Annotated in this window: 50 protein-coding genes and 1 pseudogene (1 of these 51 cut by a window edge); 29 read left to right on the plus strand and 22 right to left on the minus strand. The window is 68.3% G+C overall.

Annotation, left to right across the window (positions count from 1 at the left end):
- The 7 genes and pseudogenes from AC1RSK_RS14660 to AC1RSK_RS14690 all read right to left on the minus strand — a co-directional run.
- Positions 1–306: the 5' portion of an acyl-CoA dehydrogenase family protein gene (locus AC1RSK_RS14660; protein ID WP_492908307.1), read on the minus strand. The gene continues 861 nt to the left of window position 1, outside the view; the window shows 306 of its 1,167 coding nt (coding positions 1–306); the start codon lies at positions 304–306; its stop codon lies off the left edge, out of view.
- Positions 307–309: 3 nt separating this feature from the next.
- On the minus strand, positions 310–2,091 hold the full coding sequence (locus AC1RSK_RS14665) for an acyl-CoA dehydrogenase C-terminal domain-containing protein (RefSeq protein WP_492908308.1): 1,782 nt from the start codon (positions 2,089–2,091) through the stop codon (positions 310–312).
- A gap of 89 nt (positions 2,092–2,180) precedes the next feature.
- Positions 2,181–2,663 (minus strand): MerR family transcriptional regulator, encoded by a 483-nt coding sequence (locus AC1RSK_RS14670; RefSeq protein ID WP_492908309.1) that lies wholly within the window; start codon positions 2,661–2,663, stop codon positions 2,181–2,183.
- 80 nt (positions 2,664–2,743) lie between these two features.
- Positions 2,744–2,815, minus strand: a pseudogene (locus tag AC1RSK_RS14675) (hypothetical protein); the annotation flags it as partial.
- A 149-nt stretch (positions 2,816–2,964) separates the two neighbouring features.
- Positions 2,965–3,555: an SH3 domain-containing protein gene (locus AC1RSK_RS14680; protein WP_492908310.1), complete on the minus strand. Its 591-nt coding sequence runs from the start codon at positions 3,553–3,555 to the stop codon at positions 2,965–2,967.
- A 113-nt stretch (positions 3,556–3,668) separates the two neighbouring features.
- A complete protein-coding gene (locus AC1RSK_RS14685) occupies positions 3,669–4,169 on the minus strand; it encodes a hypothetical protein (protein ID WP_492908311.1) in 501 nt (166 codons plus the stop codon).
- 211 nt (positions 4,170–4,380) lie between these two features.
- Positions 4,381–5,586: an acetyl-CoA hydrolase/transferase family protein gene (locus tag AC1RSK_RS14690; RefSeq protein WP_492908312.1), complete on the minus strand. Its 1,206-nt coding sequence runs from the start codon at positions 5,584–5,586 to the stop codon at positions 4,381–4,383.
- 142 nt (positions 5,587–5,728) lie between these two features.
- On the opposite strand from AC1RSK_RS14690, the gene AC1RSK_RS14695 reads away from it, so the two are divergent.
- A complete protein-coding gene (locus AC1RSK_RS14695; protein WP_492908313.1) occupies positions 5,729–5,851 on the plus strand; it encodes a hypothetical protein in 123 nt (40 codons plus the stop codon).
- Here AC1RSK_RS14695 and dut read toward each other — a convergent pair.
- Both dut and coaBC read right to left on the minus strand, forming a co-directional pair.
- Positions 5,848–6,303: a dUTP diphosphatase gene (dut, locus tag AC1RSK_RS14700; protein ID WP_492908314.1), complete on the minus strand. Its 456-nt coding sequence runs from the start codon at positions 6,301–6,303 to the stop codon at positions 5,848–5,850. The genes AC1RSK_RS14695 and dut overlap by 4 nt on opposite strands.
- Before the next feature lie 27 nt (positions 6,304–6,330).
- Positions 6,331–7,542: a bifunctional phosphopantothenoylcysteine decarboxylase/phosphopantothenate--cysteine ligase CoaBC gene (coaBC, locus tag AC1RSK_RS14705; RefSeq protein ID WP_492908315.1), complete on the minus strand. Its 1,212-nt coding sequence runs from the start codon at positions 7,540–7,542 to the stop codon at positions 6,331–6,333.
- Between the two features lie 111 nt (positions 7,543–7,653).
- Between coaBC and AC1RSK_RS14710 the strand changes: the two genes are divergently transcribed.
- Both AC1RSK_RS14710 and AC1RSK_RS14715 read left to right on the plus strand, forming a co-directional pair.
- Complete coding sequence (locus AC1RSK_RS14710) at positions 7,654–8,214, plus strand: hypothetical protein (RefSeq protein ID WP_492908316.1); 561 nt, start codon at positions 7,654–7,656, stop codon at positions 8,212–8,214.
- A gap of 89 nt (positions 8,215–8,303) precedes the next feature.
- Positions 8,304–8,702 carry an endonuclease domain-containing protein gene (locus tag AC1RSK_RS14715; protein WP_492908317.1) on the plus strand — a complete coding sequence of 133 codons (399 nt, stop codon included), beginning with the start codon at positions 8,304–8,306 and terminating at the stop codon, positions 8,700–8,702.
- A gap of 31 nt (positions 8,703–8,733) precedes the next feature.
- Here AC1RSK_RS14715 and ubiB read toward each other — a convergent pair whose 3' ends face one another.
- Both ubiB and AC1RSK_RS14725 read right to left on the minus strand, forming a co-directional pair.
- The gene (gene ubiB, locus AC1RSK_RS14720; RefSeq protein ID WP_492908318.1) at positions 8,734–10,251 is read right to left on the minus strand and encodes a 2-polyprenylphenol 6-hydroxylase; all 1,518 of its coding nucleotides are present in this window, start codon (positions 10,249–10,251) and stop codon (positions 8,734–8,736) included.
- A 2-nt stretch (positions 10,252–10,253) separates the two neighbouring features.
- A complete protein-coding gene (locus AC1RSK_RS14725) occupies positions 10,254–11,012 on the minus strand; it encodes a class I SAM-dependent methyltransferase (RefSeq protein ID WP_492908319.1) in 759 nt (252 codons plus the stop codon).
- Between the two features lie 46 nt (positions 11,013–11,058).
- Here AC1RSK_RS14725 and mutM point away from each other — a divergent pair, with 46 nt between their 5' ends.
- Positions 11,059–11,910 carry a bifunctional DNA-formamidopyrimidine glycosylase/DNA-(apurinic or apyrimidinic site) lyase gene (gene mutM / locus AC1RSK_RS14730; protein ID WP_492908320.1) on the plus strand — a complete coding sequence of 284 codons (852 nt, stop codon included), beginning with the start codon at positions 11,059–11,061 and terminating at the stop codon, positions 11,908–11,910.
- A gap of 4 nt (positions 11,911–11,914) precedes the next feature.
- Here the strand turns inward: mutM and AC1RSK_RS14735 are convergent, their stop codons facing one another.
- Entirely contained in the window at positions 11,915–12,622 is a 708-nt protein-coding gene (locus AC1RSK_RS14735) for an FkbM family methyltransferase (protein ID WP_492908321.1), read from the minus strand.
- Between the two features lie 101 nt (positions 12,623–12,723).
- Here AC1RSK_RS14735 and AC1RSK_RS14740 point away from each other — a divergent pair, with 101 nt between their 5' ends.
- A complete protein-coding gene (locus AC1RSK_RS14740) occupies positions 12,724–13,503 on the plus strand; it encodes an enoyl-CoA hydratase (protein ID WP_492908322.1) in 780 nt (259 codons plus the stop codon).
- On the opposite strand, the gene AC1RSK_RS14745 is transcribed toward AC1RSK_RS14740, so the two are convergent.
- Entirely contained in the window at positions 13,504–13,968 is a 465-nt protein-coding gene (locus tag AC1RSK_RS14745) for a hypothetical protein (RefSeq protein WP_492908323.1), read from the minus strand.
- A 150-nt stretch (positions 13,969–14,118) separates the two neighbouring features.
- On the opposite strand from AC1RSK_RS14745, the gene rpsT reads away from it, so the two are divergent.
- Both rpsT and dnaA read left to right on the plus strand, forming a co-directional pair.
- The gene (gene rpsT, locus AC1RSK_RS14750; protein WP_492908324.1) at positions 14,119–14,388 is read left to right on the plus strand and encodes a 30S ribosomal protein S20; all 270 of its coding nucleotides are present in this window, start codon (positions 14,119–14,121) and stop codon (positions 14,386–14,388) included.
- Positions 14,389–14,819: 431 nt separating this feature from the next.
- On the plus strand, positions 14,820–16,265 hold the full coding sequence (gene dnaA, locus AC1RSK_RS14755) for a chromosomal replication initiator protein DnaA (protein WP_492908325.1): 1,446 nt from the start codon (positions 14,820–14,822) through the stop codon (positions 16,263–16,265).
- A 227-nt stretch (positions 16,266–16,492) separates the two neighbouring features.
- On the opposite strand, the gene AC1RSK_RS14760 is transcribed toward dnaA, so the two are convergent.
- Both AC1RSK_RS14760 and AC1RSK_RS14765 read right to left on the minus strand, forming a co-directional pair.
- Positions 16,493–17,389 carry a dienelactone hydrolase family protein gene (locus AC1RSK_RS14760; protein WP_492908326.1) on the minus strand — a complete coding sequence of 299 codons (897 nt, stop codon included), beginning with the start codon at positions 17,387–17,389 and terminating at the stop codon, positions 16,493–16,495.
- A 68-nt stretch (positions 17,390–17,457) separates the two neighbouring features.
- Positions 17,458–18,066 carry an alpha-ketoglutarate-dependent dioxygenase AlkB gene (locus AC1RSK_RS14765; protein ID WP_492908327.1) on the minus strand — a complete coding sequence of 203 codons (609 nt, stop codon included), beginning with the start codon at positions 18,064–18,066 and terminating at the stop codon, positions 17,458–17,460.
- Positions 18,067–18,310: 244 nt separating this feature from the next.
- Here AC1RSK_RS14765 and dnaK point away from each other — a divergent pair, with 244 nt between their 5' ends.
- The 13 genes from dnaK to AC1RSK_RS14830 all read left to right on the plus strand — a co-directional run bounded on the left by dnaK (position 18,311) and on the right by AC1RSK_RS14830 (position 36,476).
- Positions 18,311–20,215 (plus strand): molecular chaperone DnaK, encoded by a 1,905-nt coding sequence (gene dnaK, locus AC1RSK_RS14770; RefSeq protein WP_492908328.1) that lies wholly within the window; start codon positions 18,311–18,313, stop codon positions 20,213–20,215.
- A gap of 188 nt (positions 20,216–20,403) precedes the next feature.
- Positions 20,404–21,558: a molecular chaperone DnaJ gene (gene dnaJ / locus AC1RSK_RS14775; RefSeq protein ID WP_492908329.1), complete on the plus strand. Its 1,155-nt coding sequence runs from the start codon at positions 20,404–20,406 to the stop codon at positions 21,556–21,558.
- Positions 21,559–21,731: 173 nt separating this feature from the next.
- Positions 21,732–22,325 carry a hypothetical protein gene (locus AC1RSK_RS14780; protein WP_492908330.1) on the plus strand — a complete coding sequence of 198 codons (594 nt, stop codon included), beginning with the start codon at positions 21,732–21,734 and terminating at the stop codon, positions 22,323–22,325.
- A 188-nt stretch (positions 22,326–22,513) separates the two neighbouring features.
- Entirely contained in the window at positions 22,514–25,189 is a 2,676-nt protein-coding gene (gene mutS / locus AC1RSK_RS14785) for a DNA mismatch repair protein MutS (RefSeq protein ID WP_492908331.1), read from the plus strand.
- 59 nt (positions 25,190–25,248) lie between these two features.
- Positions 25,249–25,884: a DUF433 domain-containing protein gene (locus tag AC1RSK_RS14790; protein ID WP_492908332.1), complete on the plus strand. Its 636-nt coding sequence runs from the start codon at positions 25,249–25,251 to the stop codon at positions 25,882–25,884.
- Positions 25,881–26,312 carry a type II toxin-antitoxin system VapC family toxin gene (locus tag AC1RSK_RS14795; protein ID WP_492908333.1) on the plus strand — a complete coding sequence of 144 codons (432 nt, stop codon included), beginning with the start codon at positions 25,881–25,883 and terminating at the stop codon, positions 26,310–26,312. Before AC1RSK_RS14790 ends, AC1RSK_RS14795 begins: the two co-directional genes overlap by 4 nt.
- 47 nt (positions 26,313–26,359) lie before the next feature.
- Positions 26,360–29,185, plus strand: coding sequence for a [protein-PII] uridylyltransferase (locus tag AC1RSK_RS14800; protein WP_492908334.1), 2,826 nt, complete (start codon positions 26,360–26,362; stop codon positions 29,183–29,185).
- A 120-nt stretch (positions 29,186–29,305) separates the two neighbouring features.
- Positions 29,306–30,955 carry a murein biosynthesis integral membrane protein MurJ gene (gene murJ, locus AC1RSK_RS14805; RefSeq protein ID WP_492908335.1) on the plus strand — a complete coding sequence of 550 codons (1,650 nt, stop codon included), beginning with the start codon at positions 29,306–29,308 and terminating at the stop codon, positions 30,953–30,955.
- 10 nt (positions 30,956–30,965) lie between these two features.
- Positions 30,966–31,499: a hypothetical protein gene (locus AC1RSK_RS14810; protein WP_492908336.1), complete on the plus strand. Its 534-nt coding sequence runs from the start codon at positions 30,966–30,968 to the stop codon at positions 31,497–31,499.
- Positions 31,500–31,617: 118 nt separating this feature from the next.
- Positions 31,618–32,652, plus strand: a complete 1,035-nt coding sequence (gene trpS / locus AC1RSK_RS14815; RefSeq protein WP_492908337.1) for a tryptophan--tRNA ligase — start codon at positions 31,618–31,620, stop codon at positions 32,650–32,652.
- 113 nt (positions 32,653–32,765) lie between these two features.
- Positions 32,766–34,826, plus strand: a complete 2,061-nt coding sequence (locus tag AC1RSK_RS14820; protein ID WP_492908338.1) for a ferritin-like domain-containing protein — start codon at positions 32,766–32,768, stop codon at positions 34,824–34,826.
- Between the two features lie 11 nt (positions 34,827–34,837).
- Positions 34,838–35,698 (plus strand): MNIO family bufferin maturase, encoded by an 861-nt coding sequence (bufB, locus tag AC1RSK_RS14825; RefSeq protein WP_492908339.1) that lies wholly within the window; start codon positions 34,838–34,840, stop codon positions 35,696–35,698.
- Positions 35,691–36,476, plus strand: coding sequence for an HvfC/BufC N-terminal domain-containing protein (locus AC1RSK_RS14830; RefSeq protein WP_492908340.1), 786 nt, complete (start codon positions 35,691–35,693; stop codon positions 36,474–36,476). The genes bufB and AC1RSK_RS14830 overlap by 8 nt, the downstream gene beginning before the upstream one ends.
- A 9-nt stretch (positions 36,477–36,485) precedes the next feature.
- On the opposite strand, the gene AC1RSK_RS14835 is transcribed toward AC1RSK_RS14830, so the two are convergent.
- The 4 genes from AC1RSK_RS14835 to AC1RSK_RS14850 all read right to left on the minus strand — a co-directional run bounded on the left by AC1RSK_RS14835 (position 36,486) and on the right by AC1RSK_RS14850 (position 41,544).
- Positions 36,486–37,748, minus strand: a complete 1,263-nt coding sequence (locus tag AC1RSK_RS14835) for a cytochrome P450 (protein ID WP_492908341.1) — start codon at positions 37,746–37,748, stop codon at positions 36,486–36,488.
- An 11-nt stretch (positions 37,749–37,759) separates the two neighbouring features.
- Positions 37,760–39,022 carry a cytochrome P450 gene (locus tag AC1RSK_RS14840; protein ID WP_492908342.1) on the minus strand — a complete coding sequence of 421 codons (1,263 nt, stop codon included), beginning with the start codon at positions 39,020–39,022 and terminating at the stop codon, positions 37,760–37,762.
- Positions 39,023–39,162: 140 nt separating this feature from the next.
- Positions 39,163–41,019: a methyl-accepting chemotaxis protein gene (locus tag AC1RSK_RS14845; protein WP_492908343.1), complete on the minus strand. Its 1,857-nt coding sequence runs from the start codon at positions 41,017–41,019 to the stop codon at positions 39,163–39,165.
- Between the two features lie 219 nt (positions 41,020–41,238).
- Entirely contained in the window at positions 41,239–41,544 is a 306-nt protein-coding gene (locus AC1RSK_RS14850; RefSeq protein ID WP_492908344.1) for a hypothetical protein, read from the minus strand.
- 156 nt (positions 41,545–41,700) lie between these two features.
- Here AC1RSK_RS14850 and AC1RSK_RS14855 point away from each other — a divergent pair, with 156 nt between their 5' ends.
- The 3 genes from AC1RSK_RS14855 to AC1RSK_RS14865 are packed head-to-tail and all read left to right on the plus strand — an operon-like array spanning position 41,701 to position 43,964.
- The gene (locus AC1RSK_RS14855) at positions 41,701–42,273 is read left to right on the plus strand and encodes a NifU family protein (protein ID WP_492908345.1); all 573 of its coding nucleotides are present in this window, start codon (positions 41,701–41,703) and stop codon (positions 42,271–42,273) included.
- A gap of 55 nt (positions 42,274–42,328) precedes the next feature.
- On the plus strand, positions 42,329–42,922 hold the full coding sequence (locus AC1RSK_RS14860) for a malonic semialdehyde reductase (RefSeq protein ID WP_492908346.1): 594 nt from the start codon (positions 42,329–42,331) through the stop codon (positions 42,920–42,922).
- 58 nt (positions 42,923–42,980) lie between these two features.
- Positions 42,981–43,964: an alpha/beta fold hydrolase gene (locus AC1RSK_RS14865; RefSeq protein ID WP_492908347.1), complete on the plus strand. Its 984-nt coding sequence runs from the start codon at positions 42,981–42,983 to the stop codon at positions 43,962–43,964.
- A 3-nt stretch (positions 43,965–43,967) separates the two neighbouring features.
- Here the strand turns inward: AC1RSK_RS14865 and AC1RSK_RS14870 are convergent, their stop codons facing one another.
- From AC1RSK_RS14870 to AC1RSK_RS14880, 3 genes are all read right to left on the minus strand, one after another.
- Positions 43,968–46,073: an alpha/beta hydrolase family protein gene (locus AC1RSK_RS14870; protein ID WP_492908348.1), complete on the minus strand. Its 2,106-nt coding sequence runs from the start codon at positions 46,071–46,073 to the stop codon at positions 43,968–43,970.
- A complete protein-coding gene (locus AC1RSK_RS14875) occupies positions 46,070–46,300 on the minus strand; it encodes an alpha/beta hydrolase family protein (protein ID WP_492908349.1) in 231 nt (76 codons plus the stop codon). The genes AC1RSK_RS14870 and AC1RSK_RS14875 overlap by 4 nt, the downstream gene beginning before the upstream one ends.
- Before the next feature lie 254 nt (positions 46,301–46,554).
- Positions 46,555–47,541 (minus strand): 2-hydroxyacid dehydrogenase, encoded by a 987-nt coding sequence (locus AC1RSK_RS14880; RefSeq protein WP_492908350.1) that lies wholly within the window; start codon positions 47,539–47,541, stop codon positions 46,555–46,557.
- 407 nt (positions 47,542–47,948) lie between these two features.
- On the opposite strand from AC1RSK_RS14880, the gene AC1RSK_RS14885 reads away from it, so the two are divergent.
- The 6 genes from AC1RSK_RS14885 (at position 47,949) to AC1RSK_RS14910 (ending at position 53,310) form a co-directional block, all read left to right on the plus strand.
- Positions 47,949–48,470: an SH3 domain-containing protein gene (locus tag AC1RSK_RS14885; protein ID WP_492908351.1), complete on the plus strand. Its 522-nt coding sequence runs from the start codon at positions 47,949–47,951 to the stop codon at positions 48,468–48,470.
- A gap of 95 nt (positions 48,471–48,565) precedes the next feature.
- Positions 48,566–49,087, plus strand: coding sequence for a 3-hydroxyacyl-[acyl-carrier-protein] dehydratase FabA (fabA, locus tag AC1RSK_RS14890; RefSeq protein ID WP_492908352.1), 522 nt, complete (start codon positions 48,566–48,568; stop codon positions 49,085–49,087).
- Between the two features lie 57 nt (positions 49,088–49,144).
- On the plus strand, positions 49,145–50,359 hold the full coding sequence (fabB, locus tag AC1RSK_RS14895; protein WP_492908353.1) for a beta-ketoacyl-ACP synthase I: 1,215 nt from the start codon (positions 49,145–49,147) through the stop codon (positions 50,357–50,359).
- A gap of 57 nt (positions 50,360–50,416) precedes the next feature.
- Positions 50,417–51,151, plus strand: coding sequence for a DUF3800 domain-containing protein (locus AC1RSK_RS14900; protein WP_492908354.1), 735 nt, complete (start codon positions 50,417–50,419; stop codon positions 51,149–51,151).
- 125 nt (positions 51,152–51,276) lie between these two features.
- Entirely contained in the window at positions 51,277–52,458 is a 1,182-nt protein-coding gene (locus AC1RSK_RS14905; RefSeq protein ID WP_492908355.1) for an FAD-dependent oxidoreductase, read from the plus strand.
- 30 nt (positions 52,459–52,488) lie between these two features.
- Positions 52,489–53,310 carry an enoyl-ACP reductase FabI gene (locus tag AC1RSK_RS14910; protein WP_492908356.1) on the plus strand — a complete coding sequence of 274 codons (822 nt, stop codon included), beginning with the start codon at positions 52,489–52,491 and terminating at the stop codon, positions 53,308–53,310.
- Positions 53,311–53,460: the final 150 nt, after the last annotated feature.

Consider the following 53,460-nt stretch of genomic DNA (forward strand, 5'->3'; position numbering starts at 1 on the left):
GATGGCGTTGTGCAGGCTGATGCCGAAACCGTCGACGCCCTGCAGGCCGATCTGCTCCATCAGCACGACTTCATGCCGGTAGTCGCCGCCCATGCCGCCGTATTCCTCGGGCATGGAGAGGCAGGCCAGGCCCGCCTCCGCCGCTTCGGTCCAGAAGGCCCGCTCGACGACGCCGTCCTCGCGCCATTTGGCGACGCGGGATTCCGGAGCCCTGTCCTGGAAGAAGCGGCGCACCGAGTCCTCGAAGATGACGAGGTCCTCCTCGGCCAGGGAGGGGGTGCGCTCGACTTGCAGGGCGGCAGGCATGGATCAGAAGGCCTCGGCTGGCAGTTGCATCAGGGTGGCGGAACCGGTCTTCAGCTTGGCCAGGTGGGCGGTCCCTTCCGGGATGATCCGTTCCACGAAGTAGCGGCCGACAACCAGCTTGTTCGTATAGAAAGGATCAGCCTCTCCCTTGGTCAGGCAAGCCTTGGCGATCTGGGCCCACATGAAGGCCAGACCCGTGATGCCGAACAGGTGCATGTAGTCGGTCGAGGCGGCGCCGGCGTTGTCCGGATTGGCCAGGCCGTTCTGCATCAGCCACATGGTAGCTTCCTGCAGCTGGGCCTTCACGGTGGCCAGGCCGTCGAGGTAGGGCTTCATGCCCGCGTCGCCGCTGTTTGCCTCGATGTAGGCGTCGATCTCGGCGAAGAAGCTCATCACGGCGCGGCCGCCGTTGGCCGCCAGCTTGCGGCCGACCAGGTCGAGCGCCTGGACGCCGTTGGTGCCCTCGTAGATCAGGGCGATGCGGCAGTCGCGCAGGTACTGGCTGGCCGGGAAGTGCTCGGTGAAGCCCGACCCACCGAACACCTGCATGGAATCGACGCAGACCTTGAAGCCCTTGTCGGTCAGGTAGCCTTTGAGGACCGGCGTCAGCAGGCCCATGTAGTCATTGCCCTTCTGGCGCACGGCCTCGTCCGGGTGGCCGTGGCTCAGGTCGCCCTGCAGCGCGGTCCAGAACAGGAAGGCGCGGCCGGCCTCGATGATGGCCTTGGAGTCCAGCAGCATGCGGCGGACGTCGGGGTGGACGAGGATCGGGTCGGCCGGGCCGTCGGGGTTCTTCGGGCCGGTCAGGGAGCGGCCCTGCAGGCGGTCCTTGGCGAACTCGGCGGCGGCCTGGTAGGCGGCCTCGGCCTGGGCCAGGCCCTGCATGCCGACGCCCAGCCGGGCCTCGTTCATCATCACGAACATGATGCGCAGGCCGGCGTTCTCCTCGCCGATCAGGAAGCCCTTGGCGTCGTCATAGGCCATGACGCAGGTGGCGTTGCCGTGGATGCCCATCTTCTCTTCGAGGCCGGCGCATTTGACGCCCTCCTGGCGCTCGCCGACGCCGCCCTCGGCGTTGGGCAGATACTTGGGCACGATGAACAGGCTGATGCCCTTCACCCCGGCCGGCGCCCCCTCGATGCGGGCCAGCACCAGGTGGATGATGTTGTCGGCCATGTCGTGCTCGCCGGCCGAGATCCAGATCTTCTGGCCGGTGATGCGGTAGCTGCCGTCCGCTTGCGGCACGGCCTTGGTGCGCAGCAGGCCCAGGTCCGTGCCGCAATGGGGCTCGGTCAGGTTCATGGTGCCGGTCCATTCGCCGGTGACCATCTTGGGCAGGTAGAGGTCCTTCTGCTCGTCGGTGCCGCCGGTGTGGATGGCCGAGTAGGCGCCGTGGGCCAGGCCCGGATACATCGAGAAGGCCATGTTGGCGCTCGACGACATCTCGCTGAAGCTCAGGTTGACCACGTGCGGCAGCCCCTGGCCGCCATAGGCCGGGTCGGAGCCCAGGCCCGTCCAGCCGCCTTCGCACAGCTGCTTGTAGGCTTCCTTGAAGCCGGTCGGGGTGGTGACCGTGTTGTCCTGGCGCCAGGTGCAGCCCTGCTTGTCGCCGACGCTGTTGAGCGGCGCCAGCACCTCGCCGGTGAACTTGCCGGCCTCCTCGATGATGGCCTTGACCACGTCCAGCGAGGCGTCGGCGAAGGCCGGTAGCTCGGCGTACTGGTCGATCTTCAGCACGTCCTCAAGCAGGAAGACGTGGTCGCGCACCGGCGGTTGGTAGGCCATGGTTGGTCCGTGGAGCTAAGGGGTGGAGCTGAAACGCAAAGCGGGGACCGGCGCGAACCGGTCCCCTGAACTGTAAAGCTTGAAAGGGCCTACTTGCCCATCGCCATCTCGGCGTGGCCGTCGAGCCGGGCGCGCAGCACCTGGTCGTAGTCGGCGGCCTTGGGCAGCAGGTCGGGGCGTTTTTCGGCGAGGTGCTTCTCGAGCCGCTCGCAGGCGGCGTGCAGCTCGGCGATGGCCCCGTCGATGTCCTCGCGCTGGCGCTCCAGCACGACGATCTTCTCGCGGAATTTCTTCAGGGAATGGGCGTTCTGGTGCATCGCCTCGTCGCCCTCGTCGTACAGCTCGAGGATCTCGCGGATCTCCTGCAGGGAGAGGCCGACGCGCTTGCCGCGCAGGATGAGGATCAGCCGGGCCCGGTCCTTGTAGCTGTAGACCCGGTTCATGCCGTCGCGGGCGGGGGTCAGCAGGCCCTTGTCCTCATAGAAGCGCAGGGCGCGGGGGGTGGCTTTGAATTCGGTGCAGAGCTGGCGGATGGTGAAGGTCCGCTCGGGACGGCGTAGTTCCATGACCATGGTGACTTCTCCCTGACGTAGCGTTCTTGCCCTTATGGAAGCAGGTTATGTCCCGCTTACGTCAACGTCAATGGAAAGTTCCTCCCCCATCGGGGGAGGGGGACCGCGACCGAAGGTCGGGGTAGAGGGGGTTCCCACCGTCTGTGGGTCAAATCTTCCAAGCGGCCCCAACGCCTGCTGAGGACCCCCTCAGTCAGCCGCTGCGCGGCTGACAGCTCCCCCGAGGGGGGAGCAACAATGAGAAAGGGGCCGGTTTCCATCGAAACCGGCCCTTCCCGTCAGGAGTTTGCCCCTCCAAGTCTTACCAGTTGGCGTTCTGGTAGCCGGTCGGGCGGACGTAGGCGGCGCTCACGTAGCCGACGCCGACGCCATTGCGGCTGACCAGGACCCACTCACCGCGCTTGGCGTAGGCCATGGCGGTGAAGGTCTCGCCGCGGGCCAGCTTGCCGACCTTGCCGGCGCCGGTGGACGGACCCGACCGCAGGTTGACGGTCGAGCTGGCGATAAACCGGCCGCCGGCCTTCTGGAAGTTGGCGGGCTGGACGTAGTTGGCGATCCGGTAGCCGTTCGAGACGTAGCTGCCGCTGTTCTGGGCCTGGTTCTTCTGGGCCTGGCAGCCGATGGCGCTGCCGGCGGCGGCGCCCAGGCCGGCCCCGACCAGGGTCCCGGCCGTCTGTTCGTTCTTGGCCACCTTGTTGCCGATCAGCCCACCCAGGATGGCGCCGATGATGGCCCCGCCCTCCTGCTTCTTGCCGGGGGCCGAGCAGCCGATGACGCCATTGGGCTGGGCCGAGGCGGCGACCGGAACGGCGGCGACGCCCATGGCGGCCACGAGGGTCAGGGCCAGGCCGGTCCGGCCGGCGACTTGGGCGATCTTGCTGTGCGCTTGCATGGTCGTGTCTCCTCGGAAAAGCGCGGACCCGGGAACGTCCCGGGTCGTTGAGGAGGGTTATGACCAGCCTGACCTGAACGGGTTTGGAAGCGGCCGTTGTCTTCCGTTCAGGATCATCCGGCCTTGAGGCCGGCCTTGGCGGCGGCCGAATTCATCTCGGTGACACAGAGCGCCATGCCTTGCTGCAGAGTCCCACCGTTCACGACATCCTGGCCGCTGCTGTGGAAGACCTGCTGGAAACGGACCAAGGCCGGATCGCTCTGATAGGTTTCCGCCTGCTTGGTGATTTCGGGCCGCAGGCTATCGGCCTTTTCGGGCGGTATTTCGCCGGACATGACCTTGCCAAGGTGGATGAACATCTCGCTGGTTTCCGGCGCCTCGAAGAAGGCGGCGACTTTCAGCAGCTCCGCCTCGGTAAAGTCCGACGCTTCGATCGCAGCGATCAGGGCCTCCCTGATCTTGGGCCCATCAAGAATCTCGGTTGTGCAGGCGCCAACCCGGTCGGCGATCGGCTTGATTTGGGCCTCCTTGCCGGGATTGAGCGTAAGAAGCTGGGTCCGCGCGCCACTGGCGATCATCCCGCCGATCGGCAGGAGCCGGGAGACGGACGGCATGGCCTTCCGCAGGCGCTCCAGGGCGACGCCCCGGTCGGGGCCGGCCGCAAGAGCCAGGCCGGAGGAGGCGAGGACGCCGCACAGGGCGCCGCACAGGGTGATGGCGACAGAACGCTGGAACACAGGACGCATCGGACAGGACTCTATGGAAACTGGCCGACGGTCGGCCCCCTGGCGCCTTGTGGCCGAAGGCGGATGTTAGCGCAACCATTCAAAGGCCGCGACGCATCTCGTCCCAGGCGTTCGACAGACCGGCCCGATGCGCCGGACTGGCCACCCCGATCAGCGCCTGGGCCCGCTCGTCCAGGGTCCGGCCCCGCAGGTCGGCGACGCCGTGTTCGGTGATCACCAGGCCGATGTCAGCGCGGGGCACGCTGACCACGCCCGGCGACAGGCGCGGCACGATGCGGCTGATGCTGTCGCCTTTGGCCGAGGCCGGCAGGGCGAGGATGGGAAGGCCGCCCTCCGAAAGCCGCGCGCCCCTCAGAAAGTCGGTCAGGCCGCCGATGCCGCTGACCTGGCGGCCACCCTGGAACTCGGCGTTGGCCTGGCCGAACAGGTCGATCTCCAGCGCCGAATTGACCGCCACCAGCTTAGGAATGCCGGCCAGCACCGAGATGTGGTGGGTGTGGCTGGAGGGGGCGAAGCGGATGCGGGAGTCGCCGAGACGTTCGCGCAGCCGGGCCGTGCCGGCGGCCAGGCCGGTGACGACGCTGTCGACCACCTCTTCGTCCAGCAGCTCGACCAGCGGGTCGGTGACCATGCCCGAATGGATCTTCAGGCCCCGGCGGCCGCGAAGGCCTTTCAGCGCCGCGACGCCGGCCTTGCCGACCCCGAACTGCAGGCTGGCGCCATCCGGGGCGATTCCGGCGATGTGGCGGGAGATAACCTCGAAGGCCGGGTCGAGATCGCCGGCGTCGTAGTCGAGCGCCGGCCCGTCATCCTCGACGACCAGGTCGAAGGCGTCCAGCGGCCAGCGCGGGCCGTTCACGGCCGGCAGGTTCGGATTGATCAGGGCCAGCTTGAACACCTCGGGCCGGGCCATGACGGCGGGGGCGAGATCGCTGGCAACGCTCAAGGTCACCATGCCCTCGGCGTCCGGCGGACTGACCTGGAAGACGGCGGCGTCGAGCGGCGTCTGGCCCAGCCAGCCATAGGTCTGGAACCAGGTCAGCGGCCGCAGGGCGTAGCGGCCGGCCTCGAAGGCGGCGCGCCAGTCGGCGGAGACGAAGATGCCCTCCGAGGTCGCGCCTTCGCGCAAGGCCGACCAGTCGGTCCGGTTGATCCCCGGGATGGCCGCGCCGACGAAACACACCCTGTCGGGCCAGGCCTCCACCCGCTTGATCCGCTCCCGAAAACCGAGCGGTTCGCCCGGTCCGAAGGGCACGAACAGACGCGCGGCGGGCGCTTCACTCAAGCGCCGCGCGAGCTGTTCGATAGCCAGATCAATCGAGAGGCGAATCATGTCATCGTCCGTTCAGGAGACAGCTGCAACTTTACGGCTGTCCGCGAGTTCTGCGTACGAACCCGGTCCCCTTTTGGACAAGAGCCGTTACGTCATGCAAACGACCGCCCAACAGCCCTCGGGGCTCCTGAAACCCCTGCTGTGGATCGCCGGCGCCTTCTTCGCGACGGGCTTCCTGGGCTATCTGGCCATCGGGCTGAACACGCTTCCGGGTTAACCCGCGCCCGTTGAGCCGAACCCGCCGGCGCCGCGCGCTGTCTCTTCCAGGCTGTCCACCGCCGACCACGCCGCCTGCACGACCGGCGCGATGACCAGCTGGGCGATGCGGTCGCCACGGCGAATGACGAAGTCTTCCTCACCCAGATTGATCAGGATCACCTTCACCTCGCCCCGGTAATCGGCGTCGATGGTGCCTGGGCTGTTCAGGCAGGTGATCCCCGCCTTGGCCGCCAGCCCCGAGCGCGGCCGCACCTGGGCCTCGAAACCGGCCGGCACGGCGAAGCTGAGGCCCGTCGGGACCATGGCCCGGGCCATCGGAGCCAGGGTCAGGGGCGCGTCGTCGGCGACGGCGGCCCGCAGATCCATGCCGGCGGCGAGGGCGGTCTCATAGGCGGGCAGCGGCAGGCCCTGGGCGTGGGCCAGCTGAACAACAGGAATGGTCGGAGTCACGAAAGGTCCTTCTGGGCAGGTCTTGGGCTAGGCCAGGTCTTGAGCGATCTTTTGGGCGATCTTCATCGCCACCTCATCCTTGCCGGCCCGGTCCCAGCGCTCGACGCCGGCCTTGCTGACAATCATCACGGCGTTTTCCGTGCCGCCCATGACGCCCGGCTGGGTGACGTCGTTGGCGACGATCCAGTCGCAGCCCTTGCGGGTCAGCTTGGCCAGGGCGTGTTTCTCGACGTCGTTGGTCTCGGCCGCGAAGCCGACCACCACCTTGGGCCGCTGCGGCGTGTGGGCCGCCAGGGTCGCCAGGATGTCGGGGTTCTCGACCAGGGTGATGGCCGGCGGGCCGTCCTTACCCTTCTTCAGCTTGATGCCGAAGGCCTCGTCGGGCCGCCAGTCGGCGACGGCGGCGACGCAGACCGCCGCGTCGGCGGGCAGGGCCTGCTGGCAGGCGGCCAGCATCTCGCGGGCGCTCTCGATGTCGACGCGGGCGACGCCGGCCGGGGTCGGCTGGCTGACCGGCCCGGCGACCAGGGTCACCCGCGCGCCCAGCCGGGCCAGGGCCCCGGCGATGGCGAAACCCTGCCGGCCGCTGGAACGGTTGGTCAGCACCCGCACCGGGTCGAGGGCCTCGGCCGTCGGCCCGGCGGTGACCAGCACATGTTTGCCCTTCAGCGGCCCGCCCTCAAGCATCCCGAGGATGGCGTCGAAGATGGCGGCCGGCTCGGCCATGCGGCCGTAGCCATACTCGCCGCAGGCCATGGCTCCCTCATCGGGGCCGACGAACGAGACGCCATCGGCCTTCAGGGTCGCCAGATTGCGGCGGGTGGCGGCGTGCTCCCACATCCGCACATTCATGGCCGGAGCCATCAGCACCGGCTTGTCGGTGGCGAGAAGCGTGGTAGCGGCCAGGTCGCCGGCCAGGCCGTTGGCCGCCTTGGCCATCAGGTCGGCGGTGGCCGGGGCCACGACCACCAGGTCGGCCGAGCGGCTGAGTTCGATATGGCCCATCTCCGCCTCGTCGGTCAGGGAGAAGAGCTCGCTATAGACCTTGTCCTCGGCGAGGGCCGACAGCGACAGGGGGGTGACGAACTCGGCGCCCGCCTTGGTGAGGATCGGCCGCACGCCGACGCCCGCCTTGCGGAGGAGCCGGGTCAGCTCCAGCGTCTTGTAGGCGGCGATGCCGCCGCCGACGATCAGCAATACCCGCTTCTCGCTCAAGGTTCCGCGCTCCCGGTTCGCCAACAGGCTTGGGCTGCTTCCTAGCGGCTTTGCGCGGTTCGCCAAACAGGACTCGACAATGTTCACGTTTTGATCTTTGTTGCGAACAACGCTATCTCAAGGGGGAGACCCGACGTGCGCCACATCCTGACCGCCACGGCCGCCCTGGCCGCCGTTTTCGCCCTCGCCGCCTGCGACGGCGGCCCTGCCAGCAAGCCGTCGCGCGATCAGGCCGAGGCGGGAACGCCGGCCGCCAAGGCCGACGCGACGCAAGCCGCCTCGGCTGACAAGGCCGAGACGCCTAAGGTCGATCCGCGAACCCAGCCGCCTCCGATGCTGGACGGCAAGCCGATGTGGGCCGCCAACCGCCGGCTGACGGCCGAGGAGGCGGCGGAGAAGCAGTTCGCCCGCAACGGCGAGGACTTCGGCGCCAAGACCGTCGAGGATTACGCCCGCAAGGCCCAGGCCTTCGTCAGCAAGCCCCCGAAGGGAACCGAGGTGATCACCCGCCAGCGCGGCAAGATCATGTACGACGCCAAGAGCAACACCTTCGCGGCGGCGACCAAGGACGGCGTGCCGAGGACGATGTTCAAGCCGGAGGAAGGCGCGGCCTACTGGGAAGAGGCCAAGGCGCGGCCGGAGGGCGGAAACCGTCGGCGGCAACGCGGCGGCGGCGACTCGGGCAGCGAAGGCTAGGCCAAGCACGGCAGTGGCGGGCGGGGCGCCCTCCCTCCCCTTTATGGGGAGGGACAGGCGGCGAAGCCGCCAGGGTGGGGAACTCGGACGTGTCCACGATCCGCGCAAGACGATTCCGGACCAACCTGACGCGCCATGAAGCGCGACTGTGGAAGTGGCTGAAGACCCTTCGGTCCGAGGGTTGTCACTTCCGCCGTCAGGCGCCGTTCCGGGACTATTACCTGGACTTCGTCTGCTTCAGTCGTCGACTGGTGATCGAACTGGACGGCAGTGGACATGCCGACCCCATGCAGGAGGAGCACGACCGGATCAGGGATCGCATCCTGACGCGGGAAGGGTTCAGGGTTTTGCGAATCTGGAACCACGCCATGGATGAGTCGATGGTCGGGGTAACCGATCAGATTCTCGAGGCGCTGGACTCCCAACCCTTGGCGCGGCCGCCGACTTCCCCACCCTGCGAGGCTTCGCCTCGCTGTCCCTCCTCATAAAGGGGAGGGAGGATTCGCGCCTCGCCTCCCCTTAGGTCAACACCACCGCCAGCAACAGCGCCACACCCGACACCGCCGCCCCGATCGCGAACCACAGCAGTTTCGACGGGCTCTCTTCGACCGCCACCACGGTCGGCGGTGGCGGGCCCTCGGCCAGTTTGACGATGGCCCGCGCGGCCCGGTGAACCTCAGCCGCCAGCTCCCGCACCCGCGCCGCCGGTGACAGCTCACGGGCGATCCAGCGGCGCACGACCGGATCGGCCGCCGCCCACAGGTCGTGTTCGGGATCGATGCCCCGGGCCACGCCCTCGACCGTCACCATGGTCTTCTGCAGCAGCACCAGCTCGGGCCGCAGGTGCATGTCGAACAGGGCGGTGATCTCGAACAGCTGGGCCAGCAGGCGGCCCATCGACACCTGGCTGGCCGACCGCCCGAACACCGGCTCGCCGACCGCCCGCAAGGCCTGGGCAAACGCGCCGCGGTCCTGGCTCTGCGGCACATAGCCGGCCTCGAAATGGATGTCGGCGACCCTCGCGTAGTCCCTCGTCAAAAAGCCGTAGAGGATCTCGGCCAGGAACCGCCGCTCCATCGGCCCGATCCGTCCGACGATGCCAAAGTCGATGGCGGTCAGGCCGGCCGGCGGACTGACGAACAGGTTTCCCTCATGCAGGTCGGCGTGGAAGACGCCATGGTCCAGGGCCTGGGACAGGAAGGCGCGGATCAGGTTGTCGGCCAGGGCTTTCCTGTCAAAGGGGGGCCGGTTGAAGGCCGGATCATCCAGGGCGTCCGGCGACGACAGCGGCCGGCCGCCGGCCCACTCCTGGGTCAGCACCCGTTTGGCGACCCCGTCCCAGACGATGGCCGGGGCGGCCATGAAGGCGTCGCGGGCCATGACCTCGCGCAGTTCGTCGGCCCCGGCCGCCTCGAACCGCAGGTCCAGTTCAAGTTCGAGCGCGCGGATGACGATCTCGACGAAGGCTTGGGGCTCCAGGCGACGCGCGGGCGGAACCAGCGCATGAGCCCATCGCGCCGCCAGCCGCAAGGCGGCGCTGTCGCGGGCGGCGCGGATCTCGACGCCGGGGCGCAGCACCTTGACCGCCACCTTGCGGCCGTCGAGCAGCACCGCCTCATGGGCCTGGGCCAGGGAGGCGGCGGCGACCGCCTCGCCGAAGCTGGAAAACAAGCTGTCCAACGGCCGGCCGAGCGCCCGCTCCACCTCTGCCCTGGCCTCCGCCGTCGGGAAGGGGCTGAGCTTGTCGCGCAGATGGGCCAGATCCTCGACGAACTCAGCCCCGAAGATGTCGGCCCGGGTGGCCAGGAACTGACCAAGCTTGATGGCGACAGGGCCCTGGGCCTCCAGCACCCGGGCCAGCCGCTCGCCGGGCCGGCCCTTGCGGGCGGCGCCGCCGGCGGGAAGGCGCAGGAAGAAGGCGGCGACCTTGGCCGTCGGCGGCAGATGGGCGTCGATCTCACGCGGCAGCAGGGCGTCGGCCCGCATCAGGGCCCAGCCCGTCCCGATCAACCGGCCCAGGGCCGCCAGGCTCGCCATGCCTAGATCGCCCAACCCTGGTGCAGGGCCGCCACGCCGCCGGTGAAGTTGGTGTAGGTCACCCGGCTGAAGCCGGCGTCGCGGATCATCCCGGCGAACGTCTCCTGGTCCGGAAACCGGCGGATGCTCTCGACCAGGTACTGGTAGCTCTCGCGATCGTTGACGATCCACTCGCCGATGGCCGGGATGGCCTTGAAGCTCCACAGGTCATAGCCCTTGCGCAGGGCCTCGCTGACCGGCCGGGAAAACTCCAGGCAGATGAACCGGCCGCCGGGCTTCAGCACCCGCCGCGCCTCGCGCAGGGCCGTCGGCACGTCCGTCACATTGCGGATGCCGAAGCTGATACAATAGGCGTCGGCATAGGCGTCCGGCAGCGGCAGGCGCATGGCGTCGGCGACGCCCCAGGTCATCTCCGGCTCGCCGCCCTTCTCGATGCCGGCGGCGATCATCTCGCCATTGTAGTCCAGCACATGGACGGTCCCGTCCGGCCCACCGCGGCGCAGCTGAGCGGCGCGCATCATTTTCGAGAACCGCCGGGCCATGTCGCCGGTGCCGCCGGCCAGGTCGAGGATGACCTCGCCCGGCTGGGGGTTCAGGCGGGCGGCGACGGCGTCCTTCCACAGGCGATGGACGCCGGCGCTCATCAGGTCGTTCATCAGGTCGTACTTGCCGGCGACCCGGTCGAAGACGCCCCGCACCAGACCCGCCTTCTCGGCCGGGTCGACATCGCGGAAACCGAAGGTGGCGCGCTGTTCGCTCATGTCGATGTCCATAGACCGCGAGACTTCACCGCGCTAGCCAGACCCCATGCCTGAACTTCCCGAAGTCGAAACGGTTAGGCGGGGCCTGGCCCCCACCCTGGAAGGCCATCGGCTGGTCCGCGTGCAGCAGCTGCGGCCGGACCTGCGCTTTCCGTTTCCCGATGGCTTCGTCCAGCGGCTGACCGGCGCCACCATCCAGCGGCTGGACCGGCGGGCCAAATACCTGCTCGGTCATCTGGACCGGGGCGACACCCTGGTCATGCATCTGGGCATGACCGGCCGTTTCGAGGTCGACGGCCTCACCCCCGGCGAGTTCGACCGCGCGGTCGATCCCGACCCCAAGCACGCCCACGTCATCTTCGAGACCGAGGCGGGGGGAATGGTCACCTATTACGACCCCCGCCGGTTCGGCTTCATGGGCCTGACCCCGACCGCCGAGCTCGATCTGCACCCCTGGTTCGCCGGCATGGGGCCCGAGCCGCTGGGCCCGGACTTCACGGCCGACACCCTGATCAAGGCCTTCGCCGGCCGCAAACAGGGGCCCAAGACCCTGCTGCTCGACCAGCGGGTCGTGGCGGGGCTGGGCAACATCTATGTGTCCGAGGCCCTGCACCGGGTGGGCATATCGCCGCTCAAACCCGCCGGCTCGATCGCCAGAAAGCGCATCCCGCCCCTGGTCGCCGCCATCAAGGACGTGCTGGCCGAGGCCGTCGAGGTCGGCGGCTCGACCTTACGCGACTTCGCCGCTGCCGACGGGGCGCTTGGCTACTTCCAGCACCGCTTCCGCGTCTACGACCGCGAGGGCGAGCCCTGCCCGACGCCGGGCTGCGGTGGGACCATTGAACGGGTGGTGCAGGCGGGACGCTCGACCTTCTACTGCCCCAAGTGCCAGAAGTAGCGGCTCAGCGGCTGGTGAACAGATAGTTGGCCGCGCCTTCATAGGCCGGCGCCGGCGTCATGGCCGGAACCCGCCGGGCCTCGTAGCCGAGGGCGCCCAGCCAGGCGAACAGCTCGGCCGCCGAGCCCCCGGCCCGCGACAGGTGCTCGTCGCTGACCTCGAGATAGAGGGCCGGCCGGAAGCGCCGCAGGGTCGCCTCGCCGCCGCGCAGGGCGTGAAACTCCCAGCCCTCGACATCGGCCTTGATGAAGTCCAGGCGCGTCAGCCCGACCTCGGCGGCGAAGGCGTCCAGCGTGGTCAGGGCCACCGTCTGCGGCGCGGCGGCCCGGTTGGTCTGGGCCTCGCCGAGGTAGGCGGCGCCGAACCCCAGGCCGCCGGCCTTCTTGATCGGCGTGTGCAGCACCAGCTCGCCCGGCGCATCCGACAGCCCCTTGGGGGTGAGGGTCACGTTCGCCGCCCGATTGACCACCATGGCCGTCTGCATCACCGAGCGGGCATAGGCCGAGGGCTCGAAGGCGTAGACATGGCCCTGCGGCGCCATCCGGGCGAACAGCCGCGAGAACTGGCCGGCGTGGGCGCCGATATCGACCACAACCGCCGCGGCGGGGATGTAGGGCGCGAACAGGGGCTTCAGGGCCTGGTGGTGCTGCTGCGTCGCCGCCTTCAGGACGTGAGCCAGCCAGTCGCCCCATTGCCGAGCCGTCAACTTCATCGCGGAACTCCAGGGGCGCCGTCGGGGCGCGTCGGTCGGGGACTTGCCAAAGGCCTTCGGTCGAGCCTTGAGCAAATCTCGCGAAGGAGGCAAGAACGCATATGACCTACCAGACCCTTCTCGTCGAGGCGCCGCACGACGGCGTCCTGCTCGTCCGCCTCAACCGCCCCGAGGCGCTGAACGCCCTCAACAGTCAGCTGCTGGGGGAACTCGGCCAGGTCCTCGACGCCGCCGAGGCCGACGAGGGCGTCCGCTGCCTGGTGCTGACCGGCTCGGAGAAGGCCTTCGCGGCCGGGGCCGACATCAAGGAGATGTCGGACAAGACCTATGCGCAGATGTTCAAGCTGGACTTCTTCACGGCGGCGGCGCGGCGCATCGAGACCTTCCGCAAGCCGATCATCGCCGCCGTCAGCGGCTACGCCCTGGGCGGCGGCTGCGAGCTGGCCATGATGTGCAGCTTCATCATCGCCAGCGAGACGGCGAAGTTCGGCCAGCCGGAGATCAACCTCGGCGTCGCCCCCGGCATCGGCGGCACCCAGCGGCTGACCCGCTTCGTCGGCAAGTCCAAGGCCATGGACATGATCCTCACCGCCCGGATGATGGACGCGGCCGAGGCCGAGCGCGCTGGGTTGGTGTCGCGGGTCGTGCCCGCAGACAAGCTGCTGGAAGAGGCCCTGGCCGCCGCCGTCAAGATCGCCGGCCAGTCGCCGCTGGCCGTGGCGATGAACAAGGAACTGGTCGAAGCCGCCTACGAGACGACGCTGACCACCGGCGTCGCCCTGGAGCGCCGCCTGTTCCACAGCCTGTTCGCCTTCGAGGACCAGAAGGAGGGCATGGCCGCCTTCGTTGAGAAGCGGAAGCCGAACTTCACGGGGACGTAGTCAGGTCGAGGTCCCGACCGTCCGCTCCGCGCCGTCCACGAACCGATCGGCCTGCGGCGTCGCCAGCCATTTGGCGAACTTCTTGGCCTCGTACTCGTCCTGGAAGTCGCCGCGGGTGACGACCAGGTGGACCGGCCCGCCGTCGATGTCGCGCGTCCAGCGGTTCTCCAGCCGCGCCAGGCCCAGGCGCTGGATGCGGTTGGCCTGTTTCGGCTCGCGGGTGGCGATGACGCCGCCCTGCAGCAGCTCCATCTTGCGGCCGAGCTGGACCAGGGAGATGTCGGTCTCGACCTGCACCGGCGCGCCGCGCCTCGCGGGCCAGGCGGTCGCCGCCGCTTCCATCGCCGTGACCAGCTCGGGATCGCAGACGATGCGCAGGGGTCCCGGCTGCATCAGATCGCAGGCCGCCAGCGGCGCGGCGACGGGAACGGAGAGGGCGGCGAGGAGCAGGGCGCGACGATGCATGGGGCAAGCTTAACGGCGGCGCGGCGGCTGGGAACAGGGAATCCGCATTGACCGCACTGGCCCCTTCCCGTATATCGCCGCGCTTCCGATTACACGGCAGCCGGGCCCGATGTCCGACTGCCTGTCCGTCCCAAGGTTTTAGAGAGCACCATGGCCAATAATCCCGGCGCCAAGAAAGCGATCCGCAAGATCGAACGCCGCACCGAAGTCAACAAGGCGCGCCGTTCGCGCGTCCGCACCTTCCTGCGCAAGTTCGAAGAGGCCGTGACCTCGGGCGACGTCGAAGCCGCCAAGGGCGCCTTCGTCGAGGCGCAGTCGGAACTGATGCGCGCCGTGACCAAGGGCGTGGTTCACAAGAACACCGGCTCGCGCAAGGTTTCGCGCCTGCACGCCCAGCTGAAGAAGCTGTCGGCCGCCTGATCAGGCCTTCGAAGGTTGCGCGGCCCTGATTTGGGGCCTTCAGCTAACCTTTTGAAATTACAGCGTTTCATGAGCCGTCCGGGATCAATTCTCGGGCGGCTTTTGTACGCCCCCTGATCACAACCCCGCGACGCATTAACTCAGTGCCCGGAAGTAGGATTAACGATTTCCCTTGCCACGCGAGGGCCTCTCGCGAGTCAACAGAAATATCCGCGTCCGGCGCCAAATTTCACGTTTGACCCCCCCGATCCGGGGGCACTAAGGTCATCCTCTCAGCGCTTTTCAACCCGGTGTTTCCGGGGTCTCGGGCGGGACGACGGATAGAGTCTATCCGGCGCACGGGGAAGAATTGTGTCTGGAAACCGGGACTACCGTCGTGGGGGCGGGCGGTCACGGATCTCGGGGCTGAACAAGAATAATGATGGTGGGCTATGATGACTTCGGGTGGACAGCGCATGACCTCTTCGGCGCCGGCGATATCGGTGTGGGGCAAAGCCTGTCTTGCGCTGCGCCGGGAGCTGGGCGAGGCCGACTTCGGGTCGTGGCTGGCTCAGGCCGCCCTGCGCGAGGGGCCTGACGGCGCCCCTGTGCTCGTCACCCCGACGGGCGTCGCCCGCGACTGGATCCGCCGCAACGCCTGGCGCCGCATCTCCGAGCTGTGGGCCCAGAACGACCCCGACGGCCGCCGCCTGGACCTGAAGTCGCGGATGGAATTCGAGACCGCCGGCGGCGCTCCTCCTCCCTCGCACCCGCATGTCATCGAGACGGCCGAGCCGGTCTCCAGCGACGTGCCGCAGGTCTCGCCACCGACCGCCGGCCCCGCCGCCCGTCCGGCCCGCAATTCGGGCCTGCAGGAACGCTTCAACTTCGACACCTTCGTGCCGGGCCCGGCCAACGAGTTCGGCCATGCGGTCGCCAAGCGCGTCGCCAGCTGGGCCGACGGCCACTTCAACCCGGTGGTCTTCCACGGCCCCTACGGCTTCGGGAAGACCCACCTGCTGAACGCCATGGCCTGGGAGGCCATGCGCAACGCCCCCGACAAGAAGGTCATCTACCTGACCGCCGAGCGGTTCCTGTCGACCTTCGTCCGCGCGGTGATGGATCGCCAGACCGCCGCCTTCAAGGAAGAGCTGCGGGCCGCCGACCTGCTGCTGATCGACGATGTCCACTTCATCGGCGGCAAGCAGTCGTCGCAGGAAGAGCTGTTCCACACCCTCACCGCCCTGATGGAGGACGGCCGCCGGGTGGTGTTCTCGGCCGACCGTCCGCCGTCGGCCCTGACCGAGGTCGACGCCCGCCTGCGCAGCCATCTGTCGGCGGGCCTGGTCTGCGGCCTGGAGCCGGCCGACCGGACCCTGCGTCTGGGCATCCTGGAGCGCAAGCTGGACACGCTTGGCCGTCAGGCCGGGTTCGTGGCCTCGGCCCGTCCGGAAGTCCTGCAGTTCCTGGCCGACCGCTTCACCGACAGCGTGCGGGAGCTGGAAGGCGCCCTCAACACCCTGCTGGCCCGGGCCGGCGAGGACATCCGCACCGTCAGCCTCGACGAGGCTCAGAACATCCTGCGCCCGCACCTGCGCGGCGCCGAGAAGCGGGTCACCGTCGACGACATCCAGAAGGCCGTGGCCGAGCACTACAGCCTGCGCCAGGCGGACCTGCTGTCGGAACGCCGTAACCGGGCGATCGCCCGGCCGCGCCAGGCGGCGATGTGGCTGGCCAAGCAGCTGACGACGCGGAGCCTGCCGGACATCGGCCGGCGCTTTGGCGGCCGGGATCATACGACGGTGATCCATGCGGTGCGGCGGATCGAGGAGCTGAAAGCCGATGATCCGGTGCTGACGCGGGACCTCGAGACCCTGACGCGGAAACTGCGGGGTTAGGGCGCGGGGGCGAGGGCCAGGCGCCCTCCCTCCCCTTTATGGGGAGGGACAGCGAGGCGAAGCCTCGCAGGGTGGGGCACTCGCGTTCAAACGCGGACGTCAGCCGGACTTGGCATTCGACAATCACAGGCTCTGGGTGGGCGGCATCCGACTTCCCCACCCTGACCGCTTCGCGGTCTGTCCCTCCCCATAAAGGGGAGGGAGCGCGGCAGAGCGTTTCGCCCCGCCTAGAACCGCTTCCCCGCCACCCCATACTGCGCGAAATAGGCCAGCATCCGCGTCCAGCCGTCCCTGGCCGACGCCTCGTCGTAGGTCGCCCGGTAGTCCGCGTGGAACCCGTGCTGGGCGTTCGGGTAGACGACGATGTCCGACCCGACCTTCTTGGTCCGCACCAGGATCTCGCGCATGGCGTCGATGTCCTTGGCCGGAATCCCCTGGTCCTTGCCGGCGTAGAGCCCCAGCACCGGACATTTCAGCACCCCGGCCTTTTCCAGCGGCCATTCGCGGTCCGGCTCGCCGAGGAACTGCCCCGCCGCCGGGCGGCTGAGGCGGCCGTACCAGGCCACCCCGCACTTGAAGTCGCGGGTCCGCTCGCAGGCCAGCCAGACCACCGCCCCGCCCCAGCAGAAGCCGGTGATGGCCTTGCGCTCCGGATCGACGAAGCGCTGCTGGTTGAGCCAGGCGACGGTGGCGTTGACGTCGCCCTGGGTCTCAGCATCCGTCGTGTCGCCGACGATCTTGCGGATCTGACCAAAATCGGTGAGCGGCGCCGGGTCGCCGTGACGGACGAAGAAGTCCGGGGCGATGGCCACATAGCCCAGCTTGGCGAGGCGCCGGCAGGTGTCGCGGATGTATTCGTGGACGCCGAACACCTCGGAGACGACCAGCACGGTCGGGAAGCGGCCGCGGGCGTCCGGCCGGGCGATATAGGCGGGAATGGCGCGGTCGAAACTGGGGATCATCACCACGCCGGTCTTCAGGTCGGTCTCGTCGGTGGTGATCGGCGCAGCCTCGGCCGAGACGGCGGCGGCGGCGTAGCCGGCGAAGAACAGGCCGCCCACCAGGCGGCGCGAAACGTTGAGATCGCCCGGTTCGTTGCCCTCCGGACGCGTGAGGATCTGCATTGGCGGCCTCCCAGCCTTTACTCTTAGGACCCACCGTAACGCGCCAGAATGTCGCGGGGCAAAGGGATTCAGGAGACGGGTGCGGCGCGCCTCAAAGTCAGGTTCAGCCGGCCGCCGCCGGGGATCAGGCTGGAGCTGCCCGGCAGGATGCGGTCCACCCCGTGGAAGGCCAGCCGCGCCTCGCCGCCGAGCAGGCAGACATCCCCCGAGGCCAGGCGCACAGACGCCGTCCTGCCGCCCCGCGTCGTCCCGCCGATGCGGAACACCGCCGTGTCGCCCAGCGACACCGACAGCACCGGAAACCGCATATCCGCCTCGTCGCGATCCTGGTGCAGCCCCATCTTCGCCGCCCCCCGGTAGAGGTTGACCAGGCAGGCGTCCGGCGGAACCGCCGCATCGGCATGCCGGCTCCAGAGATCGAGCAGGATCTGCGGGATCGCCGGCCAGGGTTTGCCGCTGCCAGGGTGCGCCCCCTGGTAACGATATCCCCGCGCGTCGGAGACCCAGCCGAGCGGCCCCAGATTGCTCATCGCCACGCTCATCGCCTTGCCGCCGGGGGTGACATAATGGGCCGCCGGAACCCCTTCGAGGGCGCTAAGCACCTGCTCCGCCAACGCCTTCTGCGCCGCGGCGTCCAGCGCGGCCGGAAACAGTTGAAAACCTGAGGGAACCGTCATGGCTGGACTTCTATCGCGGGGCCGGGCAAAGCCCCACGGCAAATGGGGTTTTGCCCTTGCGGGAGACTGCGCCCTCCCCATATGGCGACTCGAAGCGTGAGTTTACCTGAGCGGAAACTTGCGATGTGTTCTCAACCGGCCGCAAGGCCATTTTGTCTAGAGGGGACGGAACAGGAAGTCGTTCGGGCGCTGGAATTCCAGGCCCACGGGTTTCGTCCGCCAAAGAGGAGCGAAAGACCGCAAGATGAGCAAGATCATCGGCATTGACCTCGGCACCACCAACTCGTGCGTCGCCATCATGGACGGCAAGACCCCCAAGGTCATCGAGAACGCCGAAGGCTCGCGCACCACCCCCTCGGTGGTCGGCATCCAGGAAGACGGCGAGCGCATCGTCGGTCAGCCGGCCAAGCGCCAGGCGGTGACCAACCCGACCAACACCTTCTTCGCCATCAAGCGCCTGATCGGCCGCCAGTGGGACGACCCCGTGGTCGCCAAGGACAAGGAGATGGTCCCCTACGAGATCGTCAAGGGTCCGGGCGGCGCCGCTTACGTCCGCTCGCACGGCAAGGACTATTCGCCCCAGCAGATCAGCGCCTTCACCCTGCAGAAGATGAAGGAAGCCGCTGAGCAGCACCTCGGCGAGACCGTCACCAAGGCGGTGATCACCGTCCCCGCCTACTTCAACGACGCCCAGCGCCAGGCCACCAAGGACGCCGGCAAGATCGCCGGCCTGGAAGTCCTGCGCATCATCAACGAGCCGACCGCGGCCGCCCTGGCCTACGGCCTGGAAAAGAACGAAGGCAAGAAGATCGCCGTCTACGACCTCGGCGGCGGCACCTTCGACGTCTCGATCCTGGAGATCGGCGACGGCGTCTTCGAGGTGAAGTCGACCAACGGCGACACCTTCCTGGGCGGTGAAGACTTCGACATGCGGATCGTCGACTACCTGGCCGACGAGTTCAAAAAGGAAACCAGCACCGACCTGCGCAAGGACAAGCTGGCCCTGCAGCGCCTGAAGGAAGAGGCCGAAAAGGCCAAGAAGGAACTCAGCAGCGTCACCCAGTACGAGGTGAACCTGCCCTTCATCAGCATGAACGCCTCGGGCCCGCTGCATCTGAACATCAAGATGACCCGCGCCAAGCTGGAAGCGCTCGTCGAGGACCTGGTCGCCAAGACCATCGGCCCCTGCGAACAGGCCCTGAAGGACGCCGGTCTCAAGAAGACCGACATCGACGAGGTGGTCCTGGTCGGCGGCATGACCCGCATGCCCAAGGTCGTGGAAGCGGTGAAGGAATTCTTTGGCCGCGAGCCCCACAAGGGCGTCAACCCGGACGAAGTGGTCGCCCTCGGCGCCGCCGTTCAGGCCGGCGTTCTGCAAGGCGACGTCAAGGACGTGCTGCTGCTCGATGTCACCCCGCTGACCCTCGGCATCGAGACGTTGGGCGGCGTGTTCACCCCGCTGATCGAGCGCAACACCACCATCCCGACCAAGAAGAGCCAGACCTTCTCGACCGCCGACGACAACCAGTCGGCCGTGACGATCCGGGTCTTCCAGGGCGAACGCCCGATGGCCAGCGACAACAAGATCCTCGGCCAGTTCGACCTGGCCGGCATCCCGCCGGCCCCGCGCGGCGTGCCGCAGATCGAGGTCACCTTCGACATCGACGCCAACGGCATCGTTCACGTGACCGCCAAGGACAAGGCGACCAACAAGGAACAGGCCATCCGCATCCAGGCGAACGGCGGCCTGTCGGACGCCGACATCGAGAAGATGGTCCAGGAAGCGGAGTCGAACAAAGCCGAGGACGACAAGCGCAAGGCCGCCGTCGAAGCCAAGAACCAGGCTGACGCGGTGATCCACTCCTCCGAAAAGGCCCTGGCCGAACACGGCGACAAGGTCGGCCCGGATGAGAAGGCCGCCATCGAGACGGCCCTGGCCGATCTGAAGGCGGCCGTCGAAGGCGAAGACGCCGAGGACATCAGCGCCAAGACCCAGACGCTGATCCAGGCGTCGATGAAGCTCGGCGAGGCCATGTACAAGGCCCAGCAGGGTGAAACCGCTGAAGGGGGCGCCGCCGCCGAAAGCACGGACGAAAGCGTCGTCGACGCCGAGTTCGAGGAAGTCGACGACGACAAGAAGTCGGCGTGACAATGCGCCCTATCGCGCAGGCGGCTCAAGTTGGGCATAGCTCCCTTCGGGGAGCGTCGCCGCCGCCTTCGCGAACGCACGCAGAAGTCCCGTCCCGCATCGCCGTCCCCCAACTGGGGAATGGGCTTGAAGCGGGACGGGATACTTCCCATCTCAAAACATTGACGTTCGGATAAGCTTAAGCCGCCATGCGCGACTACTATGACATCCTGGGCGTGACCCGTGGCGCGGACGACGCGGCGCTGAAGTCCGCCTTCCGCAAGCAGGCCATGGAGCACCATCCCGACCGCAATGGCGGTTGTGAGGACGCGTCTTCACGCTTCAAGGAAATCAACGAGGCCTATTCGATCCTCAGCGATCCGCAGAAGCGGGCCGCCTACGATCGCTTCGGCCACGCCGGCGTCAACGGCATGAACGGCGGTGGCGGAGGCCAGGGCTTCCACGACGTCAACGACATCTTCAGCGAGGTGTTCGGCGACGCCTTTGGCGAAATGTTCGGCCGTGGCGGCCGCCAGCGCAGCAACGGCCCGGCCCGCGGCGCTGACCTGCGCTACGACCTGGAGATCACCCTGGAGGAGGCCTACGCGGGCTCCGAGAAGGAGATCAAGGTCCCCTCCTCGATCACCTGCGAGACCTGCGAAGGCTCGGGCGCCAAGCCCGGCACCAGCCCGACCGTCTGCGGCAGCTGTGGCGGCGCCGGCCGGGTGCGCGCCACCCAGGGCTTCTTCTCGATCGAGCGCGCCTGCCCCCGCTGCGGCGGCTCGGGCAAGATGATCATGGACCCGTGCAAGAGCTGCCACGGGGCCGGCCAGGTCCGCAAGGAACGCGTCCTCTCCGTCCGCATCCCGGCCGGGGTCGACGACGGGGCCCGCATCCGCCTGGCGGGCGAGGGCGACGCCGGCCAGCGCGGCGGCCCGCGCGGCGACCTCTACATCTTCCTGTCGGTGGCCCCGCACGACCTGTTCGAGCGCGACGGCCTGGACCTCCTGTGCACCGTGCCGGTGCCGATGGCCACGGCCGTGCTCGGCGGCGACATCGAGGCCCCCTGCCTGACCGGCGGCGAGAACTGCGACGGCCAATGCCGCATGAAGGTCAAGGTCCCCGAAGGGGTGCAGACCGGCAAGACCGTGCGCCTCAAGGGCCGCGGCATGCCGTCCCTGCGGTCCCGGGAAAAGGGCGACCTGGTCGTCGAGCTGTTCGTCGAGACCCCGACCCAGCTTTCCGCCCGCCAGCGCGAGCTGATGCGCGAGTTCGCCGATCTGACCGGCGAGGCCCAGCACCCCAAATCCGCCAACTTCGTGGGTAAAGCCAAGCGCTTCTGGTCGAACGTCACGGGTGGCTAGAGCGAGACAGCCGAAAGTGGCCGCCGGTTTCGGCGTCCGTCGAGCGCCTCGCGAAATGCCAACTTTGACTGACCGGGGCGTCAAAAGGGTCTAAACACCCTTCCCTCGTAGTAAACGGCGCGGCCCATTCTCGTGTGATGGCGGCCCCCAGCGCCCCCAGTGTCGGAGCCGTCATGCTGCGCGCCTTCTCGTCCCTCCGTCCGCTGCTGTTGTCGCTGACCCTGCTGACGGCCGGGTCGGTCGCCGCCCTCAGCGTCTCGGCGCCGGCCTACGCCCAGCGCGCCTGGCGCACCCACAAGGACAGCAAGTACGGCTACCGGGTCGAGTTCCCCGGCGTGCCCAGCCAGAGCCAGGAAACCACCCCCGGCGGCGCGGTGGTCGACATCGCCGCCCTGGAGGCGGGCACAACCGGCAAGTTCATGGTCGTCTCGACCAGCGGCGTCTCCAGCGACGCCAAGGCGGCCCTCGACAACGGCGCCGCCGCCATCCTCGACTCCAGCAAGGGCGAGGTGGTCGCCAAGGCCGACCTCAGCATCGACGGCGCCCTGGCCCGCGATCTGACCCTGCAGCTGAAGGACAAGGGCATCGCCATGCGCATCCGCCTGGTCGTTCAGGGCGAGAACTTCTACCAGGTGATGGCCGTCGGCTTCATCGACACCCCGCTGGAAGGCTCCGACCGCTTCATCAACAGCTTCCGCCTGACCCCGCCGACCCCCGCCGCCGCCCCGACCGCGCCGGGGACCATGGCCCCGGTCGCGGACAACTGAACCCCAAAGTTGTCATCCTCCGGCCGCGCAGCGGACCGGGGGACCCAAGGCGGCTCTGGAAAGACTCCGAACAATCTTCACGCGGACGGATGGGTCCCCCGGTTCTCGCTTCGCGAGCCCGGAGGATGACAGCGAAGGCGCGTTAACCCCTGTCGATTCACCGGCAGGATCGCTAGGTTGGGCGGTCCATGAACGCCCCGACCCCAAATCTTCCTGAAGCCGCCGGCGCCACGCCCGTCATGGCGCAGTATTTCGAAGCCAAGGCCCGTCAGCCCGACGCCCTGGTCTTCTTCCGCATGGGTGACTTCTACGAGCTGTTTTTCGACGACGCGATCAAGGCGGCGGCCGCCCTCGGCATCAGCCAGACCTTTCGGGGCAATCACAACGGCCAGCCGATTCCGATGGCCGGGGTGCCGGTCCATGCCGCCGAGGCCTATCTGGCCAAGCTGATCCGCTCGGGCTTCAAGGTCGCCGTCTGCGAGCAGATGGAAGACCCCGCCGAGGCCAGGAAGCGCGGCAGCAAGTCCATCGTCCGCCGCGACGTGGTGCGGATCATCACCCCCGGCACCCTGACCGAGGACAGCCTGCTCGACAGCCGCGGCGCCAACCGCCTGGCCGCCATCGCCCTTAGGGCCGGCCAGGCGGCCGTGGCCAGCGTCGAACTCTCCACCGGCGTCGTCGAGAGCCTGTTGCTGGCCCCCAGCGGCCTGGCGGCGGCGCTGGCGGCGCTGAGCCCGTCGGAAATCCTCGTCCCCGACCGCCTGTTCGCCGACGAACATATCTCCGCCGCCCTCAAGCTGGCCGGTGGCCTGGTCCAGCCGATGGCCCAGGCCCTGGCCGAGCCCTCGGCCAGCGAGGCGCGGGTGAAGCGGCTCTATGGCGTCGAGACCCTCGACGGCTTCGGCGGCCTGGCCGGGGCGGAGATCTCGGCGCTGGGCCTGATCGCCGCCCATCTGGAAGTCACGCAAGCCGGCCGCCTGCCGGCCCTGTCGCCGCCGCGCCGGGCCGGCGAGGCCGACGTCATGGCCATCGACCCGGCCACCCGGACCAGCCTGGAGATCGAGAAGACCACCGGCGGCCAGCGCGACGGCAGCCTGCTGGGCGCCATCGACCGCACCATCACCGCCCCGGGCTCACGCCTGCTGGCCGAGCGGCTGGCCAGGCCCCTGCTCGACCCGGCCCGCATCGAGGCGCGGCTGGACGCCGTGCAATGGTTCCTCGAACGGCGCCAGCTGCGCGAGGACGTCCGCGACCAGCTGCGCCGGGCCGGCGACATGGCCCGCGCCCTGTCGCGCCTGGCCCTCGGCCGGGGCGGCCCGCGCGACCTCGGAACCCTGCGCGACGGCCTCAAGGTCGGCGAGACGCTCGCCGGCCGGGCCGGCGGCGACGCCTTGAGCGGCCCGCCGGCCGAGATCGAGGCGGCCCTGGTCGCCATCTCGCCCAGCAACTCCATCGACCTCTCCAGCCTGCTGGCCGGCCTGGAGGCGGGCCTCGGCCCCGACCTGCCGGCCCAGGCCCGCGACGGCGGCTTCGTCGCCGAGGGCATCCGCCCCGAGCTCGACCAGGCCCGCGCCCTGCGCGACGACAGTCGGCGGGTGATCGCCGGCCTTGAAACACGGCTGGCGACCGACAGCGGCGTGCCGCTGAAGATCCGCCACAACGCCGTGCTCGGCTATTTCGTGGAGACGACGGCGAACAAGGCCGATCCCCTGTTCCAACCCCCACACAATTCCGTCTTCATCCACCGCCAGACCCTGGCCAACCAGGTGCGGTTCACCACCGTCGAACTGGCCGACCTCGACGCCCGCATCGCCCAGGCCGGCGAGCGGGCCCTGGCCATCGAGGTGCAGACCTTCGAGGCCTGGCGCGACCAGGCCGTGGCCCTGGCCGAACCCCTGCGCGCGGCCGCCCAGGGACTGGCCATGCTCGACGTCGCCTCGGCCCTGGCCGAATGGGCCGAGGACGCCAATGCCTGCCGCCCGGTGGTCGACAGATCCCTCTGCTTCGACGCCAAGGCCGCCCGCCACCCGGTGGTCGAGGCGGCGGTGAAGCGGGCCGGCGATCCCTTCACCCCCAACGACTGCTGCCTCGACGGCAGCGGCGAGCAGGGCTCGCGCCTCAGCATCGTCACCGGCCCCAACATGGCCGGTAAGTCGACCTTCCTGCGCCAGAACGCCCTGCTGGCCGTGCTGGCCCAGTCCGGCTCTTACGTCCCCGCCCAGGCCCTGACCCTGGGGATCGTCGACCGGCTGTTCAGCCGTGTCGGGGCCGGCGACGACCTGGCCCGCGGCCGTTCGACCTTCATGGCCGAGATGGTCGAGACCGCCGCCATCCTCACCCAAGCCACGCCCCGCAGCTTTGTCATCCTCGACGAGATCGGCCGCGGCACCGCCACCTGGGACGGCTTGGCCATCGCCTGGGCTTGCGCCGAGGCCCTGCACGACACCAACCGCTCCAGGGCCCTGTTCGCCACCCACTACCACGAGCTGGCCACCCTGGAGGATCGCCTGGCCCACGTCTCCAACCTCAGCCTTCGGGCCAAGGAGTGGAACGGCGACCTCGTCTTCCTGCACGAATGCGGCCCCGGCCCCGCCGACCGCTCCTATGGCGTCCAGGTCGCCAAGCTGGCCGGGGTGCCGCCCGCCGTGGTGGTCCGCGCCCGCGAGGTGCTGGAACGGCTGGAGACCGAGAGCCACAGCCCCGCGCGGCTGGAGGGGCTGCCGCTGTTCGAGATGGCGGCGCCGACGCCGGTGCAGAAATGGGGCCCAAGCCCGGCCGAGGAGGCGCTCAAGGCGCTGGACCCGGATGGCATGAGCCCGCGCGAGGCGCTGGAGGCCCTGTATCGGTTGAGGGGCCTGCTTTGAGGGCGCTCATTGCGTCCAATATAATTCACCCCCATATTGGAGTGAATTAGGGCGCGCAGATGACGAACACGAGTCAAAACCTGACCCTCGCAGAGGCCGGCTACGTCCTGGACCAGTCCAGCGAGGTCTTGGGCCGAGCCATCGACCGCGGAGTCGTCAAGGCGAAAATCGTCAAGTCCGGCAAGACGCGACGGCGACTGCTCGGCCGGCCGGAACTTCGCTTCTTCAAGGTCACCATGGGGCTCAAGCGGGATCTGACCCCATCTGGCCGCAAGCGGATCTACGAGGCGCTCAAGCGATTGCCTGCCGACACCCCGCGTCTGCAGTTTGGCGAGATGGCGCTCGAGCTTGGGCCTGTCGACCGGCAGCTCGAGGAACGACTGGAGCGACTGGCGACTTTGAAACTCTCCGTCTCGCCAGGGCCGGATGGGGAGCCCTGCCTCAAACGGAGCGGTGTTCCGGTCTATGTGGTCGCTGGCCTGAGCCGCGGGCAGTCCGCCGAAGAGATCATTGAGGACTATCCAAGTCTCACACCGTCGGAGCTGCAGATCGCGTTGGACTATGCCACCGCCTACCCCAAGGGGGGACATCCCTATCCCGCACGCAGCTTGAAGCGAACCTTGGGCGACCTGGCGGCGGAAGGGGTCTTCGATATCGACCCACCGGACCCTGCAACGCCGCGGATGTTCGATTGACCCTCTATCTGGTCGACGAAAACGTCCTCCGGGAGATGCATCCGTCGGGGAACCTCGCCGTCCGGGCATGGCTCAAAACCGTCGACGACCATGAGCTCCGGTTGAGCGCCATGACCCTGTTCGAGAAGCAGCGGGGATGGGAGCGACAGCGCCGTACGCGTCCGGCGGAAGCGGCCGCGAAGCTTGTGGGACTGGATGCCCTGGAAGCGATCTATGCCGGGCGGATCATTCCGATCGACGAAAAGGTGTCTGCCGAATGGGCGCGCCTTCTCGGCGCAAAGGACAAGAACCAACGGGACATGGCCATCGCCGCGACCGCTCGCGTTCACAACCTGGTGGTGGTTACCCGCAACGTCGCTGATTTCGAAGGCCGAGGCGTGAAGGTTCTGAACCCCTTCGAGGCCAAACCCACGGTCAGAGACGTCTAGAACGACGGTGCATTGCACACCACCGTTCCACAGCGCACATAGGACCCATGCCCCCGCGCCTTCGCCCGACCCGCCTCGAACACGTCGTTGACGGCGAAGCCCTGCGAGCCCGACTCTCGGCCGCCGCCCTCGATGCCGTCGGCGACGAGCCCGAACAGCGCCGCCGGGCGCTGGAGATCCTCAAGCAGGCGCTGTTTCGCGGACGGATGATCGCCAAGGAGCGGCTGGAGAACGGGGCCGGCGGGGTCGAGACCGCGCGTCTGCTCTGCGGCGTCACCGATGAGGTGATCACCGCCCTCTACGACTTCACCACCGTCCATGTGTTCCGGGCCCGCAACCCGACCGAGGGCGAGCGGCTCTGCCTGCTGGCGGTCGGCGGCTATGGCCGCTCGGTGCTCAGCCCCTACAGCGACATCGATTTGCTGTTCCTGCGGCCCTGGAAACAGACCGCCCACGCAGAGAGCGTCATCGAGTACATGCTCTATGCCCTGTGGGATCTGGGCTTCAAGGTCGGCCACGCCAGCCGCACCATCGACGAATGCATCAAGCTGTCGAAGGAAGACTTCACCATCCGCACTTCGCTGCTGGAGGCCCGCAAGCTGAGCGGCGACCAGCAGCTCGCCCTGGACCTGCGCAAACGCTACCTCAATGAGGTGATGCGCGGCACCGGCCCCGAGTTCGTCGCCGCCAAGCTGAAGGAGCGCGACGAGCGCCACGCCCGGGCCGGCGCCAGCCGCTACATGGTCGAGCCCAACGTCAAGGAGGGCAAGGGGGGCTTACGCGACCTGCACACCCTGATGTGGATCGCCGAGTACCTCTATCCCGTCGACCGGCCGAGCGACATCTTCCGCCTGCCCCACTTCCACCCGCGCGAGGTCCGCGCCTTCACCCGCGCCTTCGACTTCCTGCATGCGGTGCGGGCCCATCTGCACTTCACCACCGGCCGGCCCGAAGAGCGGCTGACCTTCGACGTGCAGCCGGAGCTGGCCCGCCGCATGGGCTATGGCGACCGGGCCGACAACCCGGCCGTCGAGCGCTTCATGCGCCACTATTTCCTGATCGCCCGCGAGGTCGGAGCCCTGACCCGGGCCTTCTCGGCCAAGCTGGAGGCCGAGCACCTCAAGCAGGAGCCCAAGGGTCTTTCCCGCTTCCTGCCCGGCCGCAGCAAGATCAAGCGCCGCGAGCTCGACTATCCGGGCTTCCACGAGGAGAACGGCCGCCTCAACATCGACAACCCCAACGTCTTCAGCCGCGATCCGGTCGACATGATCCGCATGTTCCGCATCGCCGATGTGCTGAACCTCGACCTGCATCCGGACGCCTTCACGGCCGCCACCCGTTCCCTGCCGCTGATTGGCAGCAAGCTGCGGCGCGATCCCGACGCGGTGGAGGCCTTCCTCGACATTCTGGCGCGCGGCAAGAAGCCGTACCGGACGCTGACGCTGATGAACGAGGCCGGGGTGCTGGGCCGTTTCCTGCCGGAGTTCGGCCGGATCGTCGCCCAGATGCAGTTCAACATGTACCACAGCTACACGGTGGACGAGCACACCCTGCGGGCCATCGGCATCATCAACGACATCGAGCACGGCCGGCTGGAGGAGGACCACCCGCTGGCCACCTCGATCATGCCGCTGATCGACGACCGCGAGGCCCTGTTCCTGGCCATGATGCTGCACGACACCGGCAAGGGCGGGGTTGGCGGCCAGGAGAAGGCCGGCGCCCGTTCGGCGCGGCAGGCCTGCGAGCGGCTGGGCGTCGAGCGCGGCAAGATCGAGCTGGTCGCCTGGCTGGTCGAGCATCATCTGGTGATGAGCGATTTCGCCCAGAAGCGCGACGTCGCCGACCCGGCGACGGTGGCCGCCTTCGCTCGCATCGTCGAGAACCCCGAACGCATGCGCCTCTTGCTAGTGCTGACCGTGGCCGACATCCGCGCCGTCGGTCCAGGGGTGTGGAACGGCTGGAAGGGCCAGCTGCTGCGTGAGCTCTACGCCGGGGCCGAGGCCATCTTCCGGGGTGGTCGTTCGAGTGACCCCGCCGCCGCCGCCCAGCGCCACCAGGAAGCCGCCGCCCGCGAAGCCCGCGCCGCCCTGGCCGCCGCCCACCCCGGCACGGATGAGTGGGCCGCGACCATGGAGGACGCCTACTTCAGCGCCTTCACCACCGCCGAGGTCGCCGAGCACGCCGCCCTGGTCCAGCGGGCCGGCCAGCAGGGCGGAGCCGCCGCCGGCTGCCGCATCCGCACCGACCGCAACACCGCCGAACTGGTGGTCGCCGCCAAGGACCGGCGCGGCCTGTTCGCCGACCTGGCCGCCGCCCTGTCGGGCCTGGGCGGCAACGTGCTGGGGGCCAGGGTGTTCACCTCGCAGTCGGGGCAGGCGCTGGACGTCTTCCAGGTGCAGGACGCCTCCGGGGCGCCTTACGGCGCCGACAATCCCCGCTCCCTGCGCCGCCTGGCTGACGCGCTGGAAGCCGCCGGCCGGGGCGAGGGCGTGCCGCCGGAGGGGCGTCGCAGCGACCTTGGCCGCACCGCCGCCTTCGCCATCGTGCCGACCGTGATGCTGGACAACGAGGCCTCCACGGAGGCCACGGTCGTCGAGGCCTCGGGCCGCGACCGGCCGGGCCTGCTGCATTCCCTGGCCCGGGCGATTTCCGAGCAGGGCCTGAGCATCATCTCGGCCCACATCGACAGCTACGGCGAGCGCGCCGTCGACGCCTTCTACGTCCAGACCGCCGCCGGCCATAAGGTCATCGACCCGCGCCGGCAGGCGGCGCTGAAGGAAGACCTGATGGCGGTGCTGGAAGCCGAGGAGACCGGCGCGGCGGCCAAGGCCAAGCCGCGGCTGCAACGCGCGCGGGCCAGCGTGGCGCGCTAGCAAGCGAAGCGCCCTTCTCCCGCTTGTCGGGAGAAGGATTCCGGATGGCCCTTCCCCCTGCGCCAAATCACCACCGAACCTCTGCTTGACCCCCCGACTCCCCAGGCGCAGAAGCGCGACGTGAGCGACGAAAGCCTGCCTCCCCCGACCCCCGATGCCCAGACCACGCCCAAGGTCCCGCCGGACCCCAGGCGGCCGGGCATCATCAAGTCCTCGCTGATCTTCTCCGGCCTGACCCTGGTCAGCCGCTTCATGGGCCTGGCCCGCGACCTGGTCATCACCGCCCGGCTGGGCGCCAGCCAGACCATCGCCGCCGACGCCTACTACACGGCCCTTTCCTTCCCCAACCTGTTCCGCCGCATCTTCGCCGAGGGGGCCTTCGCCGCCGCCTTCGTGCCGGCCTACAGCCGCAAGCTCGCCGCCCAGGGCGAGCGCAGCGCCGATGAGCTGGCCACCGACGGTATGGCCGCCCTGGCCGCCGCCACCATCCTGCTGACCCTGGTCTGCCAGCTGACCATGCCGTGGCTGATGTTCGTCATCAATCCGGGCTACGCCGACGAGCCGGACAAGTTCCGCCTGGCGTGGATGCTGACCATCGTCACCATGCCCTACCTGCCCTGCATGGCGATCACCGCCCTGCTGTCGGGGGTGCTCAACGCCCGGGGCCGGTTCATCCTCTCAGGCGCAGCGCCGACGGTGCTCAACGCCGTCATGCTGCTCGCCGTCATCCCGCAGAAGGACCCGGTGCTCGCCGCCTGGTCGGCCAGCGTGGCGGTGGTCATCGCCGGCGTCCTGCAGGCGGCCCTGCTGTGGTGGGGCGCCCGCAGGTCCGGCGCGCGCCTGGCCCTGGTCTGGCCGCGCCTGACGCCTGACGTGAAGGCCCTGGTGCTACTGGCCATCCCCGGGGCCATCGCCGCCAGCGTCACCCAGATCAACATCTTCATCTCCGGGGTGCTGGCCAGCCAGATGACCGGCGCCCGCTCCTGGCTGACCGTCGCCGACCGCCTCTACCAGCTGCCGCTGGGCATGGTCGGGGTGGCCATCGGGGTGGCCCTGCTGCCGCGCCTGTCGCAGGCGCTCGGCAAGGGCGACGCCAAGGACGCCCAGGAGAGCACCGACCTGGCCATCGTCGCCTCCCTGGCGCTGGCGCTGCCGGCCGCCGCCGGCATGATGGCCGTGCCCCACTACCTGATCGACGGCCTGTTCACCCGCGGCGCCTTCACCGCCTTCGACGCCGAGCAGACCGCCCTGGCCCTGTTCCACTACGGCTGGGGCACGCCCGCCTTCATCCTGGCCCGGGTGCTGTCGCCGGTCTTCTTCGCCCGCCAGGACACCAAGGCCCCGATGCGCTTCGCCATCATCTCGGTGGTCATCAACATCGTGCTCGGCGTCGCCCTGTTCCACTGGATCGGCTTCCAGGGCATCGCCGCCGCCACCGCCGTGGCCAGCTGGGTCAACGTCGGCCAGATGGTCTGGACCCTTCACAAACGCGGCGACTACCGCCCCGGCAAGCAGGCCTGGAACAAGATCGCCCGCGTCGCGGTCGCCAGCGTCGTCCTTGGGGCCCTGCTGGTGTTCGCCGGCCTCAACCGCGCCTGGATCGAGGCGCCCCTGGCCGGCATCAGCTTCGCCGGCCTCGGCCCCAAGGAGATCGGCATCCTCGCGCTCTTCCTGGTCTCGGCGGCCGTCTATCCGGTGCTCGTGCTGGGCACGGGCGGCATGACCATGGCCGAGATCAAGGCCCTCGTCAGGCGGCGTCCGGCGGCGTAGCCTCGCGGCCATGTCGCCGCTCGCCCCCCTGCTGGCCGCCTTCTTCCTGGCGCCCGTCCCGCCGACGGTCATACCGCCGCGGCTGTTCATTCACGCCGGCCCCGAGAAGGTGCAGCTGATCATCGACAACCCGCGCTCGTTGCCGATGGCGATCGTCGATCCGAAGCTGGGCGAGGGACTGGCCGACGGCCTCCTGTTCATCCGGGTGCGCGAGCCGCACGGCCACCTGGTCTGGCGCGGTCAGGAGGACGGTTGGTGGTCGCCGCTCTATCTGCGCACACAGATCACCACCGCCCAACCTCCGTTCCACGAGATCCCGCCCGGCCGGAACGCCGCCTTCGAAGTTGACCCGGCGAGGTTGACCAGAGGTCTGCAAGGCGGCCCGACAACCGGTCAGTGCCGCTTCCAGGTCAAGGCCGTGGTCTACGATGGCGACATGTGGCCCTGGAAGACGAGCGGCCCCTACGTCATCGAGTCCAACTGGGCCGAGATCCCCTGCGCCAGGCTGTTTCCCCCGCTTGCCGAAGGCGCCGCCGTCCCGTAAGGCAACGCCCATGGTCACCCTGCTCCCACATCGATGGCGCCGCGCCTGATCGCCTGATAGAGCCCCGCCCGGGATGCGATCCCGCGCGCCGACCGACCCTACCTCTCCGAGTACATCCATGACCGACCAAGCCCCCGCCCAATACGCCGGCCCGCAACGCGTGCTGTCCGGCGTCCAGCCGTCCGGCGCCCTGCACCTGGGCAACTACCTGGGCGCCCTGGTGAAGTTCGCCAGGCTGCAGCACGAGATCGACACCTTCATCTTCGTCGCCGACATGCACGCCATCACCGTCTGGCAGGAGCCGGCCCTGCTGGCCGCCCAGACGCGCGAGATCGCCGCCGCCTACCTGGCCTCGGGCCTGGACCCGGCCAAGGCCACCATCTTTCCGCAGTCGGCGGTGCCCGAGCACGCCGAACTGGCCTGGGTGTTCAACTGCGTCGCCCGCCTCGGCTGGCTCGACAAGATGACCCAGTTCAAGGAGAAGAGCGGCAAGCACAAGGAGCGCTCGAGCGTCGGCCTCTACACCTATCCGGTGCTGCAGGCGGCCGACATCCTGGTCTACAAGGCGACCCATGTGCCGGTCGGCGAGGACCAGAAGCAGCACCTCGAACTGTCCCGCAACATCGCCCAGAAGTTCAACCACGACTTCGCCGCGCCCGGCTGCTTCCCCCTGCCTGAACCCCTGATCCAGGGGCCGGGCGCGCGGATCATGTCGCTGCGGGATGGCCTGGCCAAGATGAGCAAGTCCGACCCCTCGGACCTGTCGCGCATCAACCTGACCGACGACGCCGACACCATCGCCGCCAAGGTCCGCAAGGCCAAGTCCGATCCCAATCCCCTGCCGGAAACGGTGGAGGAGCTGAAGGACCGCCCCGAGGCCGACAACCTGGTCGGCATCTATGCGGCGCTCGGCGGGGTGACCAAGGAGGCGGTGCTCGGCCAGTTCGGCGGCCAGGGCTTCGGGGCCTTCAAGCCGGCCCTGGCCGATCTGGCCGTCGCCTCCCTGGGGCCGGTCAGCGAGGCCATGCGCCGCTATCTCGATGACCCGGCCGAGATCGACCGCATCCTCGCCGCCGGCGCCGCCAAGGCCCGCGAAGCCGCCGCCCCGACGGTGGCGGAGGTCAAGAAGCTTGTGGGGTTCTGGGGCGCCTGAGGCGCCCCAGAACCCCTTTCTCGATCACGGACGCAAAAAACTGCGTCTGATTGATTGACCAAAAATACAACTTCAGGTCACAGTCCCCTCCATTCCCGTGAGGAGAGACTCAGATGGCCCATATGCTCAGCCTATCCGCCGCCGCCGCCCGGCCGGCCGCGAACTGGCGCACCGACGCCGCCGCCCTTCGCGCCATCGCCCAGATGGCGGTCAACGTCGAGCTGTTCACCATCCCGCTCTACATGACGAGCCTCTATTCCATTCAGGGCTTCCACCCGATCACCGGGGCCGGCACGAACTTCTACCAGGGCCGCCTGTGGGCCGGCGCCAAGACCACGGCCGAGCCGCACAGCGCCAACGACAAGGCCTTCAACATCGTCTTCTCAGTGTTCATCCAGGAGATGCTGCACCTGCAGATGGCGGCCAACATGGCCACCGTCGTCGGCGTCGACCCGACCTTCACCGGCGCCCCGCTGCAGGACGACAACGGCGGCTGGCTCTGCTACGGCCCCGACAAGAGCGTCATCCCCGGCATCATCGACCTGAAGGACACTAAGGCCCACGAGGACGTGGCGGTGAACATCGGCGTGCTCGACGAGACCGCCCTGCGCCTGTTCCTGGCCATCGAGCAGCCGGAGGTCGACGCCCGGGCTAACATCAAGCCGGACAAGATCAAGGACTACTTCCCGACCGTCCCCTTCAAGGACTGGAAGTACGGCGATCCGCTGCCGCTGTTCGGCACCATCGGCTGGATGTACCAGTGCTACTACGACTACCTGAACCTTAAGTACGACGACGGCTCGTCCCTGTGGTCGAAGGTGTTCAACGGCAAGGCCGTGCAGAACGACCTGTTCAACAGCTCCGGGGCCGGCGGCCATCCCATGCGCGAGTTCATGGGCTTCGAGACCACCATCGCCCTGACCTACCCCGACATCGCCTTCGAACAGATGGTCCAGATGATGGACGCCATCACCGACCAGGGCGAGGGCAATACCATCAACCGCGGCGGGGCCGGCCTGCTGAAGGCCGTCGAGCCCAAGTACCAGCCGAACGACGCCGCCCTGAAGTCGGACTATCCGAGCTACAGCGACGCCGGCAAACTCCTCCCGTCCGCCGACGCCGAGGCCCGCTACGGCAATGACGGCAAGGACCACTATGAGCGGTTCGGCGAGATCCAGGGCCTGCTGCACGACCTGGTCACCTGGCCGGAGTGGATCAAGCGCAATCCCACATGGACGGCCGAGATGCTGACCGGCCCGGGCTACGACCCCTCCAACCCCTACGGCCTGCCGACCCCGGCCGACGTGGCCGGGGCCCTCAACGCCCTGGCCGCCGACAAGGCCGGCAGCAAGGCCCTGCTCAGCCAGGCGGTGGTCGGCGCCATCCACGGCGTCACCTCGGTGCTGAACGGCTACTGGGCCGTGCCGGCCCCCGGAAAGACCGCGCCGCAGTTCCCCTTCCCGTCGATGAGCGGTTCGGGCGACCGGATGAGCACCGCCTGGGCCATCCTCGGCGAGACGCCGGACCTGTCGCTCAGCCTGCCGCCGCCGGCCAGCGACGCCCTCTACCACAGCTGCCAGGGCCTCGATTTCAACGGCGATGGGACCAATAGCTGCGCCCAGGTCGAGGTCTTCCACAGCTGCCGGGGCTCCAACCTCTGCCGCGCGACCGGCGGCTGCGGCTTCGTGCAGCCGACCACCGGCGGCGGCAGCTGCGGCTCGGCCGTGGCTACGCGCGCCCCGGCCGCCAGCTGCAGCGCCAGCGGCTGCGGCGCGCCGGCCGACGCCTCGCCGGCTCCGGCCGCCCCCGACCCGACGAAAAAGCCGGTTACCGCCGGCTGCGGGCCGCCGCCCGTGGACAGCACCCTCTACTCGGCTCCGGGCGACAACAAATGCGGCAGCTTCGGCGGCTGCGCGGTGCCGATCTCGGCCTCGCAGGTCTTCCCCAAGGCCGGGACCATGCAGCTGTTCGACTTCGTCGACGAACCGGGCGTGGGCTGGAAATCGAAGCCCCTCATCGGCCCCGACGCCGAACTCAAGTTCAGCTACGGCGAGAAGGTGCATGACGTCGCCTGGCGGGCCTTCAGCGCGGTGATGACGGCGCGCGGCAAGACCCCGCCGGCCAATCCGCCGCCGTCGGACAACATCCGCCTCGCCTTCCCGCCCTCGACCTGAGGGACGGCAGAGTGCGTAGCGTAACCCCACGTCTCGGCCTCCCCCTCCTGGGGGACGGCCTTGGCCTGCGGGATGAGCATTTCGGCCACCTGATGCGCAGCCCCCCGGAACGCTGGGGCGCCGACTGGTTCGAGATCATCAGCGAGAACTTCATCGGCCACCACGGCTGGGCGGCGCGGGTGCTGGAACATGTCGCGGCGCACCGGCCGGTGGTCATGCACGGGGTCTCCCTGTCGATCGGTTCGACCGACCCCCTGGACCTCGCCTACCTCAAGGGCCTGGCCGACCTCGCCGCGCGGGTGAAGCCGGCCTGGATCTCCGACCACCTGTGCTGGACCGGCGTCGGCGGCAGGAACAGCCACGACCTCCTGCCCATGCCCCTGACCGAGGCGGCGCTGGTCCACGTCGCCGACCGGGTGCGGGCCGTGCAGGACATCCTGGGCCGGCCGCTGGTCATCGAAAACCCCAGCAGCTACCTGGAATATTCGGCCAGCCAGATGCCCGAATGGGCCTTCCTCGGCCGGCTGGCCGAGGACACCGGCTGCGGCCTGCTGCTCGACTGCAACAACGTCCACGTCAGCGCATTCAACCACCGTTTCGATCCGGTCGCCTACATCCAGGCCCTGCCGGCCGACCACATCGTCCAGGTCCATCTGGCGGGTCCCAGCGACGGCGGCGATCATCTGATGGACACCCACGACCACCCGGTGCCGGACGCCGTCTGGCCGCTCTACGCCCTGGCCCAGCGGCGCACCGGCGGCGTCTCCACCCTGCTGGAATGGGACGCCTCGATCCCGCCCTACGACGAGCTGCTGGCCGAACTGGCCAAGGCCCGCCTCCACCGCGATGTCCGCGAGGCCGCTGTTGCCTGATCTGATCGACCTCCAGACCGCCCTGCAGCAGGCGGTGACCGGCCCCCGGCCGGAGACCTGGACCAGGGCCGGCGCCCTGCTGGCCCCCTCGCCGATGAGCCCCGAGCGGCGGCTGTCCCTCTACGCCCGCGGCTATCGCGCCCGGCTGCAGGACAGTCTGCGCCGCGAATACCCAGCCCTCTGCGCCCTGATGGGCCCGGTGGTCTTCGACCTGTTCGCCGAGGGCTATATCGAGGCCTGCCCCCCGACTTCGCCCAGCCTGCATCTGCTGGGCGCGGAATTCCCCGCCTGGCTGGAGCAGACCCGGCCGCCGCATGTCGTCCCCGGCGACGTCGAGGCCCTGCCGGCCCAGCTGGCCCGGCTGGAGCGGGCCTGGTCCGGGGTGCTGCGCGCGCCGGGGCCCGAGGGCCGGCCGCCGCCGCCTTCCGACCTGCTGCTGCAGCCGACCGGCCGGCTGAGGCTGCCGCAGACCACGGTGCTGATGGCGCTGGACTTCGACTTCGCCCCGCTGCTGGCGGCGGTGGCCGACGGCGACCCGCCCCCGACCCCGGAAACCCGCCCGACCCTGGTCGCCATCGCCCGGGGGAACTGGCGCGTCCGGCTACATACCCTGGGCCCCGGCCGCTTCGCCTGGCTGCGGGCCCTGGGTCACGACGGCGCCTCGGCGCTAAAAGCGGCCGCCACGGCAGCGCGCGGCGAAGACCCCGGCCGCCTGCTGGCCGACCTCGTCCTCTGGCTGCCACTGGCCATCCAGGCCGGGTTGGTGATCGCGGACTAAGCGCGCCCCTCAGATTTTGGCAGGAATGATCACCGGCAGGCTCTCATAGCCCTTCACGAAGCTGGAGAAGACCCGCCGGGGTTCGCCGACCACCTCGATGCGGGGGAAGCGTTTCAGCACCTCTTCCCAGACGATGCGCAGCTGCAGTTCGGCCAGCCGGTTGCCGACGCAGCGGTGGATGCCGAAACCGAACGACAGGTGATGGCGCGGCCGCTCGCGGTCGATGATGAAGGCGTTGGGGTTGTCGATGACGCCCTCGTCGCGGTTGCCCGAGACGTACCACATGACGACCTTGTCGCCCTTCTTGATCAGCTTGCCGCCGACCTCGGTGTCGGCCACGCAGGTCCGCCGCATGTGGGCCAGGGGCGTCTGCCAGCGGATGATCTCGGAAACCATCGACGGGATCAGGGCCGGGTTGGCGCGCAACTTGTCGTATTCGGCCGGGTTCTGGTTCAGGGCCAGAAGGCCGCCGGTGATCGAGTTTCGCGTCGTGTCGTTGCCGCCGACGATCAGCAGGATGATGTTGCCCAGGTACTCCATGGGCTCCATGTTTTTGGTGCTCTCGCCGTGGCAGAGCATGGAGATCAGGTCCGGCTGCGGCGGGGCGCCCACCCGCTCGTTCCACAGGCGGGTGAAGTATTCGAGGCACCCTAGCAGTTCAAGCTGGCCCTCCTCCTCGGTCTCGACCACGCCCTGGCCCGGGATGGCGGTGGCGACGTCGGACCAGCGGGTCAGCTTGCGCCGGTCCTCCCAGGGGAAATCGAACAGGGTCGCCAGCATCTGGGTGGTCAGCTCGATGCTGATGCGATCGACCCAGTCGAATTCCTCGCCGATCGGCAGTTCGTCGAGCAGGGCGGCCGCCCGCTGGCGGATGACCGGCTCCAGCTCCATCAGCCGCTGCGGGCTGACCGAGGGGCTGACCGTCTTGCGCTGCACATCGTGCTTGGGCTGATCCATGGCGATGAACATCGGCAGCATGAAATCAGGGTTGAAGTCGGCCAGGGTGATGCCGCCCAGGTGGGCGTCGCTGCTGAAGGCCTGGTGATTGGTGTCGACCGCGACGATGTCCTCGAACCTCGTCACCGACCAGTAGGGGCCCCATTCGCTCTCGGGGGTGTAGTGGACCGGGTCCTCCCGGCGCAGGCGTTCGAACACCGGCCAGAAGCTGTCGTCCTTGAACCGGTCGGGCAGGCCCGGGTTCAGCTCGGCCAGCGGGGTGGCTTGGGCGGCGGCGCGATCTGCCGCCTGCTTGTCGAAGGTTCCGTCAGCCATGGCGGCCTCCTTTAGGCGCGGGCGGGGATGACGACGGGAAGGGTGTCGTAGCCCTTCACGAAGCTGGAATAGACGCGGGTCGGCTCGCCGACCACGTCGATGCGGGGGAAGCGTTTCAGCACCTCTTCCCAGACGATGCGCAGCTGCATCTCGGCCAGCCGGTTGCCGACGCAGCGGTGAATGCCGAACCCGAAACTGAGGTGATGGCGCGGCCGTTCGCGGTCGATGATGAAGGCGTCGGGATTGTCGATCACCGTGGCGTCGCGGTTGCCCGAGACATACCACATGACCACCTTGTCGCCCTCCCGGATCAGCTTGCCGCCGACCTCGGTGTCCTGGGTGCAGGTCCGGCGCATGTGGGCCAGCGGCGTCTGCCAGCGGATGATCTCGGAGACCATCGAGGGGATCAGCGACGGGTCGGCCCGCAGCTTGTCGTACTCCGCCGGGTTCTGGTTCAGGGCCAGCAGGCCGCCGGTGATCGAGTTGCGGGTGGTGTCGTTGCCGCCGACGATCAGCAGGATGAGGTTGCCGAGGTACTCCATCGGCTCCATGTTTTTCGTGCTCTCGCCATGGGCCAGCATCGAGATCAGGTCGTTGCGCGGCGGGGCATTGATCCGCTCGTTCCACAGCCGGGTGAAGTAGTCGAGGCACTCGCGCAGCTCGGTCCGGCGCGCCTCCTCGCTCTCGACGATGCCGTTGCCGGGAATGGCGGTGGCGACGTCGGACCAGCGGGTCAGCTTGCGACGGTCCTCCCAGGGGAAGTCGAACAGGGTGGCCAGCATCTGGGTGGTCAGCTCGATACTGATGCGATCGACCCAGTTGAACTCTTCCCCGACCGGCAGTTCGTCGAGCAGCCTGCCGGCCCGCTCGCGGATCACCGGCTCCAGCAGCATCAGATTGGTCGGGCTGACCACCGGGCTGACGGTCTTGCGCTGCACGTCGTGCTTGGGCGGGTCCATGGCGATGAAGTTCGGCAGGATGAAGTCGGGCTTGGGATCGCGGATGGTGATGCCGCCCCGGAAGGCGTCCGAACTGAAGGCCTGGTGGTTGCTGTCGACGGCGACGATGTCGTCGAACCGGGTGATCGACCAGTAGGGACCCCATTCGCTGTCAGGGGTGTAGTGGACCGGGTCCTCCTGACGTAGCCGCTCGAACACCGGCCAGAAGGTATCGTCCTGGAAACGGGCCGGATCGCCGGGGTTCAGCTGGTCCAGGGGGGTCGACCAGGCCTGGGCGCGCGCCGCGGCCAGCTTGTCGAACGATCCATCCGCCATGGCGGCCTCCCTTATCTTGTCATTGTTCACATAGGGCCACGGAATGGGTCAGCCCTCAAGAGCGCAGCGCCGGACGCGAAAAACCCCGCCGTCGGAGGACGGCGGGGCTTCCCTGGAGGTTTGGTTTGGCGAAGAGCCGGTCAGCTGGCCCGGGCGTAGACCTGCCGGGCCGGGGCCGCGGTGGCGGACGCCGCGTTGACCTTGAAGCGGCGGATCAGGGCGCCGAGCTGCTCGGCCTCCTGGCGCATCAGGTGCGAGGCGGCCGTCGATTCTTCGACCATGGCGGCGTTCTGCTGGGTCATCTGGTCCATGCGGTTGGCCGAGACGGTGACCTCGCGCAGGCCCAGCGACTGTTCGCGGACCGAACCGGTGATCTCGGTCATCAGGGCGGTGACATCGCCGACCCGGGCCACGATGCGGTCCAGGGCCGCGCCGGCCTGGCCGACCAGGTCGACCCCGGCGTTGATCTGCTGGCTGGAGGCGGCGATCAGGGCCTTGATCTCCTTGGCGGCGCCGGCCGAGCGCTGGGCCAGGGCCCGCACCTCGGAGGCGACGACCGCGAAGCCGCGACCGGCGTCGCCGGCCCGGGCCGCTTCGACCCCGGCGTTGAGCGCCAGCAGGTTGGTCTGGAAGGCGATCTCGTCGATCACCCCGATGATCTGGGTGACGTGGCGCGAGCTCTCCTCGATGCCGGCCATGGCGGTGACGGCGCGGCGCACCACCTCGCCCGAGCCGCGGGCGTCGGCCCCCGTCTCGGTGACCACCAGGTCGGCCTTGCCGGCTCCCTCGGCGGCGCGGGCGGCGGCGGCGCTGATCTGTTCCAGGGCCGCGGCGGTCTGTTGCAGGCTGGCGGCCTGGTCCTCGGTGCGGCGGGCCAGGTCGTCGGCGGCGGCGCTGGTCTCGCCGGTCGCCGATTCGATGGTCGTGGCGCGGTCGGCGATGGTGCGGATGACGCCGGCCAGTTCCAGGACGGTGTTGTTGAAGTCGTTGCGCAGGCCTTCGTAGGCGGCGGCGAACGGCGTGTTCAGCTTGAAGGTCAGGTCGCCCTTCGACAGGCGGCTGAGACCCTCGGCCAGGCCTTCGACGACCTGGGCCTGTTCCTGGCTCGACTGAGCCCGGCGGGACTCCTCGCCGGCCCGGGCCTGGTCCTGCTGGGCCACCTGGGCGTCATGCTGGGCGGCCATTTCGGCCAGCCGCAGCTGGTTGTCGCGGAACACCACCAGCGAGCGCACCAGGGCGCCCAGCTCGTCGCCCCGCTTGAGGCGGTCCAGGTTGATGCTGTTGTCGCCGCCGGCCAGGGTTTCTGTGGCGCCGGCGATGCGGGTGACGTCCTTGCGGATGACCATGACCAGCATGAAGGCCAGCGCCGCCACGCCCACCAGGGTCAGGGCGACCATGATCATGGCCACGGTGCTGATCGTCTTGGCCTGCGACACCGACGCCTCGGCGCGGGCGACGGAGGCCGAGCTGACGCTGGCGGCCGCCTTGTCGAGGGTGCCGGTCATCTTGACGTAGGCCTCCTCGAAGGGAACCGTGAACTGGGCCGCCGTGGCGGTGTCGACCTCGAGCATGGACATGACCACGCCGACGGCGTCCTCATAGTCCTTGAGGTCCTTCTTCAGCCCCGTGAGCGCCACCTGCTCCTTCGAGCCGGGCGCGGTCTTGGCGTGGGCCTTGTCGACCGCCTTCTTGATTTCGCCGATCTCGGTGGTCAGGGCCTCGACCCGGCCGGAGATGGTTCCGGTCTCGATACCGGCCGACTGGCGGGTCAGCAGCAGGTAGAGCTCCCCGTGGGCCGAACGGATCCGCTGGGAGATGGTCGCCAATTCCAGACTGGCCGGCGCATCGACCTCGACGACGTGGGTGAGCACGTTTCGCTGGTTGGCGTTCATCCACCAGGAACCACCGGCCACTAGGGCCAGGGCGATGATGGCCAACATCGGCGCGAGCCCGATCTTGATGGCTAGCGGAGCGTCGGCGAGCCTTGGCATACCCATGACTGATGAAATCCCCTGATCCCGAGTGGCGCCAAAGTCGAACAAGAGAGTAAGTTCAAGGTTAAAGCGCCGGGCGCCATGACGTTTTATTTCCCGCCAAGCGGGAAGGGGCGCCCCAAACGCGAAGGGCGCCCTTGGGGGGCGCCCTTGATACGTCCGCCGGATTGGAGGGCGGATGCGCGGAGGTCACAGGGACATCCGCGCGCGTCTTGAGTGTGATCAGGCGCCGGTGAAGCGCAGCGGCACGCGGATGACGCCCGACTTGCCACCCATGGGCAGCGCGCCGGCGACGCAGACGGCGGCGGCTTCAAAGCCCTTGGACGGGACTTCGCTTTCGACAACCTTGCAGTTGGAAAGCTTGCCGTCGGCGGCGGTGCATTCGAGGGTGACCTTGGCGGCCTGGCGCACGTTGGCGTGCTTCTCCAGGCATTTGGTCATTTCGGCCTGAAGATTGCCGGCCGAACTCGGACCGGCGACGGCCAGCATGCCGAGAGCCGCGACGGCCGTAAGGATGATCTTTTTCATGAACTAAGCGCCCCTTCTGAGCTTGGTAGGTGAATGAGGCTGGCAATAGCGCGAAAGTCCTTAAGGCCCACTTACGGCGCGAAAAGAACATTCGGGTTTTGCTTCAAAGGCCCGTGGGGGCTTGTTCGGGCGCGCGCCGCGTCCCATGTTCCGGTCATGTTCATCCAGACTGAAGCCACGCCCAATCCGGACGTGATGAAGTTCCTGCCCGGCCGCGAGGTCCTGGGGACCGGCAGCCGTGAGATCGCCAGCCCTGAAGAAGCGATTGTCTCGCCGCTGGCCACCGCCCTGTTCGCGCTGGGCGACGTCACCCGCGTCTTCCTCGGCCCTGACTTTCTGACCGTGACGCGCAGCGACGAGATCGAATGGGCCCACCTGAAGGCGCCGATCCTGGCCGCCATCATGGACCACTACACCTCCGGCCAGCCGATGCTGACCGCCGGCGGGGCGCAGGACGAGGCGGGGGACGACACCGTCTACGACGAGGACACGCTGCAGATCGTCGCCGAGATCAAGGACCTGCTGGACACCCGCGTGCGCCCGGCCGTGGCCCAGGACGGCGGCGACATCGTCTTCAACCGCTTCGACGTCGAGAGCGGCACCGTCTATCTGCACATGCGCGGCGCCTGTTCGGGCTGCCCCTCCTCGGCCGCCACCCTGAAGGCCGGCGTCGAGAACATGCTGCGCCACTATGTGCCCGAGGTGATGCGGGTCGAGCAGACCCTCTAGGTCGGCCATCGATCGGCGGCTATAGCCACATCCATCGTTACCGATGGAGCCTGCCATGTCCTCGCCGCTGCCGGACGCCTGCCTCGACCAGATCTTCCGCGACGCCCGCACGCGCAACGGCTGGGACCCCGCGCCGCTCGCCGAGGTCCTGATTCGGGCGGTCTACGATCTCGCCCGTCTGGGCCCGACCAGCGCCAACTGCAGCCCGGCCCGCTTCGTCTTCGCCACCAGCGAAGAAGCCAAAGAGACCCTGGCCGCCTGCGCCTCGGCCACCAACGGCGCCAAGATCCGCCAGGCGCCCTGCACGGTGATCATCGGCCACGACCTGGAGTTCATGGATCGCATCCCTGATCTGTTCCCGCACAACCCCGGGGCCAAGGACTGGTTTCCCAAGGGCTCCGAGCTGGCCGAACGCACGGCGTTCAGGAACGGAACCCTGCAGGGCGCCTATCTGATCATCGCCGCCCGCTCGCTCGGCCTCGATTGCGGCCCGATGAGCGGCTTCAACAACGCCAAGGTCGACGAGGCCTTCTTCGCCGGCACGACGGTGAGGTCCAACTTCATCTGCTCGCTCGGCCACGGGACCGACAAGGACCTGTTCCCCCGCGGCCCGCGCCTGAGCTTCGAAGAGGCCTGCAGCTTCGCCTAGCGCGATCACCGCCTGCGGCATACCCTGTCTTCAAAACAGCGCTCGGGGAGGGCGTGTCATGAAGCTGCTGGGCAAGATTCTGCTGGGCCTCGTCGCCCTGGTCCTGGTTGTCGCCATCGTCGGCTGGCTGTCCCTGCGGCGGGGCGAAATCCCCTGGGCGACGCTGGAGGCCAAATACGCCAACGCGGAGAGCCAATGGGTCGACCTGCCCGGCGGCGTCCGAGCCCACTACCGCGACCAGGGCAATCCGGACGGGCCGGTGCTGGTCCTCGTCCACGGCTTCGCCGCCAACCTCGAAACCTGGGAGCCCTGGGCCCAGCGGCTGGGCAAGGACTACCGTATCGTCAGCCTCGACCTGCCCGGCTTCGGCCTGACCCGCGCCCCGGAGGGCTACCGCCTGACCCCGACCGCCTTCGACGACACGGTCGAGGGCCTCGCCGATCACCTGAAACTCGGCCGCTTCACCCTGGCCGGCAATTCCATGGGCGGCGGCGTCGCCTGGCAGTATGCGCTCAAGCACCCGGGCCGCCTCGACGGGCTGGTGCTGGTCGACGCCGCCGGCTTCCCGGAGAAGGCCCAGAAGGGCTCGCCCGTCGCCTTCAAGATCCTGCGCAATCCGGTCGGCCGCTTCCTGCTGGGGGACCTCGACACCACCCGGCTCACCGCCCAGGGCCTGCGCTCGGCCTTCGAACCGCAACCGGACCTGGCCACCGACGCCATGGTCGCCCGCTATGTCGAGATGGGCCGCGCTCCCGGTCACAAGGACATTGTCCTGGGCATGATGGCCGACCCGGCCGGTCCCCGCTTCGCCGATCCGGCCCAGCTGGCGACGATCAAGGTCCCGACCCTGATCCTGCACGGCGACACCGACAAGCTGATCAGCCCCGAGGCTGGCCGCAAGTTCGCCGCCGCCATCCCCGGCTCGACCCTGATCCTCTATCCCAGGATCGGCCACATCCCGATGGAACAGGCCGCCGACCAGTCGGCCGCCGACCTCGACGCCTGGCACAGGCAGAAGGTCAGGGCTCCGCTGAAGCCCTGACCGCTACGGCTTGGGGCCGATGTACTTGTCGACGAAGGCCAGCATCTCGTTCAGCGCCTTGATGTCCTCGGACTCGGCCCAGCCGCCATGTCCCTGGCCCTCGTAGCGGGTGAACGTCACAGACCGGCCAGCCTTCTTCAGCGCCTTCTCCATGATCTCCGACTGTTCGATCGGCACGTTCCAGTCCTGATCGCCGTGGACCAGCAAGACAGGGGGGCCGTATCCCGTCGCATAGGTCGCCGGCGAGGCGGCCTTGAGCATGGCTTCGTCGGCCTTCGGATCGCCGACCGACTTCAGCCAGTAGGCATAGCGCGGCGAGTCGGTGTCGAACGTCTCCTTCTCCCACTTCTGGCTGCGCACCAAGTCGGACAGGCCGGCGCGGGAGACCACGCATTTGAACAGGTCCGGCCGTCGGGCCCCGCCCTGCAAGGCGACGTAGCCACCATACGAGGCGCCGACGATACAGATCCGGGCGGGATCGACCTTGCCCTGCTTGATCAGGGCCTCGACGCCGTCGAGCACGTCGTCCTGCATCCGCTGGCCCCACTGGCGATAGCCCTGCTCGGCGAAGCCGGCTCCGAAGCCGCCGGAGCCGCGGAAATTGGGCTGGAAGACGACGTAGCCGCGGCTGGCAAAGGCCTGGCCCCAGCGATCGAAGGCCAGATAGTCGCGCACCTCCGGGCCGCCGTGCGGCATGACGATCAAGGGTGGCAGCCCCTGGCCCTTCTGGGCCGGCGGGGGCGTTGTCAGATAGCCGCCCAGCTCGACGCCGTCGCGCGCCGACCACCGCCAGGGCGCCATGACCCCCATCCGGTCGGGAGCCAGTTTCGGCCACTGGGCGCCCAGCAGCTCCACCTTGCCGGCCTTGCGGCTGTAGAGGTAGAGCGAGCCCGGCTCGTCAGGCCCGCTCACCGCAAGCACCTGAACGCCGCCGTCGCGGGACTGCGAGGTCATGACGATGTTGCGCTGGCCCTCGAAAAACCTGTCGACCGCCTCGGCCTCGGTCCGGTGGCCCTTGTCGAGGTATTCGCAACGATAGGTTTCGGCCCAATAACAAACGGCAGCCAATGAGCCGTCTTCGTACTGGATGATGTCGCTGACATCGTACCTGGGGTTGGAGAACAGCCTCTCGCCCATGGTCTTGGTGACGAAGTCGTAGAGCCGAAGTTCCCGGGTGTCGCCCTTGCTGCGGTCCTTGGCCGGAGCGGACACGAAGAGGGTCCCGGGCTTGTCGGTGGCCCCCAGCACGTCCAGATCCTGTACGACCGGCAGGTCGCGCTCACGGACGGAGAACAACTCGCGCCAGGCCGTCTGGCCCTCTGTCCGGCCCATGACCCGCAGCCCGCCCCTGCGGCCGTAGACATCGTAGCGCAGAATGGCCTTGCCCTTGCGGTCGACGACCCAGCCGCGGGTGCGATCCTCGCCCGTCTCGACGATCGTGGCCTCACCCGTGACGATGTCGATCTTCTGCAGGTGCAGAGGGCGCGGGAACGGGGAATAGGTGTTGCCGCCGAGCGGGAAACCCTCGACCGCCAGCACATGGGTGGGATCATCGACGAGAGGGTCCAGAATCCGGTGCGTGCCGACCCCGCTGGTCGACATGCCATAGCCTTCCAGCGGCCGGATCGGCGACTTCAAGGGGATTCGCCGCACTGCGCCGCCGGCGCGCGGGACGGCGTAGAGGATGCGGCTTTCGCTGCCGACTGAGTCAGCGACCTGCTTGCCGTCCTTTTCCTTCAGCGCGATCTTTCCGGCGGCATCCTTGGTCATCCGAAGGCCGCTGTGCAGGAACAGCAGGGTGTCGTCGGTCTTCCAGTAGACTTCCTGGATGGTCGAGAGGTCGAAGCCGGGAGCGTTGAAAATCTCCGTGCGGCTCCGCCCTTCCAGATCAATGATCACCAGTCGGTCCTTGTTGACCACCCGCTGGACCAGGGCCAGGTAGCGACCGGAGGGCGAGACCTCGGCGCTTAACCGGCGACGCGCAAACAGCTCCTCGGCCTTCAAGGGACCGGCCGCGACCGGCGCAGCGGCCGGCTGGGCCTGGACGGCGACACCGCCTGCACCGACCAGACTGGCGACCGCGACCAGCAGCCCGACGATCTTCTTCACTTCAACACCCCCTCAAGAAACCCGATGGCCCTGCTCAGCACCGTCATCGGCTGCTGCGGCGTCCAGCCCCTGTGGCCCAAGACCTTGACCTCCAGATCGTCGGCGCTCCTCCTGGCGACCTTCAGGGCGTCGCGCATGGTCTTGGACTGGTGGGGATCGACGATGTCGTCCTTGTCGCCTTGGATCAGCAGCACCGGGTGCAGAGGCGCTGGGCTCAGCGATCCCACTCATAGTGGTCGCGCACCTCGGGCCCGCCGCGGAGCGGCCGATGAAGGCGGGGCTTCCGCGGCGGCGACCGGATCAGGTGTCAGGGCCGGCGGGACGAACCCCGCGCCGGCCATGGCGGCCGCAAGCTGGCGACGTGCAGGCTTCACCCCGAAACGCTCCCCCCAAGAACTGCCCGCGAGGTTGCAACCGGCGCTTTCACGCGTCAAGGCGGCTCAATTCGCGAGCATCAAGAAGGTGCGCGGTCTGCACGCCCTCACAGCATCGAGGGAATCACCCGGTCCGGCGGCCGGTGGCCGTCCATGAAGGTCTTGATGTTGACGATGACCTTCTCGCCCATGTCGATCCGCCCCTCGACCGTGGCCGAGCCCATGTGCGGCAGCAGCACGACGTTGGGCAGCTTGAGGAGCTTGGGATTGATCGCCGGCTCGTGCTCGTAGACGTCCAGGCCCGCCCCGGCGATGTCGCCGCGCGACAGCATGTTGGCCAGGGCCCCCTCGTCGATCACCTCGCCCCGCGCCGTGTTGACGACGATGGCGTGGCTCTGCAGCAGCTTGAGGCGGCGGGCCGACAGCAGGTGGTAGGTGGCCGGGGTGTGGGGACAGTTGACCGAGATGACGTCCATCCGGGCCAGCATCTGGTCGAGGCTCTCCCAGTAGGTGGCCTCCAGCTCCTCGGCGACGCGGGGGCTGACGGGCTTGCGGTTATGATAGTGGATCGACAGGCCGAAGGCCTTGGCGCGGCGGGCCAGGGCCTGGCCGATGCGGCCCATGCCGATGATGCCCAGCCGCTTGCCCCAGATGCGGCGGCCCAGCATCCAGGTCGGCGACCAGCCCTGGAATTCGCCGTTCTGGACGACGTTGGCGCCCTCCACCACCCGGCGGCTGGCGGCCATGATCAGGCCCATGGTCAGGTCGGCGGTGTCCTCGGTCAGGACGCCGGGGGTGTTGGTGACGATGATGCCGCGCTGGTTGGCGGTGGCGACATCGATGTTGTCGACGCCCGCGCCGAAGTTGGCGATCAGCTTCATCCGCTCGCCGGCCCGCGACAGCAGGCGGCTGTCCAGCCGGTCGGTGATAGTCGGCACCAGCACATCGGCCCGGCCGAGCGCGTCCAGCAGCTGTTCGCCGCCCATCGGCTTGTCGTCGAGATTGAGCTCGGTATCGAACAGCTCGCGCATCCGGGTTTCCACCGGATCGGGCAGCTTGCGGGTGACGATGACTTTAAGTCGTTTGGCGGCCATGACGCAGTCGATTGGAGCAAGGGGCTGCGCCCGGATGGGCGTCACCGCGACAGATAAAGCGCGCGGGCCCCGAGTGAAACCCAAATGCGTACGCAGGGGCGAAATGAGCGAACTTTGATCAATGCCCATTTTCCAAGGTTTCGCCTCGGGGCTCCCTTCTCCCCTTGTGGGAGAAGGTGGCGCGAAGCGCCGGATGAGGGGTCGATGACTCTTTGACGCTGCGATGGGGGGGCGACAGGCCGTGTCGGCGGCCGGTGCGACCCCTCATCCGTCGGCTTCGCCGACACCTTCTCCCACAAGGGGAGAAGGGAGCCCCGAGGCGCACTCACCAAGTGTCCGCGCCCATCTCAACGAAGCCTTCACCATGTTGTAGCCGTTTAGGGCCTGATTCCGTTTCGAGCCAACCCATGCGCGCCCTGCCCGTCATCCTGCTGAGCACCTGCCTGATCACGGGCTGCGGCGAGGCGGAGGCGACCAAATGCAAGACACGGTCGGGGTTTCCGGTGCCGCGCTTCGTTTCCCTGAAGTCCGGCGAGGTCAACGCCCGCAAGGGGCCGGGCGAGGATCACCGCATCCTCTGGGTCTGGCGGGTGCGCAACATGCCGCTGATGGTCGTCGCCGAGAGCCGCGAATGGCGCAAGGTCCGCGCGCCCAACGGCGACGAGGCCTGGGTCAAGGCCCAGATGGTCGACGGCGGCAGTTCGGTGATGCGCACCAAGGCCGGCGACCTGCCCCTGCTCGACAAGCCGAAAGAGGGCGCGAAGGTCGTCGCCTATCTGCGCTCCGGCGCCGTGGCCATCCAGGTCAAGCACAGGGACGGCTGGAACCAGCTCAAGGCCGGCGGCGAAGAGGGCTGGGCCCCGGCCGGCGAGGTCTGGGGCGGCGGCCCGGCCCCCGACTGCAAGGGTGTTACAGTTCCGGCGGGTTGAGGCCGGCAGTTGAGGCAAGTTGGGGGCCGTGCTACCCCCCGCCCCCAAACCAAGGCTGCAAGGAACCGCCGCCCGACAGGCGGCATTGAAACTTCATGACCCAGGACCGCAAGTCTTCCTTCGACTACGACGATCTCATCGCCTGCGGGCTGGGGGAGATGTTCGGCGACGGCAACGCCCAGCTGCCGGCTCCGCCGATGCTGATGATGGACCGTATCACCCTGATCACCAACGAGGGCGGCCTCTACGGCAAGGGCGAGATCGTCGCCGAGCTGGATATCAATCCGGACCTCTGGTTCTTCAAATGCCACTTCATCGGCGACCCGGTCATGCCCGGCTGCCTGGGCCTGGACGCCATGTGGCAGCTGGTCGGCTTCTTCCTCGGCTGGTCGGGCGCCCCCGGCAAGGGCCGGGCGCTGGGCGTCGGCGAGGTCAAGTTCACCGGCCAGGTCACCCCGAACGTCAAGAAGGTGGTCTACCGCATCAATCTGAAGCGGGTGATCATGCGGAAATTGATCATGGGCATCGGCGACGGGGTTCTGGAAGCCGACGGCAAGCCTATCTATGAGGCCAAGGACCTGCGCGTCGGTCTGTTTGACCCCGCGACCATGGTCTGACGCGTCCAAAAGCAAAAACGCGCGTTTGTAGCGTCTAGGGAACAGCAAGGAGTCGCCATGCGGCGTGTCGTCGTCACCGGCATCGGTATCGTTTCGTCGATCGGCAACAATGCCAATGAAGTCCTCGCCTCGTTGCGGGAGGCCAGGAGCGGCGTGACCTTCGCCGCCGACTACGCCGAGCTGGGCTTCCGCTGCCAGGTCAAGGCCATCCCCGACATCGACTGGGAGTCGATGGTCGACCGCCGCGCCGCCCGCTTCCTGGCCGCCGGCACCGCCTACGCCCACATCGCCATGGACCAGGCCATCGCCGATAGCGGCCTGGAAGAGTCCGAGGTCTCCAACGAACGCACCGGCCTGATCGTCGGCTCGGGCGGCCCCTCGACCCGGGTCATCGTCGAGGCCGCGGCCACCACCCGCGAAAAGGGCCCCAAGCGCATCGGCCCGTTCGCGGTGCCGAAAGCCATGAGCAGCGGCCCCTCGGCCGTGCTGGCCACCTGGTTCAAGATCCGCGGCCTGAACTTCTCGATCAGCTCGGCCTGCGCCACCTCCACCCACTGCATCGGTTCGGCCTATGAGCAGATCGCCATGGGCAAGCAGGACGTCATCTTCGCCGGCGGGGCCGAGGAGGAGCACTGGACCCTGTCCAACCTGTTCGACGCCATGGGCGCCATGTCCTCGAAGTTCAACGACAGCCCGGCCAGGGCCTCCCGCGCCTACGACACCGAGCGCGACGGCTTCGTCATCGCCGGCGGGGCCGGCATGCTGGTGCTGGAAGAGTACGAACGGGCCAAGGCGCGCGGCGCCAAGATCTACGGCGAGATCGTCGGCTACGCCGCCAACAGCGACGGCTTCGACATGGTCGCCCCCTCGGGCGAGGGCGCCGAGCGCTGCATGAAGCTGGCCATCGACAGCGCCGGCGGCCGCAAGATCGACTACCTCAACCCGCACGGCACCTCGACCCCGGTCGGCGATTCCAAGGAGATGGGCGCGGTGCGCAACCTCTTCGGCGCCGACAAGGCCCCGCTGATCAGCTCGACCAAGTCCCTGACCGGCCACAGCCTGGGCGCCGCCGGCGCGCAGGAGGCGATCTATTCGATCCTGATGCTCAACAACGGCTTCGCCGCCCAGAGCGCCAACATCGAAAACCTCGACCCCGAGTTTGCCGACCTGCCGATCCTGACCAAGCGGTCGGACAAGCCGCTCGAAACGGTGATGAGCAACAGCTTCGGTTTCGGCGGCACCAACGGCTGCCTGATCATGGCGCGGGTGTAGGCAGGATAAGCGTGCCGCCGTTGCGTGTTCGAGCGGTTCCGGCGGAGAATGCCCGCCATGGCATTCTCGGACTACATCGTGTTTGCGGACGAAAGCGGCTCACCGGTCCTTGAGGGGCCAGATCCGACGTTTCCCGTCTTCGCGCTCAACTGCGTTCTGGTCTCGAAGACCAGCTATGCGCAGCAGATTGTGCCGGCGCTACAGACCTTGAAGTTCGACTTCGTTGGCCATGACCAGCTTGTACTTCACGAGCGGGACATTCGTCGGCAACAGAAGGACTTTGCATTCCTGCAAACCGGGCCGGAAGTCCGCGAGGCCTTTTTGGAGCGTATCAACGATCTGGTGCGAGACTCACCCATGGATGTGTTTGCCGGCATCATTCACAAGGTTCGCCTCAGCGCGAAATATGCGGACCCTTGGAGTCCGTATCAGATCGCGCTTCACTTTTGCTTGGAGAACCTTCTGGCCCGACTTACGCGATTGGGACAGGCTGGGCGCGTCGTCCACGTGATCTTCGAAAGTCGAGGGCGGAAGGAAGATACTGAGCTCGAACTTCAGTTTCGCCGCATCGTCAGCAACCAAGCAGGCTGGGGATACAAGCAGCCCGACTTCGCAACTCTGACCTGGGAACCGATCTTCACGGACAAAAAGTGCAATTCATCCGGGTTGCAGCTTGCTGATCTGATGGCCCGCCCGATCGGGCTGAAAGTTCTCCGGCCCCAACAGGAGAACCGGGCCTTCGACCTGATCCGCCCAAAGCTGGCAAACGGCGGGATGAAGATTTTCCCCTAGAAAGCAGAAAGGCCCCTGAGAAACCCAGGAGCCCATCGCCGACCGAGAAACCCCAGTCCATTTCGCCTTTGACATTACACCAAATGGCGGCCGAATTCAACGAATCGGTACGGCCGAGGTTCAGAATGACAACTACCGCCACAAGCAGCCGCCGCACCCTGATCCTTGGCTTCGCCGCCGCCTGCCTCGCGCCGCGCGCCCTCGCCCAGCCGCAGTTCATCACCCCGCCACTGGCGCCGCTGCGCATGGACGCCAGCCGGATCACCAAGATCACCGTCTGCCTGCGGCCGTTCCGGGCCGCCGGCCCGCGCCTCGACGTCGAGAAGGTCGGCCGCAAGCGGGTGGTGCACAACTACGGCCACGGGGGCAGCGGCTGGTCCCTGTCCTGGGGCTCGGCCCAGATCGCCACCGCAAAGGCCCTCGAGGGCGGCACAAAGAACGTCGCCGTCATCGGCTGCGGGGCCATCGGCCTGACCACCGCCCTGACCCTGCTGCGGGCCGGCGCCAAGGTGACCATCTACGCCAAGGACCGCGCGCCCTACACCCGCTCGGCTCGCGCCACCGGCACCTGGTCGCCCGACAGCCGCGTCGCCGACGCCGACAAGGTCGACGCCAGCTTCCCGGCCCTCTGGGAGGGCATGACCCGCGCCTCCTACGCCCACTGGCAGACCCTGGTCGGCCTTGACGGCGACCCGGTGACCTGGACCGACCGCTACACCCTGTTCGACGCCGATGGAGGCGGCGGCCCGCCGGTCAGCTTTCCCGAGCGGCCGACGACCGTTCCCGACATCCGCTTCTGGCGTCCCGAGCCCTATCCGGAGGGCATCGACCCGCGCTGGCGCAGCCTCGATCCGGCCCAGACCCCCTTCCCGGTCGGCCGGGTGCGCCACGGGACCTCGATGCAGTTCAACGTCGCCGAACTGGCCCACCAGCTGACCACCGACTTTTTGATGGAGGGCGGCCGGATCGAGACCATGACCTTCAACACCCCGGCCGATCTGGCGCGCCTCAAGCAGCCGGTGATCGTCAACTGCACCGGCTACGGCGCCCGTGCCCTGTGGAAGGACGAGACGGTGACGCCGGTGCGCGGCCAGATCACCTGGCTCGCCCCGCAGCCGGAGGTCCGCTACGGCCTCTACTATCGGCATGTGAACGTCCTGCCCCGGGCCGACGGAATCGTCGTCCAGTACGGCGGTCAGAACGAGATGTGGGGCTACGGCTCGGAAGACGAGACCCCCGACCTGGCCGAGGCGCAGGCGGCCATCGCCACCATCGCGCCCCTGTTCGAAGCGCCAAAGCCTCTATAAACCCGCCTCAAGAGATCGAGGAGACGCCGCATGGCCGACGAGTACAGCTTCCCCAAGGGTGACCTGATGGCCGGCAAGACCGGACTGGTCATGGGGGTCGCCAACCATAATTCCATCGCCTACGGCATCGCCAGCCAACTGGCCGCTCAGGGCGCCAAGCTGGCCTTCGCCTACCTGCCGGACATGGAAAAGCGCGTCCGCCCGCTCGGCGAGGCCATCGGCGTCACCGACTTCATCCCCTGCGAGGTGACCGACGACGCCTCGATGGACGCCGCCTTCGCCGACGTCGAAAAGCGCTTCGGCGGGCTCGATGTGCTGGTCCACTCCATCGCCTTCGCCAACAAGGACGAGCTCAAGGGCAGCTTCGTCGAGAACACCACGCGGGAGGGCTTCCTCACCGCCATGAACATCTCCGCCTTCAGCTTCGTCGACGCCGCCAACCGCGCTTCGAAGATGATGAAGCCGGGCGGCTCGATGGTCACCCTGACCTACCTGGGTTCGGAGCGGGTCATCCCCAACTACAACACCATGGGCGTCGCCAAGGCGGCCCTGGAAGCGGCCACCCGCTACATCGCCCGCGACCTCGGTCCCAAGGGCATCCGGGTCAACGCCATCTCGGCGGGGGCCATGCGCACCCTCAGCCTGGCCGGCATCAGCGGCGGCCGCGGCCTGCTCAGTCAGGGCCGGATGTTCAGCGCCCTGAAGGAAGACACCTCGATGGAAGGCGTCGCCGGTTGCGCCCTGTGGCTGCTGTCGGACCTCGGCCGCTCGACCACCGGCGAGGTCATCCACGTCGACGCCGGCTTCCACATGATCGGCCTGCCCGACGAGTTCGCGAATTTGGCAGGGTAAGAACGGTTCCTTCTCCCGCTTGTCGGGAGAAGGTGGCCCCGAAGGGGTCGGATGAGCAACTGTGTTTGGTTAAGCGGTGAGCTGTGTCCAGGGCTTGTTGTCTCTGAGCATGGCGTTGAGGGTGGTGAGCATTTTCCGGACGACGGCGAT

The sequence above is a fragment of the Caulobacter sp. GW821-FHT11A05 genome (assembly GCF_058809015.1).

What these genes read in the sequence shown, in the direction of transcription:
- AC1RSK_RS14665 (WP_492908308.1), bottom strand. Translation starts at nt 2,091, where the DNA reads ATGGCCTACCAACCGCCGGTGCGCGACCACGTCTTCCTGCTTGAGGAC.
- AC1RSK_RS14670 (WP_492908309.1), bottom strand. Translation starts at nt 2,663, where the DNA reads ATGGTCATGGAACTACGCCGTCCCGAGCGGACCTTCACCATCCGCCAG.
- AC1RSK_RS14680 (WP_492908310.1), bottom strand. Translation starts at nt 3,555, where the DNA reads ATGCAAGCGCACAGCAAGATCGCCCAAGTCGCCGGCCGGACCGGCCTG.
- AC1RSK_RS14685 (WP_492908311.1), bottom strand. Translation starts at nt 4,169, where the DNA reads ATGCCGTCCGTCTCCCGGCTCCTGCCGATCGGCGGGATGATCGCCAGT.
- AC1RSK_RS14695 (WP_492908313.1), top strand. Translation starts at nt 5,729, where the DNA reads ATGCAAACGACCGCCCAACAGCCCTCGGGGCTCCTGAAACCCCTGCTG.
- ubiB (WP_492908318.1), bottom strand. Translation starts at nt 10,251, where the DNA reads ATGGCGAGCCTGGCGGCCCTGGGCCGGTTGATCGGGACGGGCTGGGCC.
- AC1RSK_RS14725 (WP_492908319.1), bottom strand. Translation starts at nt 11,012, where the DNA reads ATGAGCGAACAGCGCGCCACCTTCGGTTTCCGCGATGTCGACCCGGCC.
- mutM (WP_492908320.1), top strand. Translation starts at nt 11,059, where the DNA reads ATGCCTGAACTTCCCGAAGTCGAAACGGTTAGGCGGGGCCTGGCCCCC.
- AC1RSK_RS14735 (WP_492908321.1), bottom strand. Translation starts at nt 12,622, where the DNA reads ATGAAGTTGACGGCTCGGCAATGGGGCGACTGGCTGGCTCACGTCCTG.
- AC1RSK_RS14740 (WP_492908322.1), top strand. Translation starts at nt 12,724, where the DNA reads ATGACCTACCAGACCCTTCTCGTCGAGGCGCCGCACGACGGCGTCCTG.
- AC1RSK_RS14745 (WP_492908323.1), bottom strand. Translation starts at nt 13,968, where the DNA reads ATGCATCGTCGCGCCCTGCTCCTCGCCGCCCTCTCCGTTCCCGTCGCC.
- rpsT (WP_492908324.1), top strand. Translation starts at nt 14,119, where the DNA reads ATGGCCAATAATCCCGGCGCCAAGAAAGCGATCCGCAAGATCGAACGC.
- dnaA (WP_492908325.1), top strand. Translation starts at nt 14,820, where the DNA reads ATGATGACTTCGGGTGGACAGCGCATGACCTCTTCGGCGCCGGCGATA.
- AC1RSK_RS14760 (WP_492908326.1), bottom strand. Translation starts at nt 17,389, where the DNA reads ATGCAGATCCTCACGCGTCCGGAGGGCAACGAACCGGGCGATCTCAAC.
- AC1RSK_RS14765 (WP_492908327.1), bottom strand. Translation starts at nt 18,066, where the DNA reads ATGACGGTTCCCTCAGGTTTTCAACTGTTTCCGGCCGCGCTGGACGCC.
- dnaK (WP_492908328.1), top strand. Translation starts at nt 18,311, where the DNA reads ATGAGCAAGATCATCGGCATTGACCTCGGCACCACCAACTCGTGCGTC.
- dnaJ (WP_492908329.1), top strand. Translation starts at nt 20,404, where the DNA reads ATGCGCGACTACTATGACATCCTGGGCGTGACCCGTGGCGCGGACGAC.
- AC1RSK_RS14780 (WP_492908330.1), top strand. Translation starts at nt 21,732, where the DNA reads ATGCTGCGCGCCTTCTCGTCCCTCCGTCCGCTGCTGTTGTCGCTGACC.
- mutS (WP_492908331.1), top strand. Translation starts at nt 22,514, where the DNA reads ATGAACGCCCCGACCCCAAATCTTCCTGAAGCCGCCGGCGCCACGCCC.
- AC1RSK_RS14790 (WP_492908332.1), top strand. Translation starts at nt 25,249, where the DNA reads ATGACGAACACGAGTCAAAACCTGACCCTCGCAGAGGCCGGCTACGTC.
- AC1RSK_RS14800 (WP_492908334.1), top strand. Translation starts at nt 26,360, where the DNA reads ATGCCCCCGCGCCTTCGCCCGACCCGCCTCGAACACGTCGTTGACGGC.
- AC1RSK_RS14810 (WP_492908336.1), top strand. Translation starts at nt 30,966, where the DNA reads ATGTCGCCGCTCGCCCCCCTGCTGGCCGCCTTCTTCCTGGCGCCCGTC.
- trpS (WP_492908337.1), top strand. Translation starts at nt 31,618, where the DNA reads ATGACCGACCAAGCCCCCGCCCAATACGCCGGCCCGCAACGCGTGCTG.
- AC1RSK_RS14820 (WP_492908338.1), top strand. Translation starts at nt 32,766, where the DNA reads ATGGCCCATATGCTCAGCCTATCCGCCGCCGCCGCCCGGCCGGCCGCG.
- AC1RSK_RS14835 (WP_492908341.1), bottom strand. Translation starts at nt 37,748, where the DNA reads ATGGCTGACGGAACCTTCGACAAGCAGGCGGCAGATCGCGCCGCCGCC.
- AC1RSK_RS14840 (WP_492908342.1), bottom strand. Translation starts at nt 39,022, where the DNA reads ATGGCGGATGGATCGTTCGACAAGCTGGCCGCGGCGCGCGCCCAGGCC.
- AC1RSK_RS14845 (WP_492908343.1), bottom strand. Translation starts at nt 41,019, where the DNA reads ATGGGTATGCCAAGGCTCGCCGACGCTCCGCTAGCCATCAAGATCGGG.
- AC1RSK_RS14850 (WP_492908344.1), bottom strand. Translation starts at nt 41,544, where the DNA reads ATGAAAAAGATCATCCTTACGGCCGTCGCGGCTCTCGGCATGCTGGCC.
- AC1RSK_RS14855 (WP_492908345.1), top strand. Translation starts at nt 41,701, where the DNA reads ATGTTCATCCAGACTGAAGCCACGCCCAATCCGGACGTGATGAAGTTC.
- AC1RSK_RS14860 (WP_492908346.1), top strand. Translation starts at nt 42,329, where the DNA reads ATGTCCTCGCCGCTGCCGGACGCCTGCCTCGACCAGATCTTCCGCGAC.
- AC1RSK_RS14865 (WP_492908347.1), top strand. Translation starts at nt 42,981, where the DNA reads ATGAAGCTGCTGGGCAAGATTCTGCTGGGCCTCGTCGCCCTGGTCCTG.
- AC1RSK_RS14880 (WP_492908350.1), bottom strand. Translation starts at nt 47,541, where the DNA reads ATGGCCGCCAAACGACTTAAAGTCATCGTCACCCGCAAGCTGCCCGAT.
- AC1RSK_RS14885 (WP_492908351.1), top strand. Translation starts at nt 47,949, where the DNA reads ATGCGCGCCCTGCCCGTCATCCTGCTGAGCACCTGCCTGATCACGGGC.
- fabA (WP_492908352.1), top strand. Translation starts at nt 48,566, where the DNA reads ATGACCCAGGACCGCAAGTCTTCCTTCGACTACGACGATCTCATCGCC.
- fabB (WP_492908353.1), top strand. Translation starts at nt 49,145, where the DNA reads ATGCGGCGTGTCGTCGTCACCGGCATCGGTATCGTTTCGTCGATCGGC.
- AC1RSK_RS14900 (WP_492908354.1), top strand. Translation starts at nt 50,417, where the DNA reads ATGGCATTCTCGGACTACATCGTGTTTGCGGACGAAAGCGGCTCACCG.
- AC1RSK_RS14905 (WP_492908355.1), top strand. Translation starts at nt 51,277, where the DNA reads ATGACAACTACCGCCACAAGCAGCCGCCGCACCCTGATCCTTGGCTTC.
- AC1RSK_RS14910 (WP_492908356.1), top strand. Translation starts at nt 52,489, where the DNA reads ATGGCCGACGAGTACAGCTTCCCCAAGGGTGACCTGATGGCCGGCAAG.